Raw genomic sequence first — 55,912 nt, forward strand, 5'->3', positions numbered from 1 at the left:
GCCGACGGCGCCAACATCGTCCAGTACGACGACTGGGGCGGCGCCAACCAGCAATGGCAGTTCGTCCAGATCGGCGGCGGAACGAACCCGACCCCGACCCCGACGCCGACCGCTACGTGCGACCTTCCCTCGTCGTATCGCTGGAGTTCGACGGGCGTGCTGGCGACCCCGAGGTCGGGGTGGGTCTCGCTCAAGGACTTCACCGTCGCCCCCTACAACGGCAGGCAACTCGTCTACGCCACCACCCACGACAACGGCACCAGCTGGGGCTCGATGAACTTCGGCCTGTTCACCAACTGGTCGGAGATGGCCTCGGCCAGCCAGAACGCCATGTCCTCCGCCACCGTGGCACCCAGCCTCTTCTACTTCGCCCCCAGGAACATCTGGGTCCTCGCCTACCAATGGGGCGGGCCCGCCTTCTCCTACCGCACCTCCAGCGACCCCACCAACCCCAACGGCTGGTCTTCGCCCCAAACCCTCTTCTCCGGCAGCATCTCCGGCTCCGGCACCGGCCCCATCGACCAGGCCGTCATCGGCGACAGCTCGAACATGTACCTGTTCTTCGCCGGTGACAACGGCAAGATCTACCGCGCGAGCATGCCCATCGGCAACTTCCCCGGCAGCTTCGGCTCGACCTCCACCGTCGTCATGAGCGACACCACCAACAACCTCTTCGAAGCCGTCCAGGTCTACAAACTCCACAACCAGAACCGCTACCTCATGATCGTCGAAGCCATCGGCTCCCAGGGCCGCTACTTCCGCTCCTTCACCGCCACCAGCCTGAGCGGTTCGTGGACCCCCCAGGCCGCCACCGAGAGCAACCCCTTCGCCGGCAAGGCCAACAGCGGCGCCACCTGGACCAACGACATCAGTCACGGCGAACTGCTGCGCACCAGCGCCGACCAGACCATGACCGTCGACCCCTGCAACCTGCGACTGCTCTACCAAGGCCGCAGCCCCAACTCCGGCGGCGACTACGGCCTCCTGCCCTACCGTCCCGGCCTGCTCACCCACCAGCGCTGACGGAGCGACGCGGGTACGGCTCGAACGTTCCCGACGTTGGAGCGGGCGGGCCCGGCGTCACGCCGGGCCCGCCCGGGTCCCCCGCTAGTCACCCCCTGAACCGCCGGGGCGGGTGAGACGGCGGCGCAGGGCCAGGGAGAGGTGGACCAGCGCGAGCAGGACGGGCACCTCGATCAGCGGGCCGAGCGCGATCGGCAGCGAGATCCCGTCCACTTGGATCGCATCCACGGCGGCATCCAGGCCAGGGATCATCCGGCCCGCCACCAATCCGGCGGCCATCCAGACCGGTAGCAACCGGTCCGGCATCGGCACCCGCCCCGCTGGCGCCCGCGCGGTACCGATCACGCCATCGCCGGGAGGCGCGGCCCCAGGATCGCCGACAGCCGCGCCAGCACGCCAGGGTTGACCCAGTAGTAGACCCAGGTGCCACGGCGTTCGCAGTCGATCAGCCCCGCGGTGCGCAGCACCTTCAGGTGGTGGCTGATGGTCGGGCCGGTCAGGTCGAAGGCACCGGTCAGGTCGCACACGCACGCCTCGCCGTCCTCGTGGCAGGCGATCAGTGACAGCAGGCGCAACCGCACCGGGTCGGCGATCGCCTTGAACAACGGCGCGAGCTCCTCGGCCTCGGAGGCGTTCAGCGGCTCGCACACCAGCGGCGCGCAGCACGCCTGCCCGGCCTGATCGACCTGGTCGGTCCCGGCCAGGTCCACGATCGGCAACGCTTGTTTCGACATATCTCTAAGTTGACAGACCTCTAAGCAGCATTGCAAGCTGAGGCCGATTCGCTGTCTAGATATTCATCGAAACAGCGACGGGTGGTGATCGCCACCACTCGGCCAGAATTCCGTGGAGGATCACCATGTCCCGTGTTCAGCTCGCCCTGCGCGTCGCCGACCTGGAAGGCTCGATCGCCTTCTACTCCAAGCTGTTCGGCGTCGAGCCCGCCAAGCGCCGCCCCGGGTACGCCAACTTCGCCGTCGCCGAGCCCCCGCTCAAGCTCGTCCTGCTGGAGGGCGAGGAAGGCCACGACACCCGTCTGGACCACCTTGGTGTCGAGGTCGCCGACACCGCCCAGGTGGAGGCGGCCACCCGGCGGCTGAAGGACGCCGGGCTGGCCACCTTCGCCGAGAACGACACCTCCTGCTGCTACGCCCTGCAGGACAAGGTGTGGGTGACCGGCCCCGGCGCCGAGCCGTGGGAGGTCTACGTCGTCAAGGCCGACGCCGACGTCCTGGGCAAGTCCGCGAGCACCACCCAGGACCCCGCGGCCCCGTGTGCCTGCGGCCCGAGCGCGGAGAAGACCGGCGAGCAGCCCCAGGCGGTCGGCGCCACGGCGAGTGGCTGCTGCTGAGAGACCGGTCGCAGGCCCCCCTTCTGCGTACGGTCCGCCGGAGGGACCGCCTCCCCGCGGGGCTTGCATCCGGTACCTGGGTACAGGCTTACCGTCGAGGCATGACACACGACATCACCCGTGAGCAGGGGTGGGCGCCCTCGGCGTGCACGCTGCCCACCGCCGATCAGCCACTGCGGGTGGCCGAGTTCGACGCCTTGTTCACCGACGCGGTGCGGGCCATCACCCGCCCGCGGCGGACCCGGTTGCGGCTGGAGTTCGTCGCCGGCCCCGAGCACGCCGCCCGGGCCGCCGGGCTGGCCGCGCGGGAGACCGGCTGCTGCTCCTTCTTCACCTTCACCCTGACCATCACGGGCGGCCACCTGGCGCTGGAGGTCGCGGTGCCGGCCGAGCAGGCCGAAGTTCTGGACGCGCTGCAGGCCCGCGCCGAGGCGGGCACGATGTCGACGAGGCGGCCGGTATGAAGCAGGACGTCGTGCTGCGGGGCTTCGGCGGGCCGTACCTGCGTAGCGGGCAGGTGGCCGAACAAGCCGGGGTCAACCCGCAGACGCTGCGCTACTACGAACGCCGCGGGCTGATCGCCGAACCGGCGCGCAGCCCCGGCGGGCACCGCGCCTACCCGCCCGAGACCGTCACCCTGCTCACGGTGATCAAAGCCGCCCAGCGGCTCGGCTTCACCCTGGAGGAGGTCGCCGAGCTCCTCGACACCGGACGGCGCGGCCACCCCACCCCCGACCTGCGCGCCCACGCCCAGGCGAAGATCACCGAAGTGGACGCGAAGATCGCCGACCTGACCACCATCCGCGCGGCGCTGAGCGCGGTGGTCTCCGCCGGATGCGACAGCCTGACCCACTGCACCTGCCCCGACTGCCCCCTGCCGTTCGCCGGCCTGGCCGCGGGCCGCACCCCCGAGGAGAGCCGACCGACGTGAGCACCCACCACGACCACCGCACGTCCCGCTCCGCACCTTCGCCACCCAGCTCATCCACGGCAGGCCCCTAGCAGACGGGTTCGTACGGCAGTCCTGGCACATACTGCGCCCATTCGCCCGGGGTCACCTTTCGCCCGAGCATCTCGCACACGGAGGTGAAGGCGTCCGAAGGGATCGCGGTGTTCCACAGACGAATCATCTTGTCGTCGCCGGCGCTGGCCAGCCGGTGTCCGTCCGGGCTGAAAGTCACTGACCATATCGAACCGCCGCCGCTGAGGGGCGGGCCGATCGATCGGCCGATTCTGGCGTCCCACATCCGTATGGTCCCGTCGATCCCGCCGCTGACGAGGGTCGTGCCGTCGGGGCTGAAGGCCACCGTCTCCACCGCGTCGGTGTGCCCGGTCAGCGGGGTGCCGATCTGACGGCCGGTGCGCGCGTCCCACAGCCGCACGGTCCCGTCACCTCCGCCGCTGGCAATACGGGTGCCGTCTGTGGCGAAAGCCGCCGACAGTACCCAGTCGGTGTGCCCGGCCAACGGCTTGCCGACAGGGCGGCCGGTGTGGGCGTCCCACACCTTCACCAGATTGTCGCCACCGCCGCTGACCAGGCGGGTTCCGTCTCGGCTGTAGGCGACCGGCCCCACGTAGAATTTGTGCGCGGCGAGTATGGCACCGGCCTGCCGGTGGGTCCGAACGTCCCAGAATCGGATCTCTCCCTCCTCCCCGCCGCTCGCCAGCCGGGTGCCGTCCGGGCTGAACGTCAAGGAGTGGACGCCTTCCGGATGAGCGGTGATCGGGTCATCGATCCGTTCGCCGGTCCGCGGGTCCCACAGCCGGATCGTGCCGTCGCGCCCGCCACTGGCCAGGCGGGTGCCCGTGCGGTCGAACGCCACAGCGGTCACCGCGTCGGTGTGTCCGAGCAGCGGCTCACCGATTTGACGCCTCTTGCGGGCATCCCACAGCCGGATCGTGCCGTCGTGCCCGCCACTGGCCAGGCGCGTGCCGTCCGGGCTGAAGGCCACCGAGAACACCGTGTCCGTATGCCCGGCGAACGGTTCGCCGTCCTGCCGGCCGACGTGGGCGTCCCACAGCCGCACGGTGCCGTCTCGGCCGACGCTCGCCAGGCGGGTGTCATCAGGGCTGAACGCGACCGACGGCACTCCGCCCGTGTGCCCGATGAGCGGGGCGCCCAGCGGGTTTCCGTTCCGCACGTCCCACAGCCGCACGGTCCCGTCGTCGCCACTGCTGGCCAGCCACGCGCCGTCGTGCCTGAACTTCACCGACCACACCGCCCCCGTGTGCCCTGACAGCTCACGGATCTCCCGGCCCGTACGGACATCCCACAGCCGCACCATTCCGTCAGCGCCCCCGGCGGCCAGCACGGTGCCGTCCGGGCTGAACGCGACCGACATCACGGTGTGCGAGTTCGCGGTGAGCGGAGCCCGAGCGGGCCGTGCGGTCCGCGCGTCCCACACGCGTATGGATCCGTCCTCTCCGCCCGCGGCCAGGCGGGTGCCGTCCGGGCTGAAGGCCACCGACCAGATCGGGTCCAGGTCCCTGGCGAACGGGGCACCGATCTGCTCGCCGGTGCGGACGTCCCACAGCCGTACAGCCCCGTCCTCGCCACCGCCGGCCAGGCGGCGGCCGTCAGGGCTGAAGGCCACGGACAGAATCGGATCCTCGACTTCGGTGATCGGGATGTCGAGCCGCTCACCCGAGCGAGCGTTCCACAGGCGCACCACCCCGTCACGGCCGCCGCTCACCAGGAGCTCGCCGTCGGGGCTGTAGGCCAGCGACGACACCGACCCGGTGTGCCCGGTGAGCGGTTTCCCGATCCGGTTTCCCGTCCGGACGTCCCACCGCATGATCCCGTCGTCGCCCCCGGTGGCCAGCTGGGCGCCGTCCGGGCTGAAGGCCATCGCGAACACCACGCCGAAGTGGCCGCTCAGGACCGCGCGTCCCGGATTGGCCAGTACGTTCAACAGGCTCGCCCGCGCCTCGTCCGTCGGGCTGATCCGCCACGACATGGCGGCCAGCAGCGCGGACAGGGGCGGATTGTTGGTGATCAGTACGCTCTGCACCGAGAGCTGGCGGGACAGCGCGGTGTCGCGCTGCGCGTTGATCGCGTTGCGCGCGTCGACGGCCAGGACGGCGGCGGCCGAGGTGGCGACCAGTAATGTGACCAGCACCGCGATGAGGCCCCGCCGCGTCCGCGTGGCACGTCTCCCCGATCGGACGCCGGCGGCCAGGAAGTCCGACGACGTGGCGGAGATCGGATGCCCGCCATCCCGCAGACGCGAGAGCCGGGACAGCCGCTCACCCCGGTACAGGTAGGCCGCGCCGCGCTGCCGTTGATCCCACAGCCGGGCGTCGACCTCCAGCTGCTGCACCGCCAGCAGCCCGGTCCTGTCCTCCTCGATCCACCCGTGCAGCCGCGGCCAGCTCCGGATGAGCGCCTCGTGAGTGAACTGGACGGAGTCGGCGTCGACGGTCACCAGCCGGGCCCGGACGAAATGGTCGAGCACCCGCCCGGTGCCGGTCGCCTCCTCCAGCGGCAGTTTGCGCGCGGTGTCGGGGCCGTCGCCGCCCAGGCGGACCAGCCGGGTCAGCAGGTCCCTGGCGGCCCGCCGTTCGTCGGCGTCGAGCGCGTCGAAGGTGGCGTCGGCGGTCTGGGCGAGCGAACGCGTGATTCCGCCCGTCCGCCGATAGCCGGCGAGGGTCAGGGTCGAGCCCTGGCGGTGATTCCACGTCTCACGCAGCGCGTGCGACAGCAGCGGGAGCACACCGGCCGGTTCCGCCTTGTCGTCACCCCCGCTCAGCTCCTCCATCAGCAGGTCGACCAGTCCTTCCTGGAACGTCAGGCCGGTCGACCGCGCGGGACCTTCGATGACCGCGCGCAACCCGTCCTGGTTCATCGGCGTGACGACCATCGGCCTGCGCAGGGCCGGTACGAGACAGGGGTAGCGAGTGCAGTGACCGAAGAAGTCCGCGCGCCCCACCACGATCACCTGCCGGGCATCGGCGTCCAGCGCGCTCAGCAGTTCGCCGGCCGGGGTCCGTGGATCGGGTTCGCTCCCGCTCAGCGCGTTCAGCAGGTCGACGAACCGGCCGCGCTCGGTCTCGTCGGGGCAGGTGGTGAATACCTCCTCGAACTGGTCGACGACGATCGGCGCCGTCGCGCCCTCCCGGCCGGTGCGGGCCAGGTGCCGTAGGAGCGTGGTGACCGGTTCCGGGCCGGGCCGCATGAGTACGGGGTCGATTCCGTGGCGCTGGGTGAGAGCGGCGATCAGACCGGCCCGCACCAGCGAGGACTTACCCGCTCCCGATGGTCCCGTCACCACCAAAAGGCCACCGGCGCCCATCTCGCCGACCCGCTCAAGGAGTTCCGCGGTCAGGGACTCTCGCCCGAAGAAAAGGCCGGAATCGGCCGTACCGAACGCCTCCAGTCCGCGATAGGGGCAAGGGCCGGATGACTGCGGCCGGCCGCTGGGCCGCGATGCCGCTCGAACGTATTCGAGTTCCTCGGTCTGGCGCCGGAGCCGCTGGTACGCCTCGTCCCACGCCTGGCGCGTGCCCAGCCCTTCCGGCAGAGTGCGCCCCGATTCCGCGGCGACGCGAAGGCACGTGTCGACGAACGCCTCGAAATTGTGCCGTTCTGGACGGCTGGGCCTGCGCTGACTGGTCATCCCGTCGATCGTGCTGCGCTTCAGCCGGGTCGGCTCCCCGCCCGGACGCCGCGAGGGGGTGCGGGCGCTGGCCACCTCCAGTCCGCGTACCGACAATCCGGCGGCGAGCCTCAACTGCCGCAACCGGGCCGCGAACTCGACCCGCGGATCAATCGGTTCGCTCACGAGGCTTTCCCTTCAAGCACAGCGGTTCCGACGATTCCACGCCTGGAAGGACCAGTGAACCGCGCCGGTCCGGTGTTCGGGGGAAAAGGCGAGAACGACGGTGTTCTCGCCTTTCCTGGCGTACGCCGGGTCATCGGCAACGCGAGTCGTCCCTCGGCACGGCGGCGAACTTGATCGGAAAGACGAATCCCAGGCGCGCCTTGACGACGAAACAGCCGCCCAGCGCGTACGCCTCAGACAGCCGCTTCTTCGCCTTGTTGTAAGGAAGGAGGACCGCGGTCGTGCACGCCAGGGCGACGAGGCGGTTGGGAATACGCAGGCAGACGATGTCGGCCGTCGGGCCGGCCAGCCAGTCGGCTCGATCGGCGGCTCTCGCCATGGCGGCGGTGGTCGCCGTGGAGAAATGGAACGTACAGCTCAGGCCAGCGCATGCGGCGCGCCCGGCCGAGGTGGACGCGTTCGCCGGTGCGGAAACCAGGATCGTCGTGAGCAGCGCGGCGGCGATGAGGGGCGAGACGAACGGACGAGCACGCATGGGGACTCCAAGGAGAAGGAGATTCGATGTACCGCCACGGTGCGATCCCCGCCGGCCGTCCGGCCAGGGGCGCCGGACGCTCTGCTGCCAGGAGTTCCCTGCCCGCCAGGTCAGGCGTACCGCCCTGAAACGCCGGGTGTCCGACGGCGCCGGACACCTCGCTCACCGGCGAGCGCGCCCCTGAATCAGAGACACGCCAGGCGCAGCAATCTTGCTCTACGTATTCGAGTCGCTACTTTATGCATGATCTCGTTGATGAGCGAGACCTGACTCACTCGTCCCGTCGGAAGAGGACCATGCATCCCATCCGCGTATCCGGCTTCTTCGTCATGCTCACCTCGGCATTGGCGATCGCCTGCGCCCCTGTCCCCGCGGCCATGGCCGCCACCTCCCACACCACACTCCACGCTGACCCTCCCGAGGAGGAAACCTGCCCCAACGGGCAGCCGAAACCGTGCGGCGCCCAGGAGGAACGCGGCGGCGTCGACACCGACAGAGAAGAGACCAAGAAGGACACGGCCAAGGCCAAGGAAGACATCGCCGAGGCGAAAAAGAAGGTGGAGGAATGCCCTCCGACCTCCAAGCAGTGCATGGAAAACCTCATCGGCGACGGTGGTCAGCAGCGCAAGGACCTCGACGACACCCGGCAGGCGCTGGCCGACTTCCGGCCCGCCCCCTCGGACAACGCCGCGTCCGCCATCGCCGAGACGTGTGACGAGTTCGCCGCGGGCCTGCCCGCCGTACTGCGTAACTCCCCTGACTTCTCCCAGCTGACCGGTGTCTGCGAGCTGATGAACCCATGACCGCCGTGAACTCTCCTCTTCGTCGGACACCGCCGGTTCTCGCCGCCGTCCTGGTCGCGCTCGTTCCGGCGACCGCCCTGGCCACCCCCGTACCCGGCGTGCCCGACGTGCCCGGCGTTCCTGTCGCCCGGGCCTTCGACGGTGACAAGCCGCTGCCATCGGCGGACGAGGCGGTCAGGCGGTGCGCGGAAAACCCCGGCGACTGCCGCTTCCGCATCGACCCGCAGGCCTCCCGCGAGTACTACAGCGCCGTCAAGTCCCTGGGCAACGCGGTCATCAACTGCACCAAGGACCCGATCAGCATGGAACGCCAGGTCACCTTGCGTACCGGCAGCACCGACAACCTCGGCGGTGAGATAACCGGCAACATCTCGATCGAGGGGCAGCTCAACGCCTCCGGCGAGGTCTCCGCGGGTGTGTCGGGAGAAGGCAGCGGAACCTTCACCACCCCCAACACCCAGCAAGGGCCGTACGCCGCGTTCAGCGCCAAAGGAGGGGCGAACGGCAGCGGCAAACTGGCGGGCTCGCTCGGCGCCAAGGGCGCCTTCCAGGGCGCCTTCAAGCTCCATTACCAGCGCGGCTGGACCACCGAGAACGTCGAGACGACCTCCTACACCACCATCGTCCGCTCGGGCGACGCCCTGGTCTTCGGGGCCAGCTCCGCCATGCAGCGGGTCGCGGGAAAGATCACCATCGGTACCCTGCAGGTGCGCGACGTCACGGTCGACGGCCCCTCGACCGTGAACACCAGCACCTTCGTCGCCGACACCTTCACCGTGCCGGGCGACACCTGCGACCGGTTGCGGCCCGCGAGCAAGACCGCCGTGGAAGACACCGTCAATCGCGGATTCCGCAGGGCTGACCGCTCAACGATCCTTCCCGCGCTGCCCGAGGGCGCGCGGCTGAGGCAACGCACCGTGCTCGCCGCCGAGCGTTCCTGACCGCCCCGCCCGAGCACCCCTTTTCTCGTGGAGATCATCATGACGTCACCGCACACTCCCGTCAGGGCCGCCGTCGCCGGCGCACTACTGCTGGGCCTGGGCCTGGCGGCACAGCCCGCACACGCCACCCGGCCCGCCCCTGCCACAGCGTCCGCGCGGACCGCGGGGCCCGACAGCAAGCCGGTCGCCGTCATCAACGGCGACTTCACCCTGCCCGCCTTCACCGGCACCGTCCCGAACTGGGCGGCTGTCCAGGGCTGGTCCGTCGGCTCGACCAACGGATCCGGCACATCCTCCGGCGTCGCCCGCTACGCCGACACCGTCTCGGGCCATCCCGGCGGCAAGACGGCCGTCATGCTTCGCCTGCCGAACGCCGCCACCCACTCCTTCAAGCAGCGGCTGCGCGGTGTGCGCGCGGGCGCCCAGGTCACCGTCACCTTCGACGACAGCCCCAGCGTGGCCGCCGTCTGCACCCCGGAAGCCCTCGCCCAGGGTCAGACCTACACCGTCGAGGGCGACGGCGGCCAGGCCGGCACCCAGACCACCGCCCCGGACCCGAACAAGAAACCCAGAACCCTCGGCACCGGTGTCTGGCGCACCGGCCAGACCTACACCTTCACCGCCGGAGAGCACGAGCCACTGCTCACCTTCACCTCCCAGGTACCCGCCGCCGACAACGCCAGAGGCGAGTGCGGTCCGCTGATCGCCAATGTGCGGGCGGTCCAGATCCCGCCGCCGGTGGACAAGACCATCCCGAAGACCGCGCTACCGGCCTCCCAGGCCTTCTACGGCAACGACCGCAGGCCGGTCGCCGACGCCGTCAACCACTGCGCGAGCTCGCCCGGCACCTGCTCCTTCACCCCGCTGGAGGACTACTCCTACACCTACTACGAGCCCGCGAAGGCCAACGGCGACACCTACATCAACTGCACCCGCAACGCCCTGACCCGTAACCGTCCCCTCACCGTCGCGGGGCGCTCCTACGGGGACCTGCCCGCCAGGGCCGGGCTGCCGGGCGGCGCGGGCGCGGCCAGCTCCATGGTCCAGCAGTTCACCGCCGGGTCCGGAACGGCTCCCAGCTGGGCCACCTCCATCACCCACAGCGTCACCGAGGTCGTCCAGCCCGCCGAGGCCTCATGGGTGGAAACCCAGGCCGGGCGCCGCCGTACCGAGGGCTGGTTCGCCACCAGTCCGGCTCCCGCCGACCCCAACACCGAGTGGCGCCTGTACACCGTGCTGGACCACCCGGCCACCGAGCTGTCCGACCGCCTCTACCAGCGCACCGGCCCGATGACCGGCTCCGAGAAGCAGCGCTGCCAGTCCAACCGCCCCACCGCCACCACTCCGGTCGGCGCCGACGCCCCCGCGGGCTTCGACCGCGCTCCCTAGGACGCGGGCGACAAGGTCGGAGCAGGAGTGTCCGGGCCCGGTGCGCACGACCGGGCCCGGACCAGAAAGAGCCTCATGGGGCCACAAGACCGGCACCGCGCCATCCGTACCCGCGCTCCCCGGCCACCCGCCGAGGCGCCGTCGCCGATTTCTGGGCGGCCTGACGTGTGAGCGGCCCCCGTCCCTGGACGGGGGCCGCTCACCGGCTGACGGACTCGCCTCCCGGGGTGGCCGTCACCCCTGCCCGGCGGCGGGTGCTACTCGCCGCCGGCTTCCACGATCATGAACTTGGCCGTGCCCACCGCCATGTTCCCGGCCTTGTCGGTGGCCCGGTAGGACAGGGTGTGCGCGCCGGGCTGGTTGACCGACAGCGGCTGGGTGTACGCCGCGAACGGCTGGCCGTCGAGCGAGTACTCCACGCTCTTCAGCCCGGAGCCGACGTCGCTCGCCGTCAGCTTCACCGTCGCCGCACCCACGTAGTTCCAGGCCCAGTCCTGGGTGCCGGTGAGCGCGGCCGACACCTGCGGCAGCGTGGTGTCGTTCTCCGGAGCCACCACGCTGAACCTCAGCGTCGCCACCGGCGAGGTGTTCCCGGCCTTGTCGGTGGCCCGGTACGACAGGGTGTGCGCGCCCGCCTTGTTGACCGACACCGGGGACGGGTACTCGGTGTAGGCCTCGCCGTCGAGCGAGTACTCCACCGTGGCGACCCCCGACTCGGTGTCGCTCACCGAGATCATCACGGTCGCCGAGCCGACGTAGTTGCCCGCCGAGTCCTGATCGCCCGACAGCTGCGCCGAGACCTGCGGGGGGGTGGTGTCCTCCTCCTGCGACGCGGCCACCTTGAACTCCACCGAGCCCACCGGCGAGGTGTTGCCCGCCTTGTCGGTGGCCCGGAAGGTCACCGTGTGCGCGCCGGGCTGGTTGACCGGCAGCGGCTGGGTGTACGCCGCGAACGGCTGGCCGTCGAGCGAGTACTCCACGGTGTCCACCCCGGAGCCGGTGTCGGTCGCCGTGACCGTGACCGTCGCCGCGCCCACGTAGTCGCCGTCCGCCTCCTGCTCACCGGTCACCTTCCCGGTGACCTGGGGCGGAGTGGTGTCCTCCCCCTGCGGGGCCACCACCTTGAACGCCACCGAGCCCACGGGCGAGGTGTTGCCCGTCTTGTCGGTGGCCCGGAAGGTCACCGTGTGCGCGCCCACCTGGTTGACCGACACCGGGGCCGAGTAGGCCGCGAACGCTCCGCCGTCGAGCGCGTACTCCACGGTGTCGACCCCGGACTCGGTGTCGCTCGCCGAGACGGTGACCGTCGCCGCGCCCACGTAGTCGCCGTTCGCGTTCTGGTCGCCCGCCACCTGCGCGGAGACCTGCGGTGCGGTCGTGTCCTCGCCGCCGCCTTCGGTGACGACGAGTTCGCCGGTCATCTGGCCGTGACCGGGGATCACGCAGTAGTAGCGGTACTTGCCGGGGGTGAGGTTCACCTGGGCGGTGTGCCGGCCGCCGTCGGCGTCGAAGGGGCTGGCGATGATGTTGAGGCTGACGTCGTGGTTGTAGCCGGGGGTGGAGGTGTCGAACGTCAGCGTGTGCGTCATGCCGGTGGTGTTGCCGGTGGCCGCGCTGTTCTCGAAGACGATGGTGGCGGGACCCGCCGTCGCCGACTCCGGCGTCGACTTGTACGCGGTCATGCTGTCGTCGGCGTTCCAGGTGAGCACCTGGTCGGCCGCCTGCGTGGCGGTGAGCTGCGTACGGGGCTGCGCGGCGGCCTGGACCGACGACAGGAAGAGCGCGGGAAGCGCCACGGCGAGCAGTGCCACGGCGAGGCGCGGCGCCGTCACCGCTCCGGACGCCCGCCGTAACGCTCTGATCACGAGGGAGGGGAGAGATTCGACATGCATGTGTCGATGAACCTTTCCGAGCTGGGGTGGAGTGCCGGGCACGGGGAACGCTCCCCCGGCCCGGCACCCGGCCGGTGAACCGTCCTAGAGTTCGCGCACGCGGATGTTGCGGAAGTCGATCACGTCGTTGTTGCCGTGGTTCTGCAGCCCGAGGAACCCGCTGATGAACTGGCGCAGGTCCGTGGGCGGGTCACCGGCGCGGGACGACGCCTTGCCCGGCGTGTTGTCGAACTCGCTGATCACCGTGCCGTTGCGGATGATCGTGTAGTGCTGGCCGACGGCCCGGACCTCGTAGTCGTTCCACTGGCCCTTCGGGGTCGCCCCGGCCCGGTTCAGGCTGTTGGGCGAGAAGTTGTAGACGGAACCCGTCTTCTGCGGCTCGCCCGTGTCGCCGTCGTAGATCTGGATCTCGTGGCCGCAGAAGATCGCGACCCACGCGGGTGACGTGCGCGCCGAGCCGACCGTGCCGCAGCTTCCGGCGGGACGCTGCTCCAGCGGGGTCCTCGGGTCCGGGAACCGGACGAAGACGCCGCTGTTGGCGCGGTGCGGGTCGGGCGAGCTGTCCCGGAACTGCAGCCGGACCGAGAAGTCCGCGTACGCCTTGTCGGAGTACCACAGCATGCCCAGGCCGCCGGAGCTGCGGATCGTGCCGTCCGCCTGGAGGGCGAAACGCCCGGACGGGGCCTGGCTCCAGCCCAGCAGCGACGACGCCGTGCCGTCGAAGATGGGCTGGTACCCGCTCACCCTCCCGACCTCCGACCTGGCACCGGCGGTACGCAGCGCCTCCGCCTCCTGGGCGGTGATGACGCCGTCCTTGAGGAGCTGCTTCACGACGGTGTCGAGGTGCTGGACGAACTGGTTGCGGTTCTTCCAGTCGCGCTCGTCGTCGATCAGGTCGTTGATCGTGCAGCCGCCACCGGCAGCCTTGTTGCGCACGCCGGTGAGGGCGTCGAGCAGCTGCACCGTCGGGCGGGCGTCGGGCGCGGCGCAGCCGACCGTGACAGGGATCTTCCCGGTGGCCTGCTCGCCGTCGGCGTAGGTGACCTTCAGCGTCGCCTCGTAGGTGCCGAAGGCGGCGTAGGTGTGCGTCGGGTCGGCCTCGTTCGACGGCGCGCCGCCGTCGCCGAAGTTCCACTCCCACGCCACGCCACCGGCCTTGGCGCTGGAGAACGTCATCGTCCTGGGCTCGGCGTTCTGCCGGGCGGGACGCGCCACGGCGGCGTCCGGGTTCGGCGTCGCCGGGCCGCCCTTGTAGGTGACGCGGACCAGCTTCTGGTTCGCGTGCAGGCTGAAGAAGCCGCTGCCGTAGTCGAGCATGTAGAGCGCGCCGTCGGGACCGAACTTCGCGTCCATCCACGACTGGAGCTGGTTGGCGCCGCCGCCGCCCGGGATGATGTTCCGCAGGTCCTCGGCGAACGCCGGGCGGCCCGCGTTCCTGGCGGTCTCCGGGTTCACGGTCACGGCGACGCGGTTGTTGCCGTTGGACTGGTCACCGATGAACCACTTGTTGTCCCAGTACTCCGGCCACGCGACCCCGCTGGCGGTGTCGGTCTGGGAGCGGTGGTAGGTCGGGCCCGACATGACCGCCTGGCCGCCGCCCTTGAGGTAGGGCATGGTGAGGGTCTCCTCGCCCTGCTTGTACGTCGGGAGACCGCTGCCGTCCTGCCGCTTCGGGTAGACCGGGCCGCCGCCCTGCGGCGAGTACCAGATCATGTTGTCGCGCGCCGGCGGGATGTCGACGAGGCCGGTGTTGCGCGGCGAGGTGTTCTTCAGGTTGCCGCAGTCGTACCACTCGGCGGGCTGGGTGGCGTTGCCGTTGCTGCGGTCGCGGTAGGGCTGCCTGTCGCCCATGCAGTACGGCCAGCCCTGGTTGCCGGCGGAGGTGAGGACCGTCACGGTCTCGTACTTCGCCGGTCCCCACGTCTCGCTCGGGCCGCTGGCGTCCGGGCCGACCCAGCCGGCCGTGATCCAGTCGTTCTTCTTGTCCCACTGCAGCCGCGCGATGTTGCGGACGCCCATCACCCAGATCTCCGCGCGGCTCTTGCCGCCGCCCTCCTCCTCGCCGGTGAACAGGTTGCCCTCGGGGATCGTGTAGGTGCCGTCGGGCTCCGGGTGGATGCGGAGGATCTTGCCGTTGAGGTCGTTGGTGTTGCCGGAGGTACGGCGGGCGTCCTGGAAGGAGGTGCCCTTGTAGTCCTGGGTCCAGTTGTTCCCTGAGTAACCGCTGGATCCGCCGGAGGAGTTGCTGTCACCGGTGCCGATGTAGAGGTTGCCGTCCTCGTCGAAGGTCATGCCTCCGCCCGCGTGGCAGCAGCTGTGGATCTGGGTGTCCCACTGCAGGAGGTCCTTGCGGCTGCTCTGGTCGATCGTCTGGGTCCGCGAGTCGTAGTCGAACCGGGAGACCGTCCGCTTGCCGATGCGCCTGTCCCGGTCGATCGACGCGTGCGGCATCCAGTACGCGTAGATCCAGCCGTTCTCCGCGAAGTCCGGGTCGAGGGTGATGCCGACCAGGCCCTCCTCGTTCTTGACCAGCTCGTCGCCGCTGCCGCGGTTGCCCATGACGGGCAGCGTGGTGAGCAGCTTGACCTGCTTGTTCCTCGGGTCCCACTGGTGGATGGTGCCGCAGCCGAGGCCCACCTTCGGGTCGGTCCAGCTGGCGATCGGGCCGGTGGCGCACGCCGCCTTGCCGATGTAGAACACCTTGCCGTTCGGCGCGATGGTCAGGCCGTGCGGCTCGCCGATCTGGTCGAGCTGGCCCTGCGTGTTCGGCGTGGTCAGCCGTTCCGTGGCGTAGTTGGCCGCGATGGTCGCCTGGCAGTCGCCCCGGACGATGCCGGTCGCCCACCGGATGGCACCGGCGAGGTGCGTACGGAACTGCGTGTCGCCGGTGTAGCTCGCCGCGGTGCCGCCCATGCCGGTGTAGAAGGACCGGCCGCCGTCGTAGTCACGGCACCAGGAGACCGGATGGAACGGGCCGTTGCCGTTCATGCTCGGGTTGTAGGTCCACTCCTCGACCTGCGCGATCGTGTGGACCTTGCCCACCGGATTGGGGTTCCAGCTCAGCCACTTGTCGGTCCGCGACAGGGTGAGCGGAAGTCCCTCGTTCGCCGGATGCCCTCGGTCGAGGATGTCCACGACGGCCTTCTGCTCCTTCGCCACGGGGGGAGGCGCGGAGTCGGGCCCGAACAGCCGCAGCTCGGCGAGCTGGGTCAGCGGCTCACCGCCGTTCGCGGTGACGTTGAGCCGGTAGTACTGGTACGCCGTGGTGTTCTCGAACTTGTATTCCTTGCTCTGGAACCGCTGGGAGAAGACCTCCCCGCTGCGCCTGTCGAGATCCGTCCAGGTCGTCCCGTTCTGCGAGCCCTGGAGGGTCCAGTCCTTCGGGTCCCGGCCCGCGGAGTCGTTGGCCGACGTCAGCGCGTAGTGCGCCACCGCGACGGACTTCTCCAGCTTGCCCTGCACCCAACCGGTCGACGTCCTGGCCAGCCACTTGGTGTCGTTGTCCCCGTCGAACGCCTTGTCCTTGGTCTCGTTCGGCGGGTTCTCCGCGCTCGCCGCGGTCTCCGTCACCTTCTCCGCGATGGGGAGGGCGCCGACGGGACGGGTGCCGATCAGTTCGGTGAACCAGGCCGAGTCCACCTGCGCGCGGGCGGCGTCGCGGACGCCGACGAACCCGCCGCCGCCCCTGATGTACGCCTGGAAGGCGGCGAGCTGCGATTCGTCCAGGCTCACGCCGTTGGCGGACAGGAACACCACGCCGCGGAACCGCGCCAGGTTGTCGGCGGTGAAGACCGCCGGATCCTGGGCCTCCTCGACGGAGAACCCGTTCTTCTTGCTCAGTTCCCTGATCGCCGTCGCGGCCGCCCGTACCGGGTCGTCCTGCTGGGCGGCCTGGCCGCTGAAGACCAGCACGTTCACGGCGGGCTTCTTGGCGGCCGGGGCGGGGGCCTGTGCCTGGGCCGGCACGGCGGTCGGGGCCGCCAGTCCGAGCAGCAGGACGGCACTCGACATCGTGATCAGTACGCGTCGCCAGGCGGGTGGTCGGGGTGACGAATAGCCTGTTCGACCCATCATTGCTCCTTGGGATCGAGGGGGGTTCGGGGCCGTTCGCGGACGAGTTCGGGGGTCGGCCGCGGTCCGGGGTGTCGATGTCTGCGTGGGGCCGTGCTCGTACGGCACGGTGCGCCCGGACCCGGTCTCTGGGGGCGACCGGGGCCGTGCGCGGCCGTCAGTGGCCCGTGTGGTCACCGCCCGGGTGACCGCCACCCGGTTGGCCCGGTACGTTCCCGTCCGCGTCCGTCACCGTGAAGATGCCGGCCATCCCCATGTCGGAGTGGCTCTGGACGTGGCAGTGGTACATCCACGCCCCCGGGCCGACGCGCTCGCCCGCGATCAGCTGGAAGCCGAACGACTCGGCGGGCCCGGTGATCTTGGTGTCGATGATCCGGCTCGGATCCTCGAGGCTCTCCAGCATGCCGGTGCGATTGTCGGCCCAGCGGTGCCCGTGGATGTGGAACGTGTGGTAGAACTCGCCGTGGGTGATCACGATCCACTCCACCCGCTCGCCGACCTTGGCGACGAACTCCGGCGCGTGGTGCGCGGGGTGGTTGTTGATCGTCATGTCGTTGAAGACGACGGTGAACGTCCTGTCCGGCCTGACGTCCTTCTTCCGCCGGACCACCAGCGGGCCGTACAGCCCCCGCCGGATGCCGCCCGTGCCGTGGTCGGTCCCCACCACGTGGTCGTGGTAGTGCCAGTAGCCCGCGCTGCCCGGCTCGATGCCGGCGCCGCCCCCGCGCCGGCCCTGCGCGTGGGTGCGCCAGATGTAGGTGCGCCGGCCTCCGGGCTCGACCACGCTCTCGTTCAGTCTCGTACCGTCGCTGGCCACGTCGTAGTCCACCCCGTGGACGTGCAGGCTCGCCGTCACGTCCAGGTTGTTGACCATCTCGATCTCAAGGGTGTCGCCCTCGACCATCTCGATGAGCGGCCCGGGAATCGTGGCCTTGCCGGGCTCCAGGCCGTAGCCCAGCTGGCCGTCCTCCAGTCGCTCGGCGTACAGGGTGATGCGGCGGACCGCGCCCGTGGTCGTGCCGGTCGTACCGGCCTGGGCCGACGCCTCGGTCTGATTCGCTGTGACCAATGGTGCCAACGCGGCAGCCGCCGCGGACGTGGTGAAGGCACGCCGGGAGAGCAGGCTTCTCGCCATGCCTCTGCCTACCTCGGTCATGGTTCCCCAATCGGTGACGCTTGCGTGAGGGTGACTTGCGGGTGCTCGGGAACTGCTTTCGCGCGCGACATGGGTCTAGGCCTGGACCGGTCGCGTCGTGATCGGTGGTGCTGCAGGGGGTAGTGAGATCGACATTCGATCGAAGTACGCTCCATTTTCGGCGAAATGTCAAGAAGTATCACTGGAAGAGTCAGAACTTCTGTTCACATCTGGCCAAAGGTGGATGTGGGCTGTTACCGTGATCCCAAGATCGAACTTCCCGGCCTCCCCCCGCCCCACAACCCCTGTCGCCGTCCCTCCAGGCGCCCCTCCCCGCGCTCCGTATGGTGAGTCCGCATGGTGAATCCGCCCACGCCCACACCGACTCGGCCACCCGCCGCCGTCCTGCCACCGCCCCTCGGCGGCCCTCCCGCCGACGGCCCGTCACCACCCGTACCGGCCATCGGCTCGTCCCCCGCCGCGCCCCATACGCCCCCTTCGGATGGATAGCGTGGGGCTGCCGAGGACTCGCAGGGGCCGGACACGGCGCCCAGCCGCTCCGATCCCGTCGCGCAGCGATTCAGGGCTTACGTCGAAGCTCACGCCAAAGGCGCCGAGGCCGGGAAGGCTGGACCTCTTCGCGTCCACCTGGCGCCTGTGTGCGTGTTGAGCGCGGAGATTCCGTCAGTGATCCGCGCGGAATCATCGTCAGCCCGTGGAGGGCGTGACGTCTGAGATGTCCAGGACGCACAGCTCCCCGGCAGGGGACGGCGGCCGGACGGTAGCGGGAGACCACCGCCCCGGCAGGTCGTACGACGGCGGCACGGCATGACAGACCCCGGTGCTGGCCGGGATCTGTCCGTGTGTCGGCGCCCCGGGTCGTCATGCCCGACCGGGGTCAGGGGGGTGCGTCGCCGCGTGCGACCTCCTGGGCGCACACCTCGTCCAGGTCGTCGAGCCGCCGCATGCCGTGCACGCCGCGGGCCGTGCGCGGGTTGGCGGCCAGCCACTCCTGGTTGCGGGCGAAGAACCACCAGTAGCCCGCGGTGAACGGGCAGGCGTCCTCGCCGGTCCGCCGGGAGGGCCGGTAGCGGCAGGGCGCGCAGAAGTCGCTCATGCGGTTGATGTACGCGCCCCCGGCCGCGTACGGTTTGGTCGCCAGCATGCCGCCGTCGGCGTGCTGCGACATGCCGATCACGTTGGGCACCATCACCCAGTCGTACCCGTCGACGAAGCAGCGGTGGAACCAGTCGGTCAGCCGCGCGGGGTCGTACCCCCGCTGGAGCGCGAAGTTCCCGAGCACCATCAGCCGGACGATGTGGTGGGTGAACCCGGTGTCGCGCACCTGGGCGAGCGCCCACGACAGGCAGCGCGCCTCGACGGCACCGGCGTCCAGCTCCTCGAACCAGGTCGGCGGCGGTGTGCGGGCCGACAGCCGGTTGAGGTGGCGGTAGTCCTCGCCGAAGTGCCAGTACAGGTGCCAGATGTAGTCGCGCCAGCCGATGAGCTGCCGCACGTACCCCTCGACGCTCGCGAGCGGGGCGCGGCCCGCCCGATAGGCGGCCTCGGCGGCCCGTACGCACGTCATGGGGTCGAGCAGCCCGAGGTTGATGGCGGGCGAGAGCATGCTGTGGGCCATGAACGGGTCGTCGGCGAGCATCGCGTCCTGGTGCGGGCCGAAGGCGGGCAGCCGGTGACGGACGAAGCGCCGCAGCGCGCTACGGGCCTCCGCGACGGTGGCGGGGAACACGCGCGGGCCGTCACGCCCGACGAAGGACATCTCGCCGTCGCGTTCCCACCGGTCGAGGTCGTGGCGCACCCGCTCGTCGATCTCGTCCTCCTCGGCCGTCCACGGGCCGGGCACGTCCAGCCCTCCGGCGGGCGGCGGCTCGCGGTTGTCCGCGTCGAGGTTCCACCGGCCTCCGGCGGGCTCGTCGCCGTCCATGAGCACGTCCAGGCGGCGCCGGGCGTCGCGGTAGAAGTCCTCCATGAGCAGCCGGTGGCCGTCCCTGCCCTCGGCCCAGGCGGTGAACTCCCGCGCGGTGCTGGTGAACCCGCGCGAGGGCAGGACGGTCACCTCGGCGCGGCCCCGGACGAACGCGTCGGCCGCGTGGCTGGTGGGCCCGCAGACGGTGACCGGGCCACCGGCGCGGCCGAGCGCCTCGGCGAAGGTACCGGTCCGCAGGAACAGCGCGCGGTCGCCCAGCTCGGCCGCCCGGTGCCGCAGCGCCGAGAGCACCAGGTGCGCCTTCTGCCGGTGGTAGCGCCGCCGCCGCAGCACCGACCTGGCCTCGACCAGCAGCACCGGCTGGTCATCGGAGTCCAGGAAGTGGTCTCCGAGCTGGTCGGCGAACAGCCATCGCCTGCCGTGTTCCCCCATGCCGCCATCTTGGCCGCTCGGCGCGCCGTTTCCCGCGCGCCTCGCTGGAGCCGTACCGCGTGCGGTACGGCTCCAGCGAGGCTGCCGCGCCCGCCCTGGGGTCCTGGCCGAGGATTCAGGCGGCGGGTGGGCGGAGGATCAGGCTCACAACGGGAGCCGCGCGTTCACCTCCTGGTCGACGGCCGCCCTCATGGGTGAGTAGCGCGCGTAGAACTTCCTGCCGCACTCAAGGTCTTCGAGGGCGTCCTTGATCTCCTTGGCGAGGTACGGTCTGGCCTGCGCGACCGTGATGTCCGGCCAGGACTTTCCCTGTTGCTTCCCGATCTTGGTGACCTGCGCCAGCATGGCCTTCTCCCCTCTGCCGGCCAGGTCGCTCGGCGTGAGCGAGGTGATCGCGTAGCCCTTGCCCTTGAGGCAGCCGCCGAACGTCGTGGCCAGGCGCACCAGTTCGGCGTCGCCGTCGAGCCGCCGGGTGATGAGCTGCTTCCTGAGGCCGATGTGCATCTCGAACAGGTCCATCCGGTCCTTCACGTCCTTGTTCAGGACCGCCTTGAACGCCTTGACCATGCAGGCGTTCTCCGCCGCCTTGTAGGCGTTGAACTGCGTCTCGTTCATGCGGCTCCCCGGGTTGGGATCCTGCCTGCCCTCCTCGATGATCAGCGCGCCCGAGGCGGGGTCGTTGGGGTAGACGAACTGGGAGAAGATCCGGTAGCCGTACTTCGCCCTGAACTCCTTGGCCGCGGCGTAGTCACCGGCCGCCATCTTCTTCTGCGCCTCCGTCTCCTTGGGCTCGGGCATGACGAACGGGGTGTACTTGAAGCCCTTCTGTTTCATGCAGGCGGCCTTGAGCCGCTCCATCTTCCACTTCGCCTCCTGCCCCGCGTCGGCGGCGGTCGGAGCGGCAGGTTTTGGCGGGTCGGGGGCGTACCCGGTCAGTGCGGCGAACGCCAGGGCGGCCATGAACACTTTCATGAGGTCTCCAAAGAGATGATGCGCCGGGATCAGCGCAGGGCGGTTCTGCGGTGTTCGCGCGCCACCAGGACCGCGGTGACGGCGGGAAGGGCGAGCAGGGCCCAGTAGGCGAGATGCCGCACGGTGAGATACGGCCCGTGCTCGGCGAGCGCGACGGTGACCGACAGCAGGTGAACCAGCGCGGCCACGCCCCAGCGAGGGTCTCTCGCCGTGCGGGCCGCGCAGACCGCCGCCGCCAGCAGCCCCAGCTCGACAACCGTCCGGACCATGCCGACGGGGAAAGCCGACTCGCCCATCAGGACGGGACCCGCGCAGAGGGCGGGCGCGACCGCGAGCCACCACCAGGAGCGCGCCCTCAGCGGGTGGGCGCTCGCGGCCAGCACGAGCGATCCGGCGAAGGTGAGCCCGTAGGAGAGGGCGACGACCTGGGGGCCGGTTCCGGCGAACAGCCCGTAGGCCGACCGGGGACCCGAGGTGATCGGCATCAGCACGTGGTCGAACAGGGGCACCCCCGCCGCGATCGCCGTGGCCTTCGCCCCGGTGAGAAGCAGGAGAGGGAGCGCCAGCCGTACCCGCCCCCGCAGGACGGCCAGCACGGTGAGGGTGGACAGGGCGATCCACAGCGGGATCGCGGTGACGAAGGGGAGCAACGCGGCCAGGTTGGCGACGGCCAGCGCGGCGACCCCCAGGTGCAGGCCGTCGCGCCAGGCGGGCCCTGCCGCCGCGTGCTCGACGCGGGTGCGCAGCCCGCCCGTCAGCAGCCCCAGGGCCTCCCTGACCTCGGGCGTGTGCCGCCCCGGCTCGGCCGTGTCGAGCAGGATGTCGATGAGCTCGTCGCCGTGCGCCTTGCGGTAGCCCGCGGGATAGGCCAGGAGGAACCTGCGGTAACGCCGCTCAAGCCGCGTCACGCGAGGGCCTCGCGGTTGAGGACCAGGGCCGCCGCCTCGTTCATGCGCCTGGCCTCGCTCCTGACGATCGCCGTCCCTTCGTCGGAGATCCGGAAGTAGCGGCGGACCCGGCCGTTGACCGTCTCCTCACGGTCGACGGTGAGCACCCCGCGCGCGGCGAGGCGTTCGAGGATGGCGTAGAGGGTGCCGACCGTCGGCCGGACCCGGCCCGCCGACAACTCGCCGATCCGCTTGAGGATCGCGTGGCCGTGCAGCGGACCGTCGAGCAGCGCGGCGAGCACGAAGTACATCGGCTCGCTCACTTCTGATGATCTTCTTGGCACAGCCGGAAACATACTCTGTTGAACGGAGTATCGCAACCGGCGGGCGGACCGTCGCCCGCCCGCTCGGGCTCACCGAGCGGCTACGCGCTCGCCACCATCAAGCAGACCGGCCCTCAGGCGGGAACCCTCGGAGAGGGAGCCTGCCTCGATGACGCCGGACGGGCGGCGACGGGCGGCGACGGCGGGATGTTGTGCGTGACGCCGAAGGTGTTGTCAGGGTCGTACAGGCGCTTGAGGGCGCTCAGCCGCCGGTGGTCGGCGGCGGTGTAGGCGTCCGCGGTCCGGGCCGGGTCGTGCAGGAAGTTCAGGAACGCCCCACCGCCGGTGTGCGCGCGCAGGGCGTCAGCCAGGGCCGGAGAACCGGCGTCGGCGATCACCGACAGGCGGGTGGCGCGGTGGCCGACCGGCCCGGCGCCGGGGCCGGGGCGGCCCATGGCGCCGCCCCAGTGCCGGATCTCCACGGCCGGTCCGTCGTACGGCTCGGCGAAGCGTATGATCGCCGCGATCGCCGGGTCCGGCAGCTCCTTCAGGAGTTCGACCTGGCCGGGGGCGATGCCCCCCATGGAGGCCCCGGCGTACGGCGTGGTGCGGAAGTCCTCGACGAGCGCCGGGCCCGCGGCTCGCCGCAGTGGCCTCAGCAGCCGCCGACCCTCGTCGGCGCTCCCCGCGTACAGCGCCTTGAGCCGCAGGACGCGTCGGCCGCGCACGGCCGGGGGCACCTCCGGGGCGTCGGGCATCGAGGTCAGTGACAGTGCGGTGCTGAGCTCGTCGGGCAGCCCGGTGATCCAGTCCCGGTAGAAGGCCACGATCTCTCCGGCGCGTTCGACCGGGAAACAGGCGGTGCCGGTGAAGACCTGGGCCACCGGGTGCAGCCGGAACTCCAGCGAGGTGACCACGCCGAAGTTGCCGCCTCCGCCGCGCAGCGCCCAGTACAGGTCGGGGTGGCTGTCGGGAGCGGCGGTCACGAGCCGCCCGTCGGCCGTGACGACCTGGGCGCGCAGCACGCTGTCGGCGGCGAAGCCGTACGCGCGGGAGAGCCAGCCCAGCCCTCCGCCGAGGGTGTACCCGGTCACGCCGACACCGGCGTGCGAGCCCGACACGGGGGCCAGCCCGAACGGCTCGGCGGCCGTCGTGACCTGGCCCCATCGGGCGCCGGGGCCGACGCGGGCGACGCGCCGGCGCGGATCGAGGAGTACGCCGCCCATGGAGGACGTCCTCAGCAACAGGCCGCCGTCGCAGGGCGCGTGGGTGCCGTGCCCGGTCGCCTGCACGGCCAGTGCCAGCCCGGCGTCCCGAGCCGCCGCGACCGCCGCTCGTACGTCCTCGGCGCCGGTCGCCTCGGCGACCAGCGCGGGCCGCTGGTCGATCGGCGTGAACAGCGGGCGCCGGTGCTCTTCGTATCCGGCTTCGCCGGGCAGGTGCACGGCACCGGCGAAGCCCGCGCGCAGACGGCGTACGAGGGTGGAGGTGTTCCTCGATCCGGTCAGGATCATGATGACCGCTTCCTTCTGGGGGTTCGCCGGTCCCGCGATGAACTGGGCGGAGGGCTCGGAGAGGTACGTCTCGGGGGCGGGTGAGGACGACGGTGCCGTCCGGCACGCCGCGTCCTCCAGCAGCGCGACGGAGGAGTCATGCTGCTCGGACAGGGGGTGGCGGGCCGCCGGGAGATCGCCGTCGAGGCCGGGGCGTCGGCGGCCAGCTCGCGCGAGCGGGACGACGCCTTCTCGGCTCGGCGTCTTGCGGGTGGGTCACCAGGGGACCGGACCCGGGCCGCTCCTCTGTGTTTCGCTCATGCCAGAGATGATTACACGTCTGATAGTAAGGCGTCAAACTATACGGCGATGCTTGTATTTGACCTCGAACTACCAGGAGGGTACGACGATTTGGACCACCTCGGCGGCGAGTGCGCGGTGACGCGTGGCGAGTCACTCTCTTCCCGGAACCGGGGCGGGGAGAGGCGCCGCGACCCGCTCACGCATCGTCGAAGCCTCGCCGGGGCCGCCGCGGACGAGATCAGGGAACGCGGCACGTCACCACGCTCGACGACGTGGTCAGGCGCGGCGGCACCGGCGCCCGGAGGCCGGGAACGGCTCCCGCTCGCGGTCGCCGAACCCGAGGCCGTACCCGGTGCGACCGCTTTATTCGATGATCGCGGTGACTTCGGCCTCGATGAGGATGCCGGGCTCGAAAAGCACGTCCACCCCGATCAGCGCGGCCGGTGGCGTGGCGATGTCGAACTCGCGGGCCGCCTGTTCGACGCCCGCGTTGAAGGCGTCGTACATCTCCCTCTTCCAGCCCGCGGCGTACCACGTGACGCGGACGACGTCGTGGAACGTCGCTCCGGCCGCGTCCAGCGCCTTGGCGACGTTGCGGTAGACCTGGGCGACCTGCCCGGCGAGGTCGCCCGGTGCCACGAGCTCGCCGTTCTCGTCCCAGGCGACCTGTCCCGCGACGTGGACCTGCCTGCTCCCCCGCGCCACCGCGACGTGGTGGTAGAGCGGGACCTGGACATGCCCGTCGGGGTTGATGAGCGAAACAGCCATGAGATCTCCTGGTCGGCTATGTGATCGGGGCGCCGCAGGGCCCCAATACTCTCTTGTGGTTACTCGGAAACCATAGGAGAGTGTTCACTGACGTGGAAGAACGCACTTTTTAGAGACTGGGGAACCTTATGGTGACCAAGCAGTTCGCAGGCACGGCCGACGAGGCGGACCTGAGGCGCGAGGACTCCCTGGCGCGGGAGATCTTCTCGGATGTCGCCAACAAGTGGGCGCTGCTCATCATCGAGGCTCTCGGTGAGCGCACCCTCCGCTTCAGCGAACTGCGCGACGAGGTCGAGGGCATCAGCCACAAGATGCTCACCCAGAACCTGCGCATGCTGGAGCGCAACGGCCTGGCCGTGCGGAAGGTGTATCCCACCGTGCCGCCGCGAGTCGAGTACACCCTCACCGAGCCGGGCCAGGCCCTGCGCGCGACGGTTGATCTCATCTGCGGCTGGACCCACCGGTACTTCGGCCACATCGAGACCGCCCGCAGGCGCTTCGACGCCTGAGAGGTGCCTTGGATCCGGTTCAGTAAAGGCTCGTTCCGATTCCGCATCGATCGATACGGAAGTGGAGGGCGGCCTGTTCTGCATCGATCGTTGCGGAAGAGCTAAACTGCGGGGGTGGAGACCAGACAGCGCCGCCCGACCGGCCGACCGCGGGGATTCGACGCCGACGAGGCGCTTGAACGCGCCCTGCTGGTGTTCTGGGAGCAGGGGTACGAGGGGGCCAGCCTGGCCAGCCTGACCGGCGCGATGGGCATCTCCACCACCAGCATGTACACCGCCTTCGGCAACAAGGAGGAGCTCTTCCGCAAGGCCCTGGAGCGCTACACCGAAGGCCCGAGCGCCTACCTGGACCGAGCCCTGGACGAGCCGACCGCCCTCGGCGTCGTCACCGCGATCTTCGCGGGCACCGTCCGGACCACCACCCGCCCGACCGGTCCCAACGGGTGCCTGGGCGTCCAGGGCGCCCTGGCCACCGGCGACTCCAGCCGCGGGGCCCGCGACCTCCTCGTCACGTGGCGCGACAGCGGCTACTGCCGCATCCGGGAACGGTTCGAACGAGCCGTCGACGACGGCGACCTGCCGCCGGAGGCCGACCCGGCACTGCTCGCCCGCTACGTCACCGCCCTGGCCTACGGCATCGCCGTACAGGCCGCCGGTGGCGTCGGCCGCGACGAACTCCAGGACGTGGCCGACGCCGCCCTGCGCGGCTGGCCGCCCTGCTGAGAACCGCGGCCTCGCCGACCCGGGGTCCCGTGGTTCTCAGGAAACGTCGGACTGATATGCCTGACCTGCGGTTATTCTGATCTCCTCAGTTGCACGCATGAAGGGGTGTCGCCGCCGGGGACGTCGTCCCGCGAGTGATCCTCAAAAAATAAATCGAGGGGTGCCCGGCCCGGAGCACGTCCCCTGGATCGACCCGGCCTGACGAACGGCCTGGCGTCAGCGGCTCCACCGATCAGAAATCCTCCGCCACGTCGTCAGTTCTGGTAGCCCCTCGCACCGGTGGAAGGATTGACGACCATGACCGACGCTAGATCACTGGGCGACGACGAGGCCACGTTCATCGCGGCGGTCCGCTCGGACGACAAGGCGAGATTCGCGCTCCTCACGGAGCGTCACCGCCGTGAGCTGCAGGTGCACTGCTACCGGATGCTCGCGAACTACGAGGACGCCCAGGACATGACGCAGGAGACGTTCCTGCGAGCGTGGAACAAGCGGGAGTCGTTCAAGGGCCACGCCGCGCTGCGGACCTGGCTGTACCGGATCGCGACGAACGCCTGCCTCGACTTCCTGGACAAGCGCAACGACCGCACACCCGTGTCATCCGAGCTGCCGGACCCCGGCTCCGAGATGCTGTACCTGCAGCCGTACCCGGACCGGATGCTCCCGGAGGACCCGCAGGAATCGGTGGTGGCGCGGGAGACGATCGAGCTGGCGTTCATCGTCGCCGTCCAGCACCTGCCGCCGCGGCAGCGGGCGGTGTTCATCGTGCGCGACGTCCTCGGCTGGCCCGCGTCGAAGGCCGCCGACACCCTTGAGCTGACCGTCGCATCGGTGACCAGCGCACTGCAGCGGGCGCGCGTGACGATGCGCGAGCAGCTGCCCGACCGCCGCCTCGACTGGCGGAGCCCCGCCACCCACGAGCTGTCGAATGACGAGCGCGACGTGGTGAAGTCGTACATCGACGCCCACGAGCGCAACGACCTCGACGGGCTGACGGCCTTGCTGCGCGACGACCTGCGCTTCGCGATGCTGCCCGAGTCGGGCACCTTGGTCGTGACGGCCAAGGACGCGGTGGACGGCTGGGTCTCCGGCGGGCTCTTCCAGCACGGTCACGACGACTGGCGCTGTACCACCACGACGGTCAACCGCATGCCCGCCGCCGCGCTGTACCTCCGCACCCCCGGCGACCCGGAATACCGTTTGTTCGCCATCGCGGTCCTGCGCATCGTCGACGGGAAGATCGCCGAGCTCACCGGATTCGACGCCGCCGACAAGCCATGGCTGGGCCTGCCCGCGACGCTGTGATCAGACAGGTCCCCGTCGTCGACGAATCCAGCGTACGGGCCGCCGTCACCGAGGTCACCGCGGAATGAGCACCCCGGCCAGCTGAGCACCACCGCCCCGCCGGCGTCACCGGCGGGGCGTCCTCATGCCCCGAAGAACATCGTCATGATCAACGACGCCGTCGTCCTCGTCTCCGGCGAGCCGGTCAACAGCTCACCCGGAACGCGAGGAAGGTTCCCTCACAGCCGAGGGTCATGGTGAGCACACCGGGAAGGATCTCGGCCCGTGCTCATCGCCTCCTCTCGTATCGAGTCAGCAGCACGCCGCCGGGAAACGTCCGCGTCTCCACCAGGGTCAGGTTCACCCAGCTGTCCAGCGCCGTGAAGAACGGCGTGCCGCCGCCCACCAGGACCGGGTAGGTGACCAGCACGTACTCGTCGATCAGCCCGGCCCGCATGGCCGCCGAGGCGAGGGTGGCACCGCAGATGTCCATGAAGCCGCCGTCCTCGGCCTTGAGCCTGGTGATCTCGGTGACCGCGTCGCCGGTGACCAGGCGGGTGTTCCAGTCGACCTTGTCGATCGTCGAGGAGAACACCACCTTCGGCATGTCCCGCCAGCGGCGGGAGAACTCGATCTCCGCCGGGGTGGCGCCGGGCCGCTGGTCGGCGGTCGGCCAGGAGGAGCTCATCGCCTCCCACAGTTTGCGCCCGTACAGCGCCAGGCCGGTCGCCCCCACCCGGTCGGACCACCACTGGAACAGCTCGTCGCTCGACGACGAGTCCGGCCCCTCTCCCCCGCTCCAGCCGAGGTCGTCGCCGGGCGCGGCGATGTAGCCGTCCAGGGTCACATTCATGCCGAAGATCAGTTTCCGCATCGTGCCAGCCTCTCGTGAGTCGATCTCACACGTACAGACGGTCGCGGCGCGGAAACCTCATCGGTGCGCGATCCGCGCGCCGCGGGCCGTGGCGTTCGCATGACGGCCGGTCGCGGTCGCCCGTCTCCACACCTTTCTGAAGTGATCGATGCGGAACGTGCTACGGTGGACTTCCGCATCGATCGATGCGGAAGTCGGCGCGGGTCGGCTCCCGCGGGCGCCGGGATCGCCTCACCCGGTGCCGTACGACTGCCATACAGAAAGGGGCATCTGGTGTCCGACAGTGATCTGCGCGGGTTCTACCTGCGCTACATCGGTGAGCTCAACGCCCACAGGTTCGACCGGATGGACGAGTTCATCGACGACCGGACCACGTTGAACGGCGAGCCCGCCACCCGGGACGACCTCATCACCGTGCAGAAGGCCGACGTGGACGCGGTCCCGGACCTGCGCTGGGAGCTTCAGGAACTGCTCCTCGACGGTGACCGCCTGGCCGCGCGGCTGGTCAACACGGGTACGCCGGTGAAGGAGTGGCTCGGCGTGAAACCCACCGGCGCCTCGTTCGAGATCACCGAGTACGCCATCTACCAGGTGCGCGACGGGCGGTTCGTGCACATGACGGCCCTGCACGACGCCGGTGAGCTACTCCGGCAGCTTGCCGGCTGACTCTTCGGCGCTGGCGACGTGGAGACACCCAACACTTCGAGAGGAAACGACGCATGACCGTCACACTGATCACCGGGGCCAACAAGGGCATCGGTTTCGAGACCGCCAGACAACTTCTGGAACTGGGGCACATCGTCTACCTCGGTGCGCGCGACATCGAGCGGGGCGAGAAGGCCGCGGCCGCCCTCGGCGCACGGTTCGTGCGGCTCGACGTGACCGACGACGCCTCGGTGGGCGACGCGCTGGCGACGATCGGGGCGGCCGAGGGACAGCTCGACGTCCTGGTGCACAACGCGGGCATCCTCGGGAACGAACCCCTCGACGGTCCCACGGCCCTGCGGGTCTTCGACACCAACGCGGTGGGAATCGTACGCGTCACGGAGGCGGCGCTCCCCCTGCTGCGCAAGTCCTCGAACCCCACCGTGGTCACGGTATCGAGCAGCGCCGGATCGTTCTGGGCGGTGAACAACCCCGACAGGCCCGAGTTCAACCTGCCGCTGGCGCTCTACTCCGCGTCCAAGGCGGCGGCGACCATGCTGACGGTGCAGTACGCCAAGTCCCAGCCCGGTATCAAGTTCAACGCGCTGGAGCCCGGCACCACGGCCACCGACATGACCGCGGCCTTCGGGATCGGAAGATCGCCGGAGGAGAGCGCCAGGGCCGTCGTACGCCTGGCGACTCTCGACGTGGACGGCCCGACGGGCACCTTCCAGGACGAGACCGGGGAACTGCCCTGGTAACCGGACCCGGCCCTGACCGGACAGCGGCTCGGCCACCGTCGGCGGCCGGTGACGCGGTCACGCGCGGAGCCGGGCGTTGTTCGACCGCGGACTCGGCATGGCCGGTACCCCGCACCCCGCCTTGATCGATACGGTCAGGACGGCTAGCGTGATCGCCGTGTTTGCGGGGAAGCGGGGAGGCGGGGCGATCGCGTCACGCGGGAGGGGCCCCGGCCACGATGAGCCGCTCGACCATGCCGCCACGGAGTTTGGGGCCGACTGACGATGAGTGCTGAAGAGGATTTCAGGCAGGTCGGCGCCGAGCTGGCCGACCTGGGGGTGGGGGTCTCCTCGATGATGGGGAATCCCGCGCTGAAAGACCGGGCGGGGAAGGTGTTCGCGAGCCTGCGACGTGACGGCGCGATGGTGTTCCGGCTGGTCAGGGACACCCCCGAACACGCGGTCGCGCTCCAGCTGGCCGGGGCGTCCCTGTTCGACCCCTCGGGGCGGGGCAGGGTGATGAAGGACTGGGTGGTCGTGCCCCACTCCGCGGTCGAGAAATGGACGGATCTGGCCGAGGCCGCCCTCAGCCGCCCCCGCTGACCCCTGGCATCCCGTACGCGCGGGAAGGAGACGCCGCTGCCCGTACGGTAGCCCCGCTCGACACTCGACATCCCGTACGCGCGGGAAGGAGACGACGGTGACCTGGAGCACCCGCGAACTCGCGCAACTCGCCGGTACGACGGTGAACACCATCCGGCACTACCACCGGCTCGGCCTGCTAGAGGAGCCGGAACGCCGATACAACGGCTACAAACAGTACGGCGTGCGGGAGCTCGTACGCCTGCTGCGCATCCGGCGCCTCACCGAGCTGGGAGTGCCGCTCTCCCGGATCGGCGAGATCGGCGCGGACGCGGGCGGGGACGTCACCACCGAAGCCCTGCGCCAGGTCGACGCCGAACTCGCGGCCGACATCGAGCGTCTGCAGCGCGCCCGGTCCGACATCGCGACCATCCTGCGCGACAGCGCGCCGGCCGACACCCCCGCGGGGTTCGAGTCCGTCGCCGCGCGCCTGTCCGGCTCCGACAGGTCGATCATCCACATCTACCGGCAGCTGTACGACGAGGACGCGATGGCGGATCTGCGGCACATGGTGGAGGCCGACACCGACCCCATCGGCGACGACATCGACTCCCTGCCCCCCGACGCGGACGAGGCGACCAGGCGGCGCCTCGCCGAGAAGCTCGCGCCGACCCTCGCCCAGCACCTCGTCGACTACCCCTGGCTGAGCGACCCGGCGACGCATCTGTCGAAGAGCGAGCACGTCACGCGGCAGACCTTCCTCGACGCGGTGGCCGAGCTCTACAACACCGCCCAGATCGACGTGCTGCACCGCGCGAGCGTTCTCGCCCACGAACAACTGCGCGTCGCGCGCGAGGCGGACGACGACCGCGTTTGACCCTGTTCCCGGAACACGGTTTCTCCTTGGGGGCACGTCGAGACAGTCCTCGGCCTTCGTGGTCCATGCTCACGGCCGCGATGGCCTGAGCCACCCGTACCCCGCCCCTCCCTCGAAAGGCAGGACCGATGGCCGAGCACCCCGGAGAACCCGTGACCGGCGACAGGACCGAGGCCGAACCGCTCGGGGCACCGACCCTGGCGGAGGATCTCCTGCTGCTTTTGTTCCAGCCGGACGCCGGGTCGCGGGGCACCGGGATCATCGCGGGCGAGAACACGCTCTTCTACATCCTCGCGGGAGCGGTGCTCGCCGATCTCGGGCTCGGCGGGCATGTGCGTACCGTTCCCGGCCGGGGCGGATCGACGCGGGTGGAGGCCGTCGCGGACCACCCGCCGTCGGACGGCATCCTGCGATCCGCGTGGGACTACCTCGCGGAAAAACCCCGGGGTGTCCAGACGGCGCTCGCCGCGATCGGGCCGACCCTGCGGGGCCCGCTGCTCGACCGGCTCGTCGAACGCGGCGACATCCGGCGCGCGAGCCGCAGGACGCTCGGCCTGTTCGACACGAAGGTCCTTGAGGACGGCGGAACCGGTCGCCGGGCACGCCTCCTCTCCGACGTACGGGACGTCCTCGTCGACGGCGCGGAACCCCGGCGCCGGGTCGCCGCCCTCGGGGCGCTGCTCTCGGGAAGCGGGACCCTGCCCCAGTTCCATCGCGAGATCCCCTGGACCTCTCCGGTGATCACCCGCGCCAAGCAGCTTGAGCAGGGCAACTGGGGAGCCGGGGCCGCCGCAGAGGCGGTCGCGCGCACCGTCACCGCGACCATCGTCGGCAACGTCATCGTCGCGGCGGCCGTCCTCCCGAGTGGTGACTGATGGGCACCTACGCGGTGACGGGTTCGGCGTCGGGGATGGGCGCCGCGGTGGCCGAGCGGCTGCGCGCCGCCGGGCATTCCGTGATCGGCGTGGATCTGCGTGACGTCGACGTCGTCGCCGACCTCGCGACCCCCGAAGGCCGCTCGGCGGCGGCCGCCGGGATACTCGACCGGTCCGGTGGCGTACTCGACGGCGCGGTCGCCGCCGCCGGGATCGGGCCCCTGCCCGGCCCCGGCCGCGTACGGAGGATCGCGCAGACCAACTACCTGGGCTCGGTCGAGCCGCTGACCGCCCTGCGGCCCGCGCTCGCGGCGAGCGGCGACGCCCGTGCCGTGGTGTTCGGCAGCAACTCGCCGACCGTCATGCCCGCGGTGCCCCGGCACGTGTTCCGCGCCATCCGCGCGGGCAACATCGACCGGGCGGTGCGAAGGGCGCGGATGTACGGGCGGGCCGCCCCCAACTTCGCCTACGCGGCGTCGAAGCTCGCGGTGACCGACTGGGCGCGGCGGGCGGCGGTGACCCCGGCGTGGGCCGGGGCCGGGATCAGGCTCAACGTGATCGCCCCGGGACCGGTGAAGACTCCTATCCTCGACGAGGAACTGGCGGACCCGCTCGCGGCCAGGGCGTTCCACTCGTTTCCCAACCCGGTCGGCGAGGTGGGCGACCCCGGGCACCTCGCCGACTGGGTGATCATGATGCTCTCGCCCGCGGCGGCGTTCATGAGCGGCAGCGTCATCGTCGTCGACGGCGGTGCCGAGGCGTGGTTCCGGGCCGGTGACTGGCCCCGGCCCGTCGCCCTCCGGCGGCTCCCCCGCTACCTGTGGCGCTGGCGAGCCTTCTCCCGGTTTTCGTCCGACCCGTCCGAACCGGTGTGACGGCTGCGGCGACCGGACAGCCCCTGCGTGCCGCTCTTCGTCGTGGCTCACGCGGGTTCTCCGGCCTGCCGCAGGGTCAGCGCCCACTGCTCGCGGCGGGTGTCGGGGTCGATGAGGGCGCAGTCGCCGCATTTGCCGCCTTCGGGCAGGCGGTAGTACAGGCAGCAGCTGCGCCGGACGAAGAACGGTTGTCCGGGGGCGGGTTCGACCAGGTCGCCGCTGCCCCGGAGGACTCCCGTGGTGAGCAGTTCGCGGCCGAGCGCGACGGCTCGCGCGGTGAGTTCGGGGCGTTGGCGGGCGACGGTCCGGATGGTTCCGGCCAGGGCGGAGGCGGCGTTGCCCCACAGCAGGCCGGGGGCGATCTTCACGATCTCCTGTACGGTCCGCGCGAGCGGCTCCAGCAGCTCGGTCAGGACGGTGCGGTGCAGCGGTTCGGCGATCCGGGCGGGGTCGAGGACCTGCCAGCCGGTCGGGCGTTCGGCCCGCAGTGGCAGCGGCCCGCTGGGCGCCGCCCGCCAGTGGACGCGGGCGGGGTCCAGGTCCAGGAGCAGGTCGTGCGTCACCGCCGCGCCGATGACCGGTGACCACAGCCGGGCCGCCAGGCCCTGGAACAGGATGGAGGCCGCGATCCGAAGCTCGTCGGTTCCCAGGCGTCCGGCGACGTCGGTGATCCGCTCCCGCAGGGGTCCGGGGCCGGTCAGCAGGTCGGTGAGCGGCCGCCAGCCCTCCTCGGCGGGGCCGATCCCGAGGTCGAAGTAGCCGCTGATCGTGGAGACGTCGGCGACCGCCGCCGACACCGCCGACGGTGCGGCGGGCGGCAGTCCGGGCCGGGGTCCAGGCATGGCGAGCACCGTTCCTCTCTTGGGGAGATCCGCCCCAACTTCCGCGAGGTGGCGACCGCGTGAGTCTCCTGGCTCTCGGGTCAACGCTCCTCCCGGCCTTCCCACCCGTTGTCCCGGGCAGTGGCTTCGTCGGGGTTCGCTCGCCGATCACAGTGGCGGGACCGCGCCGGATTCACACCGGCTTCCTCGTTCCGCGCTCGCCTACGCCGACCATGCTCGCACACCACCCATCAACGACAAAGCGCGCACCACCCGGTGCGCTTCCCGCGTTCGAAGGGGTGACCCGGCCGTGTGGCCGGGCCACCCCTTCGGGGCGTACGGACGTCAGGCGGCCCGTACGGCGGGCGCCGGGGCGGCGGCCTCGTGGGCGCTACGGGCCTTGCCGGTCTCGCGGAGGGTCAGCAGGCCGGTGACCGCGACCAGCGCCGAGGTCAGGCCGTGGATACCGAACGCGGCGGCCGTGGAGCCCTGGTGGGCCAGTACGTTGACCATGTCGCCGAGCGGGGTGACGGCCTCCACCAGCAGGACCCAGCCCAGGGCCCGGCGGTGGCCCGTCAGCAGCAGGACGCCTATGACCAGGCCCGACACGATGTCGCGGATGCCCTTCAGTACCAGGAAGCCGTCGCCGTCGCCGGAGGGCCAGCTCGGCAGGCCGAAGTCCGGGGCGGACGTCTCGGGGGTCAGGACGTAGGACACCCCGATGTAGAGGATGAACAGGGCACCGGCGGTGGCCAGGGCGGTGTTGACGTTCTTCAGCGACATGATTCTCCTTGTGACGTTCAGAGCGGGGCGGGGCGGGGTTCAGCCGCGGACGCGGCGGATGCGGCGGGCGTAGCGGGGGCGGCCGATGACGTGCCAGATGACGCGGACCGGGGCGGGGAGGCCCCTGAGGACGACGGCGCGCTCGGCCGGGTTCGCGTCTTCCAGGACGGCGCCGAAGAGCGTGAGCAGGGTGAGCTTGGGGGTGTTGTGCACCAGGTGGTCGCCCAGGGAGGCCCACTCCCGCTCGGTGAGGTGCTCGGCCGCGAGCGGGAGCAGGGTGGCCTCCTCGTCGTCGAGGTGTTCCAGCAGGACCGCGCGGTGCTCGACGAGGGCGGCCACGAGGATGTCGCGTTCGTCGGCGCCCGCGGTGGCCTCCCAGGCGGGGACCACGGCGTCCAGCCTGGCCAGGGTGGCCGCGACGCGTTCGTGCTGGGCCTCCATGCGCAGGACGATGTCGGCCTTCAGGTCCACCCGGGAGAGAAGCGGCGGCCACAGCAGCTCGTCCTCGCCCTCGTGGTGGTTGTGCAGGCCCAGCCGGTAGTCGCGGAAGTGACCGGAGATCACTTTGGCGCGGGCGGTGTCGCCCGGGGTGACGGCCGCGACGAGCTCCACCAGCAGCCGTGACTCACGCCGGAAGACGCGGTGGACGATCTCCATCTCCTGGGTGTTGACGCTCATCTGTTCCCGCCCTTCATCGGTTGTGACGTGTTCAGGCTGCTCCCGGGTATTTGGAGGGGGTTTGGAAGTGGTTTGGAGCGGGCCACGTACGATGTGCGGATCATGGGTTTCATTCGGGTGCTGGGCTCGTTCGCGATCGAGGTGAACGGTGAGGCCGTCCACCTCGGCGGGCCGCGACAGCGAGGCGTGCTGGCGTTGCTGGTGGCGGCGCGCGGGCAGGTCGTGCCGGTCGACCGGATGATCGAGGACCTGTGGCGCGGGGAGCCGCCCGCGCGGGCGCTGATGTCCCTGCAGGTGTACGTGTCCAACCTGCGGCGGCTGCTGGAGCCGGGGCGCCCGCCGCGCACGCCGGCCCGGCTGCTGGTGAGCGCGTCGCCCGGCTACGCGCTGCGGCTGCCGCCGGAGTCGGTGGACGCGTGGCGGTTCGAGGACCTGCTCGGCCAGGCCCGTACGGCCACCGACCCGCGCGCCGCACGGGCACGGCTCGCCGAGGCGCTGGGGCTGTGGCGGGGACCGGCGTTCGCCGAGGTCGCCGACGAACCGTGGGCCGCCACCGAGACGGCCCGGCTGAACGAGCTGCGCCTGGTCGCCACCGAGCTGCACGTCGCGGCGGGCCTGCGATCCGGCGACCCCGCCTCGGTGGTTCCCGAGGCCGGGCGGCTCACCCGCGACGAGCCCCTCCGCGAGGAGGGCTGGCGGCTGCACGCCCTGGCGCTGTGGAGCAGTGGCCGCCAGGCCGACGCGCTGGCGACGCTCCGCCGCGCCCGCGGCGTCTTCGCCGAGGAGCTCGGGCTCGACCCCGGCCCGGAGCTGACGGCGTTGGAGGAGGCGATCCTCACCCGGCGTACGGACGTCCTGCGCGCGGCCGTACCCCCGCCTCCGCAGACCGCCCCGCCACCACAGACCGACCCACCGCCGCGGACGGCCCCTCTCCGGGAGACGGCTTCGTTCGTCGGACGCGAGGCGGAGCTGTCGGCACTGGTCACGGCCGCCGCCGAGGCCACCGCCGACGGGACCCGCGTCGCCCTTGTCACCGGCGAGGCCGGGCTCGGCAAGTCGACGCTCCTGGAACACCTCGGCAGGCGGCTCGAACGTGACGGATGGCTGGTCGCCGCCGGTCACTGCCCCGAGGTCGACAGCGCGCCGCCCGCGTGGGCCTGGACCGAGGCGCTGAGGGCCGTCGCCGCGACCGCGTCCCCGGGCGGGTTCGCGGACGACCTCGCGCCGTTGCTCACCGACACCGGGCCGGTGCACGCCGACGCCACCGCGGGACGGTTCCGCCTGCGCCAGGCCGTGTGGAAATGGCTCGCGACGGTCGCCGCGGAGCGCCCGGTCGCCGTCGTACTGGACGACCTGCACTGGGCGGACGCCGCCACGCTGGAGCTGCTCGGCGGCGGCCTCGGCACGCGGGCCCCCATCCTGGTCGTCGCGGCCTACCGTGCGGACGAGGGCGGTCACCTCACGGAAACGCTGGCCTTTCTCGCGCGTGCCACGCCTCTCCGGCTCGCCCTGCGCGGCCTGGACGACGCGGCCGTCGCGCGGCTCGTACGCGACGAGTGCGAGGCCGACGACGAGACCGTCGCCGGAATCGCCGAGCGCACCGGCGGCAACCCGTTCTATGTGCGGGAGAGCGCGCGGCTGCTGAACGGGGAGGGCGCGCTGGTCGCCCTCTCCGAGGTCCCGGAGGGCGTACGGGACGTGCTGCGGCGCCGCCTCGCGCGGCTGCCAGAGGGAGGCGTGGCCGTGCTGCGGCTGGCCGCGGTCGCGGGCCGGGAGAGCTCGGTGGACGTGCTGGTGAACGCCGCCGAAACCGACGAGGACGGCGTATTGGACGCGCTGGACGCGGGCGTGATCGCCGGGCTGCTGAGCGAGCCGGGACCCGGACGGGTGCGGTTCGTCCACGCCCTCGTCCGCGACACGCTCGTCGCCGACGTCAGCCGCCTGCGGGCGACCCGCATGCACGCCCGCGTCGCCGCCGCGCTGGAAGGCACCGGTGACGTCACGGCGCTCGCCTACCACTACGCGCGGGCCGGGTCCCCCAGGGCCGTCGGCTACTGCGTCCGGGCCGCGGAACTGGCCGAGGCGCGCTACGCCCACGACGTCGCGGCCGACCTCCTCGCCGACGCGGTCGCGAACTCGACCGGCCCGGAGGAGCGCGTCGACCTGCACGGCAGGCTGCTCAGGGCGCAGATCCGGGCCGGTGCCGTGGCCGCCGCCCGGGAGACCCGGCGGCAGGCCGTCGAGTACGCCGAGTCCCTGGGACGCGACGACCTGATGATCGCCGCGTTCACCGCGTGGACCGAGCCGACACCGTGGCAGTCGCGCTCGTACGGCACGGTGGACCGGCCCGTCGTCGACCGGCTGAGCCGCCTGCTCAAGCGCGCCGACCTGGCTCCGGAGGTACGAGGACGCCTCCTCATCGCCTACGCCGACGAGCTGGTCGGCGAGGACGACCCCACCGTCCCGGCGGCGGCCCGCGAGGCGCTCGGCCTCGCCACCGGTCCCCGCCTGCGCGCGGCGGCGCTCCAGCTCCTGACCCGCGGCCACGGCGGGCTGCCCGGACGCGAGGAGCTCTGCCGCGAGCTGGTGGCGATCGGCGCCGAGCACGACCTGCCCGTCTACCGCGTCACCGGGCTGCTCAACCACGCCGCCGTCGCCGCCGGGTCCAACGACCCGGCCACCATGCGCCGGGTGACCGCCGAGGCCCTCGACCTCGCACGCGCCTACCGGATGCCCGAGGCGATCGGCGTCGCCGAGGTGACGCTGGCGACCCTGGCCCTCGTCGAAGGCAGGTTCGCCGACGCCGAACGGCTCTACACCGAGGCCGCCGACGGCATGCGGCGCGCCGGATCCCCGCACGCCTCCGGCTCCCTCGGCCTCGCGCTGGCCGCGATCCGGGTGAACGACGGCACGCTCGGCGAACACCTCGACGAGGTGCGCGCCCTCCACCAGGCGTTCGGCCCGATCGCCTCCGACCTGCTCGCCCTCGCCCTGCACGCCAACGGCCTGGTCGCCGAGGCCCGGCGGGTACGCACGTCGGATCCGATCCGGCCCGACTACTTCTTCACCTTCCTCACGACCTGCCGCGCGATGGCCGCCGTCGCCCTGGACGACCGCGCCGAGGCCGAGGAGATCTACGCGGCGCTGCTTCCCCACCGTGACGGCCCTCCCGCGGGTGCCACGAGCCTGACGGTGGCGCTGCGCCCGGTCGCCCACACCCTCGGGGAGCTGGCCGTCCTCCTCGGCCGCGACCACGAGGCCGCCGCCCACTTCGCCCGGGCCGCCGTCATCGCCGACCGGTGGAACGCGCCCCACTGGGCCGCCGAGGCCCGGTCGCGAACGACCGCCTAGCCCCGGCGGGCCGCCGGGCCAGCCGGTCGGGGTCGGACAGGATGTCGATCGTGGCGATCGGCCAGGTCTGCTTCTTCCTTCCGCTGGCCCTCGTCGGCAAGCCGCTGCCGGGGGTGTCCCCGGCGGAGCAGTGGAGGGAGTCTCGCCCCGGCGACCAGCCGCGACGGTGAGGGGTCGCCCGGCCCGCCGCCGGACGGGCCCGCGGGTCGTTCAGGGCCTGCGGCCGTGGAAGGTTCGGCGCAGGTCGCTCACCCAGGCGTCCGGGTTCTCCCAGGGGATGAAGTGGCCGCCGTGGTCGTGGGCGTTGACGTTGACGTGGTTGAACCAACCGGCCTGCGGGCCGTTCTTGAACGCCCGGACGCGCTCGTCGGCGGTGTGGACGCCGGGCGGGTTCTCGTACGTGACGAAGGTGAGGCCGACCGGGGCCTGCACCACCGGGGTGCGGTCGTGGGCGGGGGTCCAGGGGTAGCGGTTGGCGTTGGCGTAGTAACGCATCGACGTGGCGATGGAGTTGTTCGCCCAGTAGATCGTGGCGTGGGTGAGCAGGTCGTCCCTGGTGAAGACGGACTCGACGTCGCCGCCGTTGTCGCTCCAGGCGTTCCATCGCTCCAGCAGCCAGGCGAGCAGCCCGGCGGGTGAGTCGCTCAGCCCGTGGGCCAGGGTGGCGCCGTCGAGCATGTGCACGGCGAGGTGGGACGCCGAGCGGTGGTCCAGCTCGATGACGCGGGCGCGGACGTCGGCGGGCTGGTCGTCGGTGAGGGGCCGGTTCCTGGCGAGGTCCCAGGCGCGGGGGCCGGTGAAGAAGTCGAGCGGCAGCCCGGAGCCGATGTGGATGCCGTACAGCTCGTCGGCGTACTTGTGGCCGAGCTGGCTGGAGACGATCCCGCCGATGTCGCAGCCCCCGGCGGCGTACTTCTCGTATCCCAGGGTCTCGGTCATCAGGGTGTGCCAGAGGTCGGAGACCTTCCAGAAGTTGACGTCAGGGAAGCCGGTGAGCGGGCCGGGGAAACCGAAGCCGGGCAGGGACGGCACGATGACGTCGAACGCGTCGGCGGGGTCGCCGCCGTACGCGGCCGGGTCGGCGAGCGGGCCGACCACCTTCGACCAGTGCCAGAACGTCCACGGCCAGCCGTGGGTGAGGATCAACGGGATCGGGCGGGGGCCTCGGCCGGGTTCGCGCATGAAGTGCACCGGGACCCCGGCGACGCTCACCCGGTAGTGCTCGTGGACGTTGATGGCGGCCTCGGCCGCGCGCCAGTCGTAGCCGTCCCGCCAGTAGGCGACCAGCTCACGCAGGTAGCCGTCCGGGACGCCGTAGGACCAGTCCTCGTTCCCCTCGTCCAGCGGCGGGCGGGTCAGCGCGAGACGGGCGCGCAGGTCGTCGAGGACCTCGTCGGGCACGTGGAGGGGGGTGGGTTCCAGGGGGAGGGCGTGCGGGGTGGTCATGGTGTGGTTCCTTACCGGGTAGGGGGCGGTGCCGTGCTCTCCCGTGGGGCCGTGCTCTCCCGTGGGGCCGTGGCGAGCCGCCGGTGCTCTCGCGTCTGGCGGTCATGATGGCTGAAGCTCGTCGAAGAGGGCGAGGGCCTCGGCGGGGTCCGGGCTCACGAGGCGTTCCAGACCGGCCGTCGTGATCTTCGCCCACCCGGCGGCCCGTGCCCACATCCGTTCCTCGAAGGCGCGGACGGCCCCGTCCAGGTCGGCGGTGACGACGGACTCGGCGAGTTCGGCGCCCTCCAGCATCGCGAGGTTCGCGCCCACCCCCAGCGGGGGCATCAGGTGGGCGGCGTCGCCCAGGAGCGTCACCCCGGGGACGTGGGCCCAGGTGTGGGACACCGGCAGGACGTGGAGGGGGCGGTTGACGAAAGCGGTGCCGTGGCGGAGGAGGTCGAGGACGGGAGCGGCCCAGCCGTCGAACAGGGCCAGCAGGCTTGATCGCACCGCCTCGGCGTCGGCCAGGTCCAGGCCCGTCTCCGTGCCGATGTCCAGGCCCAGGTGCCGGTACGGGTCCGTGTGCCAGTCCAGCGGCGCGCGGAACTGGGCGTACACCTTGACGTGGCCGCCGCTGTTGCGCTGGGCGACGAGGCCGCGGTTCACGCCGTACGCGGCCACGGAACCGTCGCCGACCAGCCGGGCGAGGCCGGGGTGGCGGATGTCGACGTCGTCCAGGGAGGTCTCGACCAGGGTGACGCCGGTGTAGTACGGCGTCGCGGACGAGAGCGCCGGGCGGACCCGGGACCAGGCGCCGTCCGCGCCGACCACGAGGTCGAACGTCTCCTGCCGCCCGTCCGCGAAACGGACCAGCGTGCCGTCCCCGGTCCCGGGCACCACCTCCGTCACGCCCCTCCCCCACTGGACGTCGAGGGAGCCGAGCAGCAGGTCGCGGAGCTGCCCTCGGTCGATCTCGGGATTGGCCCGGTCGCCCGGACGGGGAGGCCAGTCGCGGAGCACGGCCCCGTCGGTGTCCAGGATGCGCATGGCCTGCCCCTCGGGACGGGACAGCGCCCGGAACTCCGCCAGCAGCCCCGCCTTGTCCAGCGCGAGCTGGCCCAGCCCCTCGTGCAGGTCCAGCGTGCCGCCCGGGGGGCGGGCGTCGGGGGCGGGATCGCGTTCGAGGACGGTGACAGGGTGGCCGTGCCGGTGCAGGACGCGGGCGAAGGTGAGCCCGGCGGGACCGCCCCCCACCACGGCGATACGATGTCTCATGCCGATACACTGTATTTGGACAAGACGGCGTATCGCAACAGTACGATGTATCCATGACTGTGTGGGACCGCCCCGAGCCGCCGACCCGCCCCGAGCCGCTCGACCGGGAGCGAATCGTCGCCGCCGCCGTCGCGCTGGCCGACGAGGGCGGGCTGGAGGCGGTGTCGTTACGCAAGGTCGCCGCCCGGCTGGACGTCGGCCCGATGCGGCTGTACGGATACATCTCCACCAAGGAGGAGCTGTTCGACCTCATGGTGGACGAGGTCCACGCCGAGATCCTCCCCGAGGAGCGGCCCGGCGACTGGCGGGAGGCGTTGCGCGTCCACGCCCACCGCACCAGGCGGGCCACCCTCCGCCACGAATGGCTGGCCGACCTGCTCGGCGGCCGTCCGGCCCTGGGCCCGAACGCCCTCGCCGTGACCGAGGCCACGCTGTCCGCCCTCGACGGCCTCGCCGACCTCGACACCGTCCTGCGCGCCGTGGAGACCGTCAGCGCCTACTTCACCGGTGCGATCAGGCGCGAGGTCGCGAACCTGCGGGCCGAGCGCGCCACGGGCCTGTCCAAGTACGACTGGCAGCGCGCCCACGGCCCGTACATGAGGAGAATGCTGGACACCGGCCGCTTCCCGGCGCTGGCCAGGGTCGTGTACGACGGCACGGAGGTGGACGCCGAGGAGTCCTTCGCGACCGGCCTGGAGTGGGTCCTCGACGCCGTGGCCGCCAAGTTCGCCCGGCCGCCGCGGTGACAGGTGCCGATCGCGGCAGGGGTCTTCTCCCGACGTGACCCCAGTCCAAAAGCAGCTCTGGCGCGCCGCCCTTACGCCGTCCGCGTCGAGGGGTGAGCTATTGACCTTCGGCCGGGGTGGTGGCCATGCCCACCGCCTCCAGGGCCAGTTCGGCCTGCCGCAGCGCGTGCGTGGCGTCGACGCCAAGTTGCCGCGCCTGGATCGCGAAGGTCTGGGCGGCCTCGGTCAGGCGCTGCTCGGCGTCCACGGCCGCGGCCGGATCCGGCGCCTCGCGGACGAAGGTGCCGTGCCTGCCGCGGGTCTCGATGACCCCGTCCCGTTCGAGCTCGCGAAAGGCACGTGCGACCGTCGCGGTGGCCAGGCCGAGGTCGCGAGCGAGCTGGCGGATGCTGGGCAGCCGGGTGCGCGGCCAGAGCACGCCGGTCGCGGCCATGGTGGCGATCTGCGTGCGTAGCTGCTCGTACGCGGGGACCGGTGAGGCGGGATCGAGATGGAGGATCATGTCGCCGTCCGGTTCTGTGCCTCCGCCGGAGTGTTCGCCCTTCGCGGTGCGCCGCGCCGGATGAGCCAAAGGCGTGGATGCCCGATGTGCGGCCAGCTCGCGGGTGCGCAGAGGAAGACGAGGACCAGGCCGACCCACGGCAGAGTCACCCGTAGCCGCTCATCAGACCGGCGCCCGCGCCACCTCGAAGGACTGCACATGATCGATGGCGGCGGTCAGGGCGTCGCGCAGCGGGGTGACGTCGCGGGCGATCTGGGCGAGCAGCATGCCCCCCTGCATGGCGGCCAGCAGCAGGTTCGCCAGCCGCGCGGGGTCGGCGTCGGGGCGGAGCCTGCCGTGGTCGCGCATGCGGCCGAGTCCGGCGCGCAGCACGTCCTTCCAGCGGTCGAAGTCGGTGGCGAGCCGGTCGCGGACGTCGAGGTCGGCCTTGACGGTCTCGGCCGCGAGGGACCCCAGCGTGCAGCCCTCCTGGCAGGTGCGCTCATGGGAGACGTAGAAGGCGGCCCACGCGCGCAGGGCGTCGATGGTGTCGAACCCCGCGAAGCTCGACCCGGTGTGCAGGGTGAGGATTCTCTCCGCCTGCCACTCGATCACCGCGAGCACGAGACTTTCCTTGTCGGGGAAGTAGTGGGTGAGCTGTGACCCGCTGACGCCCGACGCCTTGCGCAGCAGCTCGTTGCTCGTGCCGTGCACGCCGTGGGCGTAGATCAGCTCCGCCGCGTGCTCGATGATGCGCGCCCTGGCCGCGAGCCCCTTGGCCGTGAACTTCGCATCGGCCCTTTTAACGCCCATGGCACAGAGCGTACTCCAGGATTGGGTTTGACAGCCCAATCCGTGTCCGGTTTACTGTTCCTCAGTGGGCTGATCAGCCCAGAAAATGAGAAGCCCACCCTCCTGACCTGCGTAAACCCCGCGTAAACCCTGCGTGAACACTGAGCGAGACCGACAGGCGGATCGTCGGACGATCAGTGCGACACCATCCGTCCCGAAAGGACAGAGCCATGTCTGGGAACACCTCGCGCGAGCGCTATGAGGCCTTCGCCGCCCTGCACGAGCAGAACGACGCCTTCGTCATGCCCAACGCCTTCGACGGGTTGTCGGCCGCGGTGTTCGCCGACGCGGGCTTCAAGGCCGTCGCCACCTCCTCGGCCGCCTTCGCCGCCACCCTCGGCCGCCTCGACGGCCGTCACGCGGTCAGCCGCGACGAGCACCTCGCACACGCGCGGTTGCTCGGCCGGACAAGCGGGCTCCCCGTCAACGGCGACTTCGAGGACGGCTACGGCGACACCCCCGCCGACGTCGCCGCCACCGTCGAGGCCGCCATCGCCGCGGGCCTGTCCGGCATCGGCGTCGAGGACACCTCCGCCGACCCCGGCCACCCCATCCGCGACTTCGACGAGGCCGTGGAGCGCGTCCGCCACGCCGCCACGGCGGCCCGGGGGCGGATCGTGCTGACCGGCCGCACCGACAACTTCATCCAGGGCAGGCCCGACCTCGACGACACCGTTCGCCGCCTGACCGCCTTCGCCGAGGCCGGTGCCGATGTGCTCTTCGCCCCCTACCTGCCCGACCTGGACGCCATCGCCACCGTCGTCAAGGCGGTCGCGCCCAAGCCCGTCAACGTGCTCATGGGGTGGTCGTCCGGCGACTTCACCATCGACGACATCCGGCGGGCCGGTGCCCGCCGCATCAGCCTGGGTGCCGACCCCTACCTGCACAGCCTGAGCGCCCTGCGTACGGCCGCGGGCAAGCTCGCCGGAGGCGACCTCGCCGCCTTCCCCGCCACGATGGGCTTCGAGTTGCTCCAGACGCCGTAGCCCGGCCCGGCGGCACCGCGTACAGCTCAGCCGCCTCGGCCGCGCCGGGCCGCGAGGCGGCTGGACGTCCGCCTCAGGGAAGACACACCTCCGCCGGAGCCCGTACGCCGGATGGGGTGTCCGGCTGAAGCTGGGGGGCCCGGCCCAGCCGCCTGACCGGCTTGATCGACAGCAGTGCCGCCACCACGCCGACCGTGACCAGGGCCGATCCCAGCATGAGGACGCGCGGTTCGACCAGCGTGGTGACCGGACCGGCCAGCGCCTGCCCGACCGCCATGCCCGCGACCGACCCGGCCACCTGGTAGGCGTTGACCCGGTTCACCACGTCGGGCGCGACCTGCGTCTGCACGCTGGTGGACCACATCACCGACCAGAACGCCAGCGCGCACCCCCCGAGCAGGTGCCCGGCCATCAGCAGCGGCAGCGGCAGCCCGAGCGCGACCGTCAGCGGCACCGGCACGTACCCGCTCAGCGCCACCGCCCCGGCCACCAGCGGCCTGTGCGGCCTGAGCCTGATCGCCACCAGCCCGCCCAGTACGGTGCCGAGGCCGAGCGCCGCCATCACCCAGCCGTAGTCGGCCCCGATGACCTGCGACGACAGCGGCACGTACGGCCCGACCACCAGGACGCCCCAGAACACCCAGACCAGGATGACCGACCACATCCAGCTCCTGGCCCTGAACTCCTCCCAGCCCCTGCGCAGGTCGCTCAGCACGTCGGAGGGCTCCGGCCTGGGCACGGTGACCCGGACCAGCAGCAGGCACACCCCGCTGACCAGGAACGTCGCGGCGTCCACCGTGTAGACGACGACCGGCCCGGCGGTGACGACGAGGACTCCGGCCAGCGCGGGGCCCATCAGATGGGTGACCGCTTCGGCGATCTTCAGTGTCGCGTTGGCCCGCTGCGGATCCCTGGCGACCAGGGCGACCATGCCGTTGACGCCCGGTTCGAACATCCCGGCGGCCATGCCGGAGAAGAACGCCGTCACCAGCAACAGGGCGTACGGCGGATCACCGTCCAGGAAGGCGACGGCCACGACCCCCTGGGTGACGACCCTGACCACGTCCGCGCCGATCATCAGGCGCCGGGCGCCGATCCGGTCGGCGACAACCCCGCCGAACAGCATGACCAGCACGGCCGACGCGGTCCAGAGCGCGAGCACGTAGCCGACGCCCGCGATCCCGTACACTTTCCCGATCGCCAGCGCCGAGGCGACGGGCATCATCGCGTCACCGAGCAGCGAGATCGTGCGGGCCCCGAAGTAAAGGGTGAAGCTCCTCGTCCACATGAGCCCCAATTCTGGATTTTTCCAGATCAGGGCGCCGGTGTCCTAAATGACATCATTAGGTACATTTACGCCATGCCCCTGGACTCCCAGAAAACGCCCACGGCGCCTCCCGGCCCGCACCGCGTGGTCGCCCTGGTCGCCCCGGACCAGGAGCTCTACCCGGTCACCTCCGCCTCGGCCGTCTTCGGCCACCACGGCCCCGACATCCCCCGGCACTACAGTTTCGGCCAGTGCGCCGAGCACCCCGGCTCCCTGCCCACCACCCTCGGCGTCCCCATCCAGGTGGACCGCGGCCTCGAAGCCCTCGACGACGCCGACACCGTGCTCCTCGCGAGCTGGACCCTCACCCCCTCCCCCGCCGTACTCCACGCGGTGGCCCAAGCCCACGCCCGGGGCGCGCGCATCGTCGCCGTCTGCGCCGGAATCTTCATCCCCGCCGCCCTGGGCCTCCTGGACGGCCGCCGCGCCTCCGTCCACTGGGAACTCTCCGGCGAACTCGCCGCCCGCCACCCCCGCGTCATCCCCGACGACACCGTCATCTACGTCGACCACGGCGACGTCGCCACCGCCGGGGCCTCGGCCGCCACCCTCGACCTCTGCCTTCACCAGGTCCTCCAGGAGCACGGCGCGGCCCACGCGATGCGCATCGGCCGCCAGCTCGCCGCCGGTCCGCACCGCGAGGGCTGCCAGCGCCAGTACCCTCCCCTGCCCACCACCGGCCCCATGCCGGACTCCCTGGCCCCCCTGCTCGAATGGCTCCTGTCGCGCCTGCCCGACCAGGTCACCGTCGAGGACATGGCCGCCTACCTGGGCGTCTCCCCCCGCACCCTCAGCCGCCAGTTCGCCGGCCAGCTCGGCGTCCCGCCCGCCCGCTGGCTGCTGGAACGCCGCCTGGCCGCCACCCGCGCCCTGCTGGAGGAGACCGACCTGCCCGTCGAGACCATCGCCACCCGCGTCGGCCTCTCCTCGGCGGTCAACCTCCGCCGCCGCTTCCACACCGCCCTGCGCACCACCCCGGCCGCCTACCGCCGCTCCTTCCGCTGAGGGTCGCGGGCGGTCACGTCCGGGCACAGGTCTCCCGGGGGACCTGTGCCCGGAACGCGGGTCAGACCGTCGCCGGGGACGGCTCCGGGTCCCGGTGGACGGCCGCCCGGTGCCGGACCAGAAGGTAGTAGAGGCCGCCCGCCACCAGGCTGCCCGACAGCCAGGAGAAGTCGGTGTCGTTCAGCGCGCGGGCGATCGGGCCCCGGGTCAGCGGCACCATGCCGTACTGCCAGCTCCACGCGGCGACCAGACCGGCCGCCAGGCTCCACAGCGCGCGGGCGTTCACCGGCCCGTACGGCGAGGCCCCGTCCCCGTACAGCGACTCCACGCTGACCCGGCCGCGCCGGATCACGAAGAAGTCCACGCACACGATGCTGGCCCACGGGGCGATCCACACGAGGATCGAGACCATCCAGTGGTCGAAGGCCTGGGCGAAGTCGCCCGCCTGGACGAACACGACCAGCACGGCCGAGGCCACGACGCCCGCGATCAGCGTCACCTTCCAGCGGGCCAGCCTGATGCCGACCGACAGCGCGGCCAGGGAGCACGAGTACAGGTTGAGGATGTTGGTCGCGACGGGCCCGTGCATGATCAGCAGGAGGACGGGCACCGAGAGCGCGCCGAAGGTGCCGGTCACCAGGGTGGACGGGTCGGTGCCGCCGCCACCGCTGGCCAGGTAGGCGCCGAGCGCGGCCAGCCAGACCGTGGGCACGTACATGCCGAGCGCGGTGGACCAGAAGACCGACCTCGCCGACGCGCCTGGCCTGACGAAGCGGCTGTAGTCGGCCGAGTAGGGCAACCAGGTGATGCCCCAGCCGATGCCGATGGCGGTGAGGAGCTGGGTGATCGCGGTCAGCTTGGCGGCGGGGGTGGTGGCGGTGGCCTGGGTCCACTGGGGGTCGACCTGGAGCGTCGCCAGGACCGTCATGACACCCATGATCAGGACGGTGATCGGCACCGTCCACTTCTCGAACGTGCGGATGGCGTAGAACCCGTACAGGGCGAGGAGAAGTTGGACGGCCATGATGAGGGCGGCGACCAGGTATTTCAGGCCGGTGCCGCCCTCGACGCCCATGCGGGCCAGGATCGCCATGACGAGGTCGAGCACGACCCAGGTGTTGACGCCGACCCAGCCCATGGTCAGCAGGCCCTGGACCACGCCGGGCACGATCGCGCCCCGGCGGCCGAAGGCGCCCCGGCCGAGCACCATCTGGTTGACGCCGGTGCGGTGGCCCATCAGGTTGAACAGGCCGAACACGGCGCAGCCGACGAGGTTGCCCAGGGCGATGACGACGATGGTCTCCACGAGGCTGAGGCCGAGGGTGACGCCCAGGGAGCCCAGGACCCAGTTGATCGGCGCGATGTTGGCGCCGGTCCAGATCCAGAACTGCTGCCAGGGGGTGGAGTCGCGAGAGGCGGCGGGGATGGGCTCGATGCCGTGGTCGTCGAAACGCACGCCCTCGGTGTGGCTGGGGCTCATTACTTCCTCCTTTGTGGTGCAGCCCACAAAAGCACGCCGTAAACACGTCACGGGAGTGGAGATATCTCTAGGAAGCGGGAATTCCGCTGTATAGAGTCATAGCATGTTCACGCTCGCCGTACTGCTGCGTCAGGCTTCGCTCGAACTCCGGCTGCTCGTGCCCGGCCGGCCCGGCGCGCTCGACGAGCCGGTGGCCTGGGTACACAACACCGAACTGCCCGACCCCTCACGATACGTACGGGAAAAAGAGCTCGTGCTGACCAACGGGTTGTGGGCCGAGCGGGTGAGCGCGGCCGAGTTCGTGGCCAACGTCGGGCGGGCCAACGCGGCGGGGGTCGTGTTCGGCCTGCGGGCGGAGACGCCGCGCACGCCCCGGGAACTGGTCGAGGCGTGCGCCGAGGCGGGGCTGCCGCTGCTGGAGATCTCCGTGGCGGTGCCGTTCACCGCGGTCTCCCAGGCGGTCGCCGCGATGTCCACCGACGAGCGCAGGCAGGCCCTGGTCAGCATGGTGCACCGGGGCGACGCGCTGGCCACCGCGATCTCCCGGGGCGCGGGCGCCTCCGGGGTGCTCGACGTGCTGCGGCGTGACCATGATCTGCCGCTGGCGGTGGTCGACCGGATGGAGCGATCGCTGGCGGCGGCGGGAGCCGCGCTCGACTCCGGCCAGCTGCACGCGGTGGCGCGGGCGCTGGCCATGCGCCCGCCCGCCCTCGAAGCCGACCTGGGCGGTACGGCGGGCCGCGCGGCCCTGTTCCCGGTCGGCGCGGTCGGGGACGTCGACGCGGCCCTCATCTGCCTGCGCCCGCTCAGGGAGCTGACCGGGGCCGAGCGGGAGGCGCTGGAGCAGACGGCGAGGTTCCTCAGCCTGGAGGTGGCCAAGCAGCAGGCGGTGCACGCGATCGAGATGCGCTTCGCCAGCGAGCTGCTGGAGATGGTGCTGTCCGGCGGGAGCCGGGCCGCCGAGGTGCCGGGGCGGCTGCGCGCGTTCGGGGTGGACCCGCACGGCCCGCTGGTCGTGTGCGCGGTCGCCTTCGCCGACGGCGAGGCCGCGACCGTGCACGGCCTCGCCGAGGTCATCGGGGAGTTCTTCGCGGCCACCGGCATCCCGGCGGTCGTGGCCGGCGGCACCCAGGACGTCGTGGCGGTGCTGCCCTGGCGGCATCCGCCCAAAGAGCTTCCCGCGCTGGTGGAACGGCTGATGGCGGGCGTCCGGCGGCGGTTTCCCCGGTCGCGGCCGGTCGCGGGGCTGAGCGACCCGGCGACCGACGCGGGCGAGCTGCGGCCCCGGCTGTCGCAGGCGCGGGAGGCCTGCCGGGCGTTGCGCCGCACCCGCGGCGGGCCGTCGGTGCGGGGCTTCGCCGAGCTGGGCACCCACCGGCTGCTTCTCGGGTTGCTCGACGAGGAGACGCTGAGCCAGTTCTCCCGGCAGCTCATCGGGCCCGTCCGCGAACACGACCACCGGCGCGGGGGCGAGCTGGAGCTCACCCTGCGCGCCTTCCTCGACCACGACGGGCAGTGGGCCGCCACGGCGGCGGCCCTGCACGTCCACGTCAACACCCTGCGCAACCGGCTGGTGAAGATCACCGAGTTGACCGGGCGCGACGTCGGGCGCACCGAGGACCGGGTGGACCTGTTCCTGGCCCTGGCCGCCGACACGATGAACTGAGCTCAGGGGTAGGCGGGCGGCGGCTGCGGGTCCCGTACGGTCAGGCCGGGGTCGGCGGCGGCGGTTTCGGCCAGGTCGCGGCAGCGGGCGAAGGACACGTCGGGGCAGCTCAGCGCGTACTCGATGAAGTGGCGCAGGGCCATGGCCCGGCCCGGCCGCCCGGACAGGAACGGGTGCGCGCACAGGTTGAACAGGCCGCCGTAGTGGCGCATGCCGTCGAGTTCGGCCTTCCACAGCTCCAGGACCTTGACCGGGGACTCGATCACCGAGCCGATGTCCGGCGCGGGCAGGAAGGCGTACTGCTCCCAGTCGTCCAGGGACCAGTGCACCGGAAGCTCGACGATCCGCCCGCCGGTGGTCGCCAGCCCGTACGGGCGGTCGTCGCCCATCAGGGAGGAGTCGTAGCGCAGGCCGTGTTCGGCGACGAGGGCGGTGGTCTGCCAGGACGCCTCCCAGAGCGCGGCCCGGTGCCCCGCGATCTCGATGCCCTGGCGCCGGAAGACCTCCAGGGCGCGTTCGAAGTCGGCGCGTTCCTCCTCGGCGGTCATCGAGGTGGGCGGCCGGTGGCTGTAGGAGTGGTGCGCCACCTCGTGCCCGCGCGCCACGATCGAGGGGGCCAGGCCCGGCCGGTGCTCGGCCACCCAGCCGGGCACGAAGAACGTGGCCGGCACGGCCAGGTCGTCGAGCAGGTCCAGGATCCTGGGCAGCCCGACGTCGGGGCCGTACGCCTGGTGGGACATGACTCCGGCGTGCCGCGCGTAGTGGGCGCCCCGGGCCAGGATCGGGGTTTCCGCGTCGACGTCGAAGGTCAGCGTCACGACCGCGTTGGTGCTCATCGTTCTCCTTGGCCGTGCCGCCAGCGGCGGGCGTTGTCCAGTGTGGCCATCGGTTCCAGCATCTCGTGGTGGAATCCGGCGAGCGGCAGCGCCCCGGCCAGGCGGCGGGGCAGGTCGGGGTTGGCCAGCGCGCCCCGGCCGATGGCGACGAGGTCGGCGTGGCCGCCGTCCAGGACGGCGGCGGCCTGCTCCAGGTCGTGCATGCCGCCGTTGGCGATCACGGGCAGGCCGGTGACCTTGCGGGCCAGGCCGGTGATGGTGACGGTGCCGTCGAGCATGGCGGTCTCGATCCAGTCGCGGCCCTCGCTGGCGATGTGCAGGTAGTCCGGCCCGGCGGCGGCCAGGGTGGTGAAGATGGTCTCGGCCTCCCGCGCGCCGCCGGCCCAGCGGTGGGTGAAGTCGTTGACCTTGGTCTGTGAGAGGCGTACGCCGATCGTGAAGCCGGGTCCCGTCGCCGCGCGGACGGCGGCGACGATCTCGGCGGTCAGCCGGGCGCGGTTGGCCGGGCCGCCTCCGTAGTGGTCGCCGCGGTGGTTGGTGTAGTCGGTGAGGAACTGGTCGAGCAGGTAGCCGTTGGCGGCGTGCACCTCGACGCCGTCGAACCCGGCCGCCCTGGCACGGGCCGCCGAGGCGGCGAAGCCGCCGACCGCCTCGTCGATGTCGGCCCGGGTCATCGCCAGCGGGGTGGGCCAGGGGCCGTGGCCGCCGTACTCGGGCATCTTGCGGCCCCGGGGCGGCACGGCGGAGGGTCCCGCGGTGACCTCGTTGCACTGGGAGAGGGCTCCGGCGTGCATGAGCTGGAGGACGACGGCGGCGCCTTCGGCGCGGACGGCCTCGGTGACCTCCCGCCAGGCGGCGGTGTGCCGGTCGGTGACGATCCCGGGCTGGTTGGCGTAGCCCCGGCTGTGGCGGGCGTCGGTGTAGGTGCCCTCGGTGATGACGAGGGCGAAGCCGCCCCGGGCGTACTCGCGGTAGTAGCCGGTCATCTCGGGCATCGGGGTGCCGTCGGCGGCGGCCGAGACCCGGGTCATCGGGGCGACGGCCAGCCGGTTGGGCAGGTCGAGCGTGCCGACGCGGTCGGAGAGAAGAGCGGGATGGGTCATGGTCACGACACCTCGATCGCTAGAGGGGTGGGCTGATGTCCGTTGATGCCGACCAGGTCCTGCGGGCAGGCCGAGACCACCAGCAGGCAGTCCATGGCCGCCGTGAACGTGATCGCGTCGCCGGGTTCGCTGACGGCGCTGAGCCAGCTCAGGCCGCCGTCCCCGGCCACCGGGATGCGCATGAAGACGTTGACGGGCTGCGGCGTGACCGGGAAGGAAAGACCCAGGCCGGCCAGGCTCGTGTCCAGGTTCTCCGCGCAGGAGGCGTGGTGGCCGCGCACGCCGAGCGCGGCGTAGCGGGCCAGGTCGCAGGCCGCGATGAGCATGTCGTGGTGGCCGGGCGAACTGTCGCCGGTGAGCGTGAGGATGGGCCTGCGGTGGTTGGTGACGAACGGCTCGCCGATCGCGGGGAACAGGCTGCTGGTGACGGCCCGGGTGTGCGAGGCGCTGAGATGTTCGGCCGGGTCGCCCGCGGCGAAGGCGAACACGTCGCCGACCTGCCCTCCCTGGAGGTCGACGACCCGTACGCACTCCCCCGCGCCGACCCGCACTGCCTTGCCCTCACCGGCGGGCACGATGACTCGCGTATGCATGGGACCCAGCCAAACATCCGCCGACCACGATCTCTATAGGTGATCATCCAGGATCGGCGCCTGCTCGTGGAGAAAGCTCCATGTCTGTGCGGCGGTGAGCAGCAGGGCCTCGTCCTCTCCCTCCGGCAGCGACAGCAGAAGACCGGCGCCGCCGACCGGGAGCGTGATTCCGGGCATGCCCAGGTAGCTGAGCAGCATGGTGGTACGCAGGACGCGGCGGTTGGTCTCGTCGTAGAGCCGGTCGTCGGCCAGCAGGGGGGCGAGCGGGGGTGGGGCCAGGCGGACGGCCGGGCACGCGAGCACCGCGCCGCCGAGCTCCCGGCGCAGGCGGCGGCGCAGTCCGGGCATCGCCTCGTAGACGGGGGCCGGGTCGCGGGGGCGGGCGGCGAACCGGGCCAGGCGGCGGGACACCCCGGGGTCCAGGTGAGCCGACCCCGCCAGGTGGCCGTATCGCCGGGCGGCCTCGGCCTCGACGAGCGTGCCGTGCTCGTCCATGAGGGCCTGCGCCTCGGCCAGTACGGGCAGGCGTCGCTCCTCGACGCGGGTGCCGTGCCGCGACAACCGCGAGACGGCGGCCTCGAACCGGGCCTGGACGCCGGGGGCGCAGTCGTCGAGCAGCTCACCGGCCGGGAGCACCACGCGGCCGGGTCGGCGGGGCCGCCGCCAGGTGGCCAGGGCCCGGTCGACGGCGATGAGGTCCCGCATCGTCCTGGCGATGACGCCGACGCTGTCCAGGGTGGCGGACAGCGGGTGCAGGCCGGCCGTGCCGTACCGTCCCCGGCTGGCCCTGAAGCCCAGCACGCCGCAGAACGCCGCCGGGACCCGTACCGAACCGGACGTGTCGGTGCCGATCGCGACCGGCACGATGCCGAGCGCGACGGCCGTCGCCGAGCCGGAGGACGAGCCGCCGGGGATGAGCGGCTCCGGGCCGCTCGCCGGGTTGACGGGGGTGCCGAAGTGCGGGTTGACGCCCAGGCCGGAGAACGCGAACTCGCTGAGGTTGGTCTTGCCGACGCAGACCATACCGGCCTCGGTGAGCCTGCGCACCACCTCGGCGTCCCCGGCCGCCGGGGGCGCGCCGATCCGGGTGCGAGAGCCCGCCGTGGTGACGGTGCCCTCTACGTCGAACAGGTCTTTGACGGCGTAGGGAAGCCCTCCGCTCCGGGCCTCCCGGAGGGCGCGTTCACGGGTCAGCGTGATGAAGGTTCCGGCGGCGCGGGGGTCCTCCGCGAGGTGGAGGGCACGTTCGACGGCCTCCAGCGGGTCTGGCGTGGTGGTCACGGCCTCAGCGAAGCAGTACCGCCGAACGCGGAGAAATGGAGGAAGACACAGGGCACGACCGGTCACCCTGCACGTTCCGCCAGACCACCCGCCTTCCGGGGGGGTGAACGTCGGGGCCGATACGACCGTGGCGACCGGCGTAGCCTGGGGCGAGAAAGCTGTTGCCAGCTGTTTGCAATAATCTGGGAGCGTGACCATGACCGGCCCCACCCCGCCCGTTTCGCGATCCCTGTTCCTGCACGCCCCCCTCGCCCGCAGACCGCGCGCCACGCTGGAGCGCATGCTCGCCCTGGTCGACGACGACACCCCGCCGGACGGCCCCGACGGCCCGGTCGCGGTGCTCGAACGGCGCATGGCCGCACTCCTGGGCAAGGAGGCCGTGCTGTTCTTCCCGAGCGGGACGATGGCCCAGCAGGCGGCGCTGCGGGTGCACGCCGAGCGCAGCGGGCGGCGGGCCTTCGCCGCGCATCCCCAGACCCACCTCGACGTGTGGGAGGAGCAGGGCTACAACGCCGTCCACGGCCTGTGGCTCCACCGGGCCGGCGACCCGTTCGAGCCGATGACCGCCGACGACCTGGCGGCCATCGGTGAACCGCTCGCCGCGGTGGTGTGGGAACTACCGCAGCGCGACCTGGGCGGGCTCCTGCCCGAATGGGACGACCTGCGCGACCAGATCGCGATCGCGCGGGCCGGCGGCGCCGCCACACACCTCGACGGCGCCCGGATCTGGGAGGCCCAGACCTACTACCGGCGGCCCCTGGAGGCGATCGCCGCGCTGTTCGACACCGTGTACGTCTCGCTCTACAAGAGCCTGCTCGGCACCCGCGGCGCGGTGCTCGCCGCCGACGCCGCCACGGTGGCCACCGCCCAGACCTGGCGGCAGCGGCTCGGCGGCGGCATCCGGGACGCGTGGCCGCTCGCCCTGTCGGCCCTGGTGGACTTGGACACGATCGCCGGGCGGATGCCCGCCTACCGCGAGCACGCCATCGCGATCGCGGCGGCCGTCAACGCCGACGGCGCCGCCCGCGTCCACCCCGACCCGCCGCAGACCCCGATCTTCCACGTCCACCTGCCGGCCCCGCGCCGGGCCGTCGAGCAGGCCGGCGCGGCCATGCTCGCCGAGCACGGCGTCCAGTTGTACGGCCGGGTACGATCCGGGCCGGACCCCTCCCGGTGCAGCTTCGAGGTGACCGTCGGTGAGAACGCGATGGACTTCGCCCCCGGCGAGGTGGTCGCCCTCCTGCACGACCTCCTCAAACGCGCCGGCCACTGACCAGCCTGTGGTTCACATGCTTTCCAGGAAGGCGAGTACGGCGAGAACCCGGCGGTGGCCCCCGTCGGCAGGGGGCAGGCCGAGCTTGGTGAAGATGTTGCCGACATGCTTGTGAACGGCGTTGTCGGTGACGAACAGCCGCTTGCCGATGTCGTTGTTGCCGAGCCCCTGAGCCATCAGGGTGAGCACCTCGCGCTCCCGCCTCGTGAGCCGGTCGACGGCGCTCGTACCGCCGCCCGCCAGGAGCTGGGCGATGACCTCGGGATCCATGACGGTGCCCCCGTCGGCCACCCGGCGCAGGCCGTCGACGAACTCGCTGACCCGGCTCACCCGGTCCTTGAGGAGGTAGCCGACGCCGCCCCGGCCGTCGGAGAGGAGCTCTCGCGCGTAGACGTTCTCGACGTACTGCGACAGGACGAGCACCGGCATGCCGAGATGCGCGCGCCGGATCTCCAAGGCGGCTCTGATGCCCTCGTCGCGGAAGGACGGAGGCAGCCTGACGTCGACGATCAGCACGTCCGGCCGGTGCCGGTCCACCGCGTCGACGAGCCCGGGACGGTCGGTGACGACGGCGGAGACCTCGATGCCCTTGGTGCCCAGGAGGGCCTCCAGACCCGCGGAGAGCAGGACGTTGTCCTCGGCGATCACGACTCGCACGGCAACTCCACGGACACGGAGGTCGGGCCTCCCGGCGGGCTTGCGACGATCATGGCGCCGTCGAGCGCGGCGACCCGGCGGCGGATGCCGCTGACGCCGGTACCGCGATCCTCGTCGACGCCGCCGATGCCGTTGTCGGTGACCTCGACCAGCAGCCGTCCGCGGTCGCGGGTGATCCGCACCCGCAGCCGGGTGGCGCCGCTGTGCTTGGCGGCGTTGGTGAGCGTCTCGGCCACGACGAAGTAGGCTGCCGCCTCCA

52 protein-coding genes and 1 riboswitch (1 of these 53 cut by a window edge) are annotated in these 55,912 nt (G+C 71.6%); of the genes, 23 read left to right on the forward strand and 29 right to left on the reverse strand.

The window, feature by feature from the left end; genetic code table 11:
- On the forward strand, window positions 1-1,023 hold a 1,023-nt coding region (locus ACW9TB_RS35310; protein WP_472752458.1), incomplete at its 5' end, for a glycoside hydrolase family 62 protein.
- Between the two features lie 84 nt (window positions 1,024-1,107).
- Here ACW9TB_RS35310 and ACW9TB_RS35315 read toward each other — a convergent pair.
- Together ACW9TB_RS35315 and ACW9TB_RS35320 are read right to left on the reverse strand one after the other, a co-directional pair.
- A complete protein-coding gene (locus tag ACW9TB_RS35315) occupies window positions 1,108-1,251 on the reverse strand; it encodes a hypothetical protein (protein ID WP_472752459.1) in 144 nt (47 codons plus the stop codon).
- Window positions 1,252-1,364: 113 nt separating this feature from the next.
- Window positions 1,365-1,757: an ArsR/SmtB family transcription factor gene (locus tag ACW9TB_RS35320; protein ID WP_472752460.1), complete on the reverse strand. Its 393-nt coding sequence runs from the start codon at window positions 1,755-1,757 to the stop codon at window positions 1,365-1,367.
- 125 nt (window positions 1,758-1,882) lie between these two features.
- Between ACW9TB_RS35320 and ACW9TB_RS35325 the strand changes: the two genes are divergently transcribed.
- The 3 genes from ACW9TB_RS35325 to ACW9TB_RS35335 all read left to right on the forward strand — a co-directional run bounded on the left by ACW9TB_RS35325 (window position 1,883) and on the right by ACW9TB_RS35335 (window position 3,305).
- The gene (locus tag ACW9TB_RS35325) at window positions 1,883-2,374 is read left to right on the forward strand and encodes an ArsI/CadI family heavy metal resistance metalloenzyme (RefSeq protein ID WP_472752461.1); all 492 of its coding nucleotides are present in this window, start codon (window positions 1,883-1,885) and stop codon (window positions 2,372-2,374) included.
- A gap of 101 nt (window positions 2,375-2,475) precedes the next feature.
- Window positions 2,476-2,838, forward strand: a complete 363-nt coding sequence (locus tag ACW9TB_RS35330; protein WP_472752462.1) for a hypothetical protein — start codon at window positions 2,476-2,478, stop codon at window positions 2,836-2,838.
- Window positions 2,835-3,305, forward strand: a complete 471-nt coding sequence (locus tag ACW9TB_RS35335) for a MerR family transcriptional regulator (protein WP_472752463.1) — start codon at window positions 2,835-2,837, stop codon at window positions 3,303-3,305. The genes ACW9TB_RS35330 and ACW9TB_RS35335 overlap by 4 nt, the downstream gene beginning before the upstream one ends.
- Before the next feature lie 67 nt (window positions 3,306-3,372).
- On the opposite strand, the gene ACW9TB_RS35340 is transcribed toward ACW9TB_RS35335, so the two are convergent.
- Together ACW9TB_RS35340 and ACW9TB_RS35345 are read right to left on the reverse strand one after the other, a co-directional pair.
- A complete protein-coding gene (locus ACW9TB_RS35340; protein WP_472752464.1) occupies window positions 3,373-7,155 on the reverse strand; it encodes an NACHT and WD repeat domain-containing protein in 3,783 nt (1,260 codons plus the stop codon).
- A gap of 130 nt (window positions 7,156-7,285) precedes the next feature.
- A complete protein-coding gene (locus ACW9TB_RS35345) occupies window positions 7,286-7,690 on the reverse strand; it encodes a hypothetical protein (RefSeq protein WP_472752465.1) in 405 nt (134 codons plus the stop codon).
- A gap of 296 nt (window positions 7,691-7,986) precedes the next feature.
- On the opposite strand from ACW9TB_RS35345, the gene ACW9TB_RS35350 reads away from it, so the two are divergent.
- Genes ACW9TB_RS35350 through ACW9TB_RS35360 form a run of 3 tightly spaced genes read left to right on the forward strand, consistent with a single transcriptional unit; the run spans window position 7,987 to window position 10,823 of the window.
- Window positions 7,987-8,493 carry a hypothetical protein gene (locus ACW9TB_RS35350; protein ID WP_472752466.1) on the forward strand — a complete coding sequence of 169 codons (507 nt, stop codon included), beginning with the start codon at window positions 7,987-7,989 and terminating at the stop codon, window positions 8,491-8,493.
- 5 nt (window positions 8,494-8,498) lie between these two features.
- Complete coding sequence (locus ACW9TB_RS35355) at window positions 8,499-9,434, forward strand: hypothetical protein (protein ID WP_472752467.1); 936 nt, start codon at window positions 8,499-8,501, stop codon at window positions 9,432-9,434.
- A gap of 39 nt (window positions 9,435-9,473) precedes the next feature.
- Window positions 9,474-10,823 carry a hypothetical protein gene (locus ACW9TB_RS35360; protein WP_472752468.1) on the forward strand — a complete coding sequence of 450 codons (1,350 nt, stop codon included), beginning with the start codon at window positions 9,474-9,476 and terminating at the stop codon, window positions 10,821-10,823.
- Between the two features lie 257 nt (window positions 10,824-11,080).
- On the opposite strand, the gene ACW9TB_RS35365 is transcribed toward ACW9TB_RS35360, so the two are convergent.
- The 9 genes from ACW9TB_RS35365 to ACW9TB_RS35405 form a co-directional block, all read right to left on the reverse strand.
- Window positions 11,081-12,715: a cupredoxin domain-containing protein gene (locus tag ACW9TB_RS35365; protein ID WP_472752469.1), complete on the reverse strand. Its 1,635-nt coding sequence runs from the start codon at window positions 12,713-12,715 to the stop codon at window positions 11,081-11,083.
- A gap of 84 nt (window positions 12,716-12,799) precedes the next feature.
- A complete protein-coding gene (locus ACW9TB_RS35370) occupies window positions 12,800-16,726 on the reverse strand; it encodes a ThuA domain-containing protein (RefSeq protein WP_472752470.1) in 3,927 nt (1,308 codons plus the stop codon).
- A gap of 217 nt (window positions 16,727-16,943) precedes the next feature.
- Entirely contained in the window at window positions 16,944-17,855 is a 912-nt protein-coding gene (locus tag ACW9TB_RS35375; RefSeq protein ID WP_472752471.1) for a multicopper oxidase domain-containing protein, read from the reverse strand.
- A gap of 964 nt (window positions 17,856-18,819) precedes the next feature.
- Window positions 18,820-20,301, reverse strand: coding sequence for a cryptochrome/photolyase family protein (locus ACW9TB_RS35380; protein WP_472752472.1), 1,482 nt, complete (start codon window positions 20,299-20,301; stop codon window positions 18,820-18,822).
- 144 nt (window positions 20,302-20,445) lie between these two features.
- Window positions 20,446-21,273, reverse strand: a complete 828-nt coding sequence (locus tag ACW9TB_RS35385; protein ID WP_472752473.1) for a hypothetical protein — start codon at window positions 21,271-21,273, stop codon at window positions 20,446-20,448.
- 29 nt (window positions 21,274-21,302) lie between these two features.
- Window positions 21,303-22,181 carry a hypothetical protein gene (locus ACW9TB_RS35390; RefSeq protein WP_472752474.1) on the reverse strand — a complete coding sequence of 293 codons (879 nt, stop codon included), beginning with the start codon at window positions 22,179-22,181 and terminating at the stop codon, window positions 21,303-21,305.
- A complete protein-coding gene (locus ACW9TB_RS35395) occupies window positions 22,178-22,483 on the reverse strand; it encodes a PadR family transcriptional regulator (protein WP_472752475.1) in 306 nt (101 codons plus the stop codon). Before ACW9TB_RS35395 ends, ACW9TB_RS35390 begins: the two co-directional genes overlap by 4 nt.
- Before the next feature lie 134 nt (window positions 22,484-22,617).
- Complete coding sequence (locus ACW9TB_RS35400; RefSeq protein WP_472752476.1) at window positions 22,618-23,997, reverse strand: FAD-binding oxidoreductase; 1,380 nt, start codon at window positions 23,995-23,997, stop codon at window positions 22,618-22,620.
- A gap of 645 nt (window positions 23,998-24,642) precedes the next feature.
- Entirely contained in the window at window positions 24,643-25,047 is a 405-nt protein-coding gene (locus tag ACW9TB_RS35405; RefSeq protein ID WP_472752477.1) for a RidA family protein, read from the reverse strand.
- 128 nt (window positions 25,048-25,175) lie between these two features.
- Between ACW9TB_RS35405 and ACW9TB_RS35410 the strand changes: the two genes are divergently transcribed.
- From ACW9TB_RS35410 to ACW9TB_RS35420, 3 genes are all read left to right on the forward strand, one after another.
- A complete protein-coding gene (locus ACW9TB_RS35410) occupies window positions 25,176-25,556 on the forward strand; it encodes a winged helix-turn-helix transcriptional regulator (protein ID WP_472752478.1) in 381 nt (126 codons plus the stop codon).
- A 114-nt stretch (window positions 25,557-25,670) separates the two neighbouring features.
- Window positions 25,671-26,279: a TetR/AcrR family transcriptional regulator gene (locus ACW9TB_RS35415; protein WP_472752479.1), complete on the forward strand. Its 609-nt coding sequence runs from the start codon at window positions 25,671-25,673 to the stop codon at window positions 26,277-26,279.
- A gap of 297 nt (window positions 26,280-26,576) precedes the next feature.
- Window positions 26,577-27,584 carry an RNA polymerase subunit sigma-70 gene (locus ACW9TB_RS35420; protein ID WP_472752480.1) on the forward strand — a complete coding sequence of 336 codons (1,008 nt, stop codon included), beginning with the start codon at window positions 26,577-26,579 and terminating at the stop codon, window positions 27,582-27,584.
- A gap of 268 nt (window positions 27,585-27,852) precedes the next feature.
- Here the strand turns inward: ACW9TB_RS35420 and ACW9TB_RS35425 are convergent, their stop codons facing one another.
- Window positions 27,853-28,437 carry a dihydrofolate reductase family protein gene (locus tag ACW9TB_RS35425; protein WP_472752481.1) on the reverse strand — a complete coding sequence of 195 codons (585 nt, stop codon included), beginning with the start codon at window positions 28,435-28,437 and terminating at the stop codon, window positions 27,853-27,855.
- 273 nt (window positions 28,438-28,710) lie between these two features.
- Between ACW9TB_RS35425 and ACW9TB_RS35430 the strand changes: the two genes are divergently transcribed.
- From ACW9TB_RS35430 to ACW9TB_RS35455, 6 genes are all read left to right on the forward strand, one after another.
- Entirely contained in the window at window positions 28,711-29,103 is a 393-nt protein-coding gene (locus tag ACW9TB_RS35430; protein WP_472752482.1) for an ester cyclase, read from the forward strand.
- Between the two features lie 53 nt (window positions 29,104-29,156).
- Window positions 29,157-29,843 (forward strand): SDR family NAD(P)-dependent oxidoreductase, encoded by a 687-nt coding sequence (locus ACW9TB_RS35435; protein ID WP_472752483.1) that lies wholly within the window; start codon window positions 29,157-29,159, stop codon window positions 29,841-29,843.
- A gap of 264 nt (window positions 29,844-30,107) precedes the next feature.
- A complete protein-coding gene (locus ACW9TB_RS35440; protein WP_472752484.1) occupies window positions 30,108-30,425 on the forward strand; it encodes a hypothetical protein in 318 nt (105 codons plus the stop codon).
- Window positions 30,426-30,522: 97 nt separating this feature from the next.
- Window positions 30,523-31,281 (forward strand): helix-turn-helix domain-containing protein, encoded by a 759-nt coding sequence (locus ACW9TB_RS35445; RefSeq protein ID WP_472752485.1) that lies wholly within the window; start codon window positions 30,523-30,525, stop codon window positions 31,279-31,281.
- Between the two features lie 128 nt (window positions 31,282-31,409).
- Entirely contained in the window at window positions 31,410-32,156 is a 747-nt protein-coding gene (locus ACW9TB_RS35450) for a GOLPH3/VPS74 family protein (protein ID WP_472752486.1), read from the forward strand.
- Window positions 32,156-33,031, forward strand: coding sequence for an SDR family oxidoreductase (locus ACW9TB_RS35455; RefSeq protein ID WP_472752487.1), 876 nt, complete (start codon window positions 32,156-32,158; stop codon window positions 33,029-33,031). The genes ACW9TB_RS35450 and ACW9TB_RS35455 overlap by 1 nt, the downstream gene beginning before the upstream one ends.
- A 47-nt stretch (window positions 33,032-33,078) precedes the next feature.
- Here the strand turns inward: ACW9TB_RS35455 and ACW9TB_RS35460 are convergent, their stop codons facing one another.
- The 3 genes from ACW9TB_RS35460 to ACW9TB_RS35470 form a co-directional block, all read right to left on the reverse strand.
- Window positions 33,079-33,873 carry a (2Fe-2S)-binding protein gene (locus tag ACW9TB_RS35460; RefSeq protein ID WP_472752488.1) on the reverse strand — a complete coding sequence of 265 codons (795 nt, stop codon included), beginning with the start codon at window positions 33,871-33,873 and terminating at the stop codon, window positions 33,079-33,081.
- A gap of 45 nt (window positions 33,874-33,918) precedes the next feature.
- Window positions 33,919-34,114, reverse strand: a riboswitch (cobalamin riboswitch).
- Between the two features lie 83 nt (window positions 34,115-34,197).
- Window positions 34,198-34,635, reverse strand: a complete 438-nt coding sequence (locus ACW9TB_RS35465) for a DUF4267 domain-containing protein (RefSeq protein WP_472752489.1) — start codon at window positions 34,633-34,635, stop codon at window positions 34,198-34,200.
- Between the two features lie 39 nt (window positions 34,636-34,674).
- Window positions 34,675-35,313, reverse strand: a complete 639-nt coding sequence (locus ACW9TB_RS35470) for a hemerythrin domain-containing protein (protein ID WP_472752490.1) — start codon at window positions 35,311-35,313, stop codon at window positions 34,675-34,677.
- Between the two features lie 102 nt (window positions 35,314-35,415).
- Between ACW9TB_RS35470 and ACW9TB_RS35475 the strand changes: the two genes are divergently transcribed.
- Complete coding sequence (locus tag ACW9TB_RS35475; RefSeq protein WP_472752491.1) at window positions 35,416-38,664, forward strand: BTAD domain-containing putative transcriptional regulator; 3,249 nt, start codon at window positions 35,416-35,418, stop codon at window positions 38,662-38,664.
- Window positions 38,665-38,705: 41 nt separating this feature from the next.
- On the forward strand, window positions 38,706-38,834 hold the full coding sequence (locus ACW9TB_RS35480) for a hypothetical protein (protein ID WP_472752492.1): 129 nt from the start codon (window positions 38,706-38,708) through the stop codon (window positions 38,832-38,834).
- A gap of 40 nt (window positions 38,835-38,874) precedes the next feature.
- On the opposite strand, the gene ACW9TB_RS35485 is transcribed toward ACW9TB_RS35480, so the two are convergent.
- Both ACW9TB_RS35485 and ACW9TB_RS35490 read right to left on the reverse strand, forming a co-directional pair.
- Entirely contained in the window at window positions 38,875-40,110 is a 1,236-nt protein-coding gene (locus ACW9TB_RS35485) for an epoxide hydrolase family protein (protein ID WP_472752493.1), read from the reverse strand.
- A 102-nt stretch (window positions 40,111-40,212) separates the two neighbouring features.
- Window positions 40,213-41,367, reverse strand: a complete 1,155-nt coding sequence (locus ACW9TB_RS35490; protein ID WP_472752494.1) for an FAD-dependent oxidoreductase — start codon at window positions 41,365-41,367, stop codon at window positions 40,213-40,215.
- A 53-nt stretch (window positions 41,368-41,420) separates the two neighbouring features.
- Here ACW9TB_RS35490 and ACW9TB_RS35495 point away from each other — a divergent pair, with 53 nt between their 5' ends.
- On the forward strand, window positions 41,421-42,113 hold the full coding sequence (locus ACW9TB_RS35495; protein ID WP_472752495.1) for a TetR/AcrR family transcriptional regulator: 693 nt from the start codon (window positions 41,421-41,423) through the stop codon (window positions 42,111-42,113).
- A 97-nt stretch (window positions 42,114-42,210) separates the two neighbouring features.
- Here the strand turns inward: ACW9TB_RS35495 and ACW9TB_RS35500 are convergent, their stop codons facing one another.
- Together ACW9TB_RS35500 and ACW9TB_RS35505 are read right to left on the reverse strand one after the other, a co-directional pair.
- Complete coding sequence (locus tag ACW9TB_RS35500) at window positions 42,211-42,615, reverse strand: GntR family transcriptional regulator (RefSeq protein WP_472752496.1); 405 nt, start codon at window positions 42,613-42,615, stop codon at window positions 42,211-42,213.
- 162 nt (window positions 42,616-42,777) lie between these two features.
- Entirely contained in the window at window positions 42,778-43,407 is a 630-nt protein-coding gene (locus tag ACW9TB_RS35505) for a TetR/AcrR family transcriptional regulator (protein WP_472752497.1), read from the reverse strand.
- A 209-nt stretch (window positions 43,408-43,616) separates the two neighbouring features.
- Between ACW9TB_RS35505 and ACW9TB_RS35510 the strand changes: the two genes are divergently transcribed.
- Entirely contained in the window at window positions 43,617-44,432 is an 816-nt protein-coding gene (locus ACW9TB_RS35510) for an isocitrate lyase/PEP mutase family protein (RefSeq protein WP_472752498.1), read from the forward strand.
- 73 nt (window positions 44,433-44,505) lie between these two features.
- Here the strand turns inward: ACW9TB_RS35510 and ACW9TB_RS35515 are convergent, their stop codons facing one another.
- Complete coding sequence (locus ACW9TB_RS35515; protein WP_472752499.1) at window positions 44,506-45,720, reverse strand: MFS transporter; 1,215 nt, start codon at window positions 45,718-45,720, stop codon at window positions 44,506-44,508.
- A 72-nt stretch (window positions 45,721-45,792) separates the two neighbouring features.
- Here ACW9TB_RS35515 and ACW9TB_RS35520 point away from each other — a divergent pair, with 72 nt between their 5' ends.
- Entirely contained in the window at window positions 45,793-46,764 is a 972-nt protein-coding gene (locus ACW9TB_RS35520) for a GlxA family transcriptional regulator (RefSeq protein WP_472752500.1), read from the forward strand.
- Between the two features lie 61 nt (window positions 46,765-46,825).
- Here ACW9TB_RS35520 and ACW9TB_RS35525 read toward each other — a convergent pair whose 3' ends face one another.
- On the reverse strand, window positions 46,826-48,244 hold the full coding sequence (locus ACW9TB_RS35525) for a purine-cytosine permease family protein (RefSeq protein ID WP_472752501.1): 1,419 nt from the start codon (window positions 48,242-48,244) through the stop codon (window positions 46,826-46,828).
- A gap of 103 nt (window positions 48,245-48,347) precedes the next feature.
- Here ACW9TB_RS35525 and ACW9TB_RS35530 point away from each other — a divergent pair, with 103 nt between their 5' ends.
- A complete protein-coding gene (locus tag ACW9TB_RS35530; protein WP_472752502.1) occupies window positions 48,348-49,910 on the forward strand; it encodes a PucR family transcriptional regulator in 1,563 nt (520 codons plus the stop codon).
- Between the two features lie 2 nt (window positions 49,911-49,912).
- Here ACW9TB_RS35530 and ACW9TB_RS35535 read toward each other — a convergent pair whose 3' ends face one another.
- Genes ACW9TB_RS35535 through ACW9TB_RS35550 form a run of 4 tightly spaced genes read right to left on the reverse strand, consistent with a single transcriptional unit; the run spans window position 49,913 to window position 53,723 of the window.
- Window positions 49,913-50,746, reverse strand: a complete 834-nt coding sequence (locus ACW9TB_RS35535; RefSeq protein ID WP_472752503.1) for a polysaccharide deacetylase family protein — start codon at window positions 50,744-50,746, stop codon at window positions 49,913-49,915.
- A complete protein-coding gene (locus ACW9TB_RS35540; RefSeq protein ID WP_472752504.1) occupies window positions 50,743-51,849 on the reverse strand; it encodes an oxidoreductase in 1,107 nt (368 codons plus the stop codon). Before ACW9TB_RS35540 ends, ACW9TB_RS35535 begins: the two co-directional genes overlap by 4 nt.
- Before the next feature lie 2 nt (window positions 51,850-51,851).
- Window positions 51,852-52,442, reverse strand: coding sequence for a DUF1989 domain-containing protein (locus ACW9TB_RS35545; protein ID WP_472752505.1), 591 nt, complete (start codon window positions 52,440-52,442; stop codon window positions 51,852-51,854).
- Between the two features lie 33 nt (window positions 52,443-52,475).
- Window positions 52,476-53,723 carry an amidase family protein gene (locus ACW9TB_RS35550; protein WP_472752506.1) on the reverse strand — a complete coding sequence of 416 codons (1,248 nt, stop codon included), beginning with the start codon at window positions 53,721-53,723 and terminating at the stop codon, window positions 52,476-52,478.
- A 196-nt stretch (window positions 53,724-53,919) separates the two neighbouring features.
- Here ACW9TB_RS35550 and ACW9TB_RS35555 point away from each other — a divergent pair, with 196 nt between their 5' ends.
- On the forward strand, window positions 53,920-54,996 hold the full coding sequence (locus ACW9TB_RS35555) for a threonine aldolase family protein (RefSeq protein WP_472752512.1): 1,077 nt from the start codon (window positions 53,920-53,922) through the stop codon (window positions 54,994-54,996).
- 12 nt (window positions 54,997-55,008) lie between these two features.
- On the opposite strand, the gene ACW9TB_RS35560 is transcribed toward ACW9TB_RS35555, so the two are convergent.
- Window positions 55,009-55,653: a response regulator transcription factor gene (locus tag ACW9TB_RS35560; RefSeq protein ID WP_472752507.1), complete on the reverse strand. Its 645-nt coding sequence runs from the start codon at window positions 55,651-55,653 to the stop codon at window positions 55,009-55,011.
- Window positions 55,641-55,912: the end of a sensor histidine kinase gene (locus ACW9TB_RS35565; protein ID WP_472752508.1), read on the reverse strand. It continues 970 nt past the right edge of the window; the window shows 272 of its 1,242 coding nt (coding positions 971-1,242); the start codon falls outside the window, past its right edge; the stop codon is at window positions 55,641-55,643. Before ACW9TB_RS35565 ends, ACW9TB_RS35560 begins: the two co-directional genes overlap by 13 nt.

It is taken from the genome of Streptosporangium sp. H13245, from assembly GCF_055690525.1.

Coding starts and splice junctions, on each gene's coding strand:
- ACW9TB_RS35330 (WP_472752462.1), top strand. CDS start 2,476: ATGACACACGACATCACCCGTGAGCAGGGGTGGGCGCCCTCGGCGTGC.
- ACW9TB_RS35500 (WP_472752496.1), bottom strand. CDS start 42,615: ATGATCCTCCATCTCGATCCCGCCTCACCGGTCCCCGCGTACGAGCAG.
- ACW9TB_RS35350 (WP_472752466.1), top strand. CDS start 7,987: ATGCATCCCATCCGCGTATCCGGCTTCTTCGTCATGCTCACCTCGGCA.
- ACW9TB_RS35440 (WP_472752484.1), top strand. CDS start 30,108: ATGAGTGCTGAAGAGGATTTCAGGCAGGTCGGCGCCGAGCTGGCCGAC.
- ACW9TB_RS35420 (WP_472752480.1), top strand. CDS start 26,577: ATGACCGACGCTAGATCACTGGGCGACGACGAGGCCACGTTCATCGCG.
- ACW9TB_RS35480 (WP_472752492.1), top strand. CDS start 38,706: ATGTCGATCGTGGCGATCGGCCAGGTCTGCTTCTTCCTTCCGCTGGCC.
- ACW9TB_RS35475 (WP_472752491.1), top strand. CDS start 35,416: ATGGGTTTCATTCGGGTGCTGGGCTCGTTCGCGATCGAGGTGAACGGT.
- ACW9TB_RS35515 (WP_472752499.1), bottom strand. CDS start 45,720: ATGTGGACGAGGAGCTTCACCCTTTACTTCGGGGCCCGCACGATCTCG.
- ACW9TB_RS35495 (WP_472752495.1), top strand. CDS start 41,421: ATGACTGTGTGGGACCGCCCCGAGCCGCCGACCCGCCCCGAGCCGCTC.
- ACW9TB_RS35505 (WP_472752497.1), bottom strand. CDS start 43,407: ATGGGCGTTAAAAGGGCCGATGCGAAGTTCACGGCCAAGGGGCTCGCG.
- ACW9TB_RS35320 (WP_472752460.1), bottom strand. CDS start 1,757: ATGTCGAAACAAGCGTTGCCGATCGTGGACCTGGCCGGGACCGACCAG.
- ACW9TB_RS35450 (WP_472752486.1), top strand. CDS start 31,410: ATGGCCGAGCACCCCGGAGAACCCGTGACCGGCGACAGGACCGAGGCC.
- ACW9TB_RS35325 (WP_472752461.1), top strand. CDS start 1,883: ATGTCCCGTGTTCAGCTCGCCCTGCGCGTCGCCGACCTGGAAGGCTCG.
- ACW9TB_RS35360 (WP_472752468.1), top strand. CDS start 9,474: ATGACGTCACCGCACACTCCCGTCAGGGCCGCCGTCGCCGGCGCACTA.
- ACW9TB_RS35405 (WP_472752477.1), bottom strand. CDS start 25,047: ATGGCTGTTTCGCTCATCAACCCCGACGGGCATGTCCAGGTCCCGCTC.
- ACW9TB_RS35470 (WP_472752490.1), bottom strand. CDS start 35,313: ATGAGCGTCAACACCCAGGAGATGGAGATCGTCCACCGCGTCTTCCGG.
- ACW9TB_RS35345 (WP_472752465.1), bottom strand. CDS start 7,690: ATGCGTGCTCGTCCGTTCGTCTCGCCCCTCATCGCCGCCGCGCTGCTC.
- ACW9TB_RS35520 (WP_472752500.1), top strand. CDS start 45,793: ATGCCCCTGGACTCCCAGAAAACGCCCACGGCGCCTCCCGGCCCGCAC.
- ACW9TB_RS35535 (WP_472752503.1), bottom strand. CDS start 50,746: ATGAGCACCAACGCGGTCGTGACGCTGACCTTCGACGTCGACGCGGAA.
- ACW9TB_RS35380 (WP_472752472.1), bottom strand. CDS start 20,301: ATGGGGGAACACGGCAGGCGATGGCTGTTCGCCGACCAGCTCGGAGAC.
- ACW9TB_RS35525 (WP_472752501.1), bottom strand. CDS start 48,244: ATGAGCCCCAGCCACACCGAGGGCGTGCGTTTCGACGACCACGGCATC.
- ACW9TB_RS35365 (WP_472752469.1), bottom strand. CDS start 12,715: ATGCATGTCGAATCTCTCCCCTCCCTCGTGATCAGAGCGTTACGGCGG.
- ACW9TB_RS35490 (WP_472752494.1), bottom strand. CDS start 41,367: ATGAGACATCGTATCGCCGTGGTGGGGGGCGGTCCCGCCGGGCTCACC.
- ACW9TB_RS35530 (WP_472752502.1), top strand. CDS start 48,348: ATGTTCACGCTCGCCGTACTGCTGCGTCAGGCTTCGCTCGAACTCCGG.
- ACW9TB_RS35460 (WP_472752488.1), bottom strand. CDS start 33,873: ATGCCTGGACCCCGGCCCGGACTGCCGCCCGCCGCACCGTCGGCGGTG.
- ACW9TB_RS35335 (WP_472752463.1), top strand. CDS start 2,835: ATGAAGCAGGACGTCGTGCTGCGGGGCTTCGGCGGGCCGTACCTGCGT.
- ACW9TB_RS35540 (WP_472752504.1), bottom strand. CDS start 51,849: ATGACCCATCCCGCTCTTCTCTCCGACCGCGTCGGCACGCTCGACCTG.
- ACW9TB_RS35465 (WP_472752489.1), bottom strand. CDS start 34,635: ATGTCGCTGAAGAACGTCAACACCGCCCTGGCCACCGCCGGTGCCCTG.
- ACW9TB_RS35425 (WP_472752481.1), bottom strand. CDS start 28,437: ATGCGGAAACTGATCTTCGGCATGAATGTGACCCTGGACGGCTACATC.
- ACW9TB_RS35455 (WP_472752487.1), top strand. CDS start 32,156: ATGGGCACCTACGCGGTGACGGGTTCGGCGTCGGGGATGGGCGCCGCG.
- ACW9TB_RS35485 (WP_472752493.1), bottom strand. CDS start 40,110: ATGACCACCCCGCACGCCCTCCCCCTGGAACCCACCCCCCTCCACGTG.
- ACW9TB_RS35555 (WP_472752512.1), top strand. CDS start 53,920: ATGACCGGCCCCACCCCGCCCGTTTCGCGATCCCTGTTCCTGCACGCC.
- ACW9TB_RS35385 (WP_472752473.1), bottom strand. CDS start 21,273: ATGAAAGTGTTCATGGCCGCCCTGGCGTTCGCCGCACTGACCGGGTAC.
- ACW9TB_RS35370 (WP_472752470.1), bottom strand. CDS start 16,726: ATGTCGAGTGCCGTCCTGCTGCTCGGACTGGCGGCCCCGACCGCCGTG.
- ACW9TB_RS35400 (WP_472752476.1), bottom strand. CDS start 23,997: ATGATCCTGACCGGATCGAGGAACACCTCCACCCTCGTACGCCGTCTG.
- ACW9TB_RS35510 (WP_472752498.1), top strand. CDS start 43,617: ATGTCTGGGAACACCTCGCGCGAGCGCTATGAGGCCTTCGCCGCCCTG.
- ACW9TB_RS35435 (WP_472752483.1), top strand. CDS start 29,157: ATGACCGTCACACTGATCACCGGGGCCAACAAGGGCATCGGTTTCGAG.
- ACW9TB_RS35410 (WP_472752478.1), top strand. CDS start 25,176: ATGGTGACCAAGCAGTTCGCAGGCACGGCCGACGAGGCGGACCTGAGG.
- ACW9TB_RS35545 (WP_472752505.1), bottom strand. CDS start 52,442: ATGCATACGCGAGTCATCGTGCCCGCCGGTGAGGGCAAGGCAGTGCGG.